The 57,671-nt window shown below is 43.8% G+C and carries 51 protein-coding genes (1 of these 51 running past the window's edge); 21 read left to right on the top strand and 30 right to left on the bottom strand.

Going from position 1 to position 57,671, the window contains the following annotated elements; translation table 11 throughout:
• The 8 genes from hydF to DBK98_RS00220 form a co-directional block, all read right to left on the bottom strand.
• A protein-coding gene (gene hydF, locus DBK98_RS00255) for a [FeFe] hydrogenase H-cluster maturation GTPase HydF (RefSeq protein ID WP_005821877.1) crosses the window boundary here: on the bottom strand, positions 1-1,137 show its 5' portion. It extends 48 nt beyond the left edge of the window; the window shows 1,137 of its 1,185 coding nt (coding positions 1-1,137); it begins with the start codon at positions 1,135-1,137; its stop codon lies off the left edge, out of view.
• Entirely contained in the window at positions 1,134-2,552 is a 1,419-nt protein-coding gene (gene hydG, locus DBK98_RS00250; protein WP_005781494.1) for a [FeFe] hydrogenase H-cluster radical SAM maturase HydG, read from the bottom strand. Before hydG ends, hydF begins: the two co-directional genes overlap by 4 nt.
• Positions 2,553-2,564: 12 nt before the next feature.
• On the bottom strand, positions 2,565-3,602 hold the full coding sequence (gene hydE, locus DBK98_RS00245) for a [FeFe] hydrogenase H-cluster radical SAM maturase HydE (RefSeq protein ID WP_005808535.1): 1,038 nt from the start codon (positions 3,600-3,602) through the stop codon (positions 2,565-2,567).
• Entirely contained in the window at positions 3,583-5,052 is a 1,470-nt protein-coding gene (locus DBK98_RS00240) for a monomeric [FeFe] hydrogenase (RefSeq protein ID WP_005808533.1), read from the bottom strand. Before DBK98_RS00240 ends, hydE begins: the two co-directional genes overlap by 20 nt.
• An 88-nt stretch (positions 5,053-5,140) precedes the next feature.
• On the bottom strand, positions 5,141-5,920 hold the full coding sequence (locus DBK98_RS00235; protein WP_005781490.1) for a LytTR family DNA-binding domain-containing protein: 780 nt from the start codon (positions 5,918-5,920) through the stop codon (positions 5,141-5,143).
• Positions 5,917-6,978 carry a sensor histidine kinase gene (locus tag DBK98_RS00230; protein WP_005808531.1) on the bottom strand — a complete coding sequence of 354 codons (1,062 nt, stop codon included), beginning with the start codon at positions 6,976-6,978 and terminating at the stop codon, positions 5,917-5,919. Before DBK98_RS00230 ends, DBK98_RS00235 begins: the two co-directional genes overlap by 4 nt.
• 28 nt (positions 6,979-7,006) lie before the next feature.
• Complete coding sequence (locus DBK98_RS00225; protein WP_005808529.1) at positions 7,007-7,894, bottom strand: efflux RND transporter periplasmic adaptor subunit; 888 nt, start codon at positions 7,892-7,894, stop codon at positions 7,007-7,009.
• A gap of 20 nt (positions 7,895-7,914) precedes the next feature.
• Entirely contained in the window at positions 7,915-12,234 is a 4,320-nt protein-coding gene (locus tag DBK98_RS00220; protein WP_005821874.1) for a CusA/CzcA family heavy metal efflux RND transporter, read from the bottom strand.
• A gap of 178 nt (positions 12,235-12,412) precedes the next feature.
• Between DBK98_RS00220 and DBK98_RS00215 the strand changes: the two genes are divergently transcribed.
• Together DBK98_RS00215 and DBK98_RS00210 are read left to right on the top strand one after the other, a co-directional pair.
• Positions 12,413-14,755, top strand: coding sequence for a GH92 family glycosyl hydrolase (locus DBK98_RS00215; protein ID WP_005808525.1), 2,343 nt, complete (start codon positions 12,413-12,415; stop codon positions 14,753-14,755).
• 62 nt (positions 14,756-14,817) lie between these two features.
• Positions 14,818-15,360: a glutathione peroxidase gene (locus DBK98_RS00210; RefSeq protein ID WP_005808524.1), complete on the top strand. Its 543-nt coding sequence runs from the start codon at positions 14,818-14,820 to the stop codon at positions 15,358-15,360.
• Between the two features lie 119 nt (positions 15,361-15,479).
• Here the strand turns inward: DBK98_RS00210 and DBK98_RS00205 are convergent, their stop codons facing one another.
• Together DBK98_RS00205 and DBK98_RS00200 are read right to left on the bottom strand one after the other, a co-directional pair.
• Positions 15,480-16,010, bottom strand: a complete 531-nt coding sequence (locus DBK98_RS00205) for an NUDIX domain-containing protein (protein WP_005808522.1) — start codon at positions 16,008-16,010, stop codon at positions 15,480-15,482.
• Positions 16,011-16,013: 3 nt separating this feature from the next.
• Positions 16,014-17,234: an S-adenosylmethionine:tRNA ribosyltransferase-isomerase gene (locus DBK98_RS00200; protein ID WP_022011084.1), complete on the bottom strand. Its 1,221-nt coding sequence runs from the start codon at positions 17,232-17,234 to the stop codon at positions 16,014-16,016.
• Between the two features lie 80 nt (positions 17,235-17,314).
• On the opposite strand from DBK98_RS00200, the gene DBK98_RS00195 reads away from it, so the two are divergent.
• The 5 genes from DBK98_RS00195 to DBK98_RS00175 all read left to right on the top strand — a co-directional run bounded on the left by DBK98_RS00195 (position 17,315) and on the right by DBK98_RS00175 (position 21,362).
• Positions 17,315-18,364: a DUF2027 domain-containing protein gene (locus DBK98_RS00195; protein WP_032536980.1), complete on the top strand. Its 1,050-nt coding sequence runs from the start codon at positions 17,315-17,317 to the stop codon at positions 18,362-18,364.
• 111 nt (positions 18,365-18,475) lie between these two features.
• Positions 18,476-18,700 (top strand): hypothetical protein, encoded by a 225-nt coding sequence (locus DBK98_RS00190; RefSeq protein ID WP_032536981.1) that lies wholly within the window; start codon positions 18,476-18,478, stop codon positions 18,698-18,700.
• A gap of 351 nt (positions 18,701-19,051) precedes the next feature.
• Positions 19,052-19,690 carry a transposase gene (locus DBK98_RS23055; RefSeq protein ID WP_005808512.1) on the top strand — a complete coding sequence of 213 codons (639 nt, stop codon included), beginning with the start codon at positions 19,052-19,054 and terminating at the stop codon, positions 19,688-19,690.
• 243 nt (positions 19,691-19,933) lie between these two features.
• A complete protein-coding gene (locus tag DBK98_RS00180) occupies positions 19,934-20,257 on the top strand; it encodes a type II toxin-antitoxin system RelE/ParE family toxin (RefSeq protein WP_005808510.1) in 324 nt (107 codons plus the stop codon).
• Entirely contained in the window at positions 20,247-21,362 is a 1,116-nt protein-coding gene (locus tag DBK98_RS00175) for a HigA family addiction module antitoxin (RefSeq protein WP_005808508.1), read from the top strand. Before DBK98_RS00180 ends, DBK98_RS00175 begins: the two co-directional genes overlap by 11 nt.
• A gap of 353 nt (positions 21,363-21,715) precedes the next feature.
• Here the strand turns inward: DBK98_RS00175 and DBK98_RS00170 are convergent, their stop codons facing one another.
• The 10 genes from DBK98_RS00170 to DBK98_RS00125 all read right to left on the bottom strand — a co-directional run bounded on the left by DBK98_RS00170 (position 21,716) and on the right by DBK98_RS00125 (position 30,507).
• On the bottom strand, positions 21,716-22,069 hold the full coding sequence (locus DBK98_RS00170) for a hypothetical protein (RefSeq protein WP_005808506.1): 354 nt from the start codon (positions 22,067-22,069) through the stop codon (positions 21,716-21,718).
• A 265-nt stretch (positions 22,070-22,334) separates the two neighbouring features.
• Entirely contained in the window at positions 22,335-22,937 is a 603-nt protein-coding gene (locus DBK98_RS00165) for a lysine exporter LysO family protein (RefSeq protein WP_005808504.1), read from the bottom strand.
• Entirely contained in the window at positions 22,934-23,221 is a 288-nt protein-coding gene (locus tag DBK98_RS00160) for a LysO family transporter (protein ID WP_005808502.1), read from the bottom strand. Before DBK98_RS00160 ends, DBK98_RS00165 begins: the two co-directional genes overlap by 4 nt.
• Before the next feature lie 37 nt (positions 23,222-23,258).
• Positions 23,259-24,293 (bottom strand): DUF4249 domain-containing protein, encoded by a 1,035-nt coding sequence (locus DBK98_RS00155; RefSeq protein WP_005808499.1) that lies wholly within the window; start codon positions 24,291-24,293, stop codon positions 23,259-23,261.
• 6 nt (positions 24,294-24,299) lie between these two features.
• On the bottom strand, positions 24,300-26,978 hold the full coding sequence (locus tag DBK98_RS00150; RefSeq protein WP_005808497.1) for a TonB-dependent receptor: 2,679 nt from the start codon (positions 26,976-26,978) through the stop codon (positions 24,300-24,302).
• Positions 26,979-26,980: 2 nt separating this feature from the next.
• Positions 26,981-27,859: a FecR family protein gene (locus DBK98_RS00145; RefSeq protein ID WP_032536982.1), complete on the bottom strand. Its 879-nt coding sequence runs from the start codon at positions 27,857-27,859 to the stop codon at positions 26,981-26,983.
• A gap of 11 nt (positions 27,860-27,870) precedes the next feature.
• Positions 27,871-28,308, bottom strand: a complete 438-nt coding sequence (locus DBK98_RS00140) for a hypothetical protein (protein ID WP_032536983.1) — start codon at positions 28,306-28,308, stop codon at positions 27,871-27,873.
• A gap of 125 nt (positions 28,309-28,433) precedes the next feature.
• Positions 28,434-28,991, bottom strand: coding sequence for an RNA polymerase sigma-70 factor (locus tag DBK98_RS00135; RefSeq protein WP_005808492.1), 558 nt, complete (start codon positions 28,989-28,991; stop codon positions 28,434-28,436).
• Positions 28,992-29,003: 12 nt separating this feature from the next.
• Positions 29,004-30,137 carry a radical SAM family heme chaperone HemW gene (hemW, locus tag DBK98_RS00130; RefSeq protein ID WP_032536986.1) on the bottom strand — a complete coding sequence of 378 codons (1,134 nt, stop codon included), beginning with the start codon at positions 30,135-30,137 and terminating at the stop codon, positions 29,004-29,006.
• A gap of 85 nt (positions 30,138-30,222) precedes the next feature.
• Positions 30,223-30,507, bottom strand: coding sequence for a hypothetical protein (locus DBK98_RS00125; RefSeq protein ID WP_032536988.1), 285 nt, complete (start codon positions 30,505-30,507; stop codon positions 30,223-30,225).
• A 465-nt stretch (positions 30,508-30,972) separates the two neighbouring features.
• On the opposite strand from DBK98_RS00125, the gene DBK98_RS00120 reads away from it, so the two are divergent.
• The 6 genes from DBK98_RS00120 to DBK98_RS00095 all read left to right on the top strand — a co-directional run bounded on the left by DBK98_RS00120 (position 30,973) and on the right by DBK98_RS00095 (position 37,839).
• Positions 30,973-31,284, top strand: a complete 312-nt coding sequence (locus DBK98_RS00120; RefSeq protein ID WP_005808483.1) for a hypothetical protein — start codon at positions 30,973-30,975, stop codon at positions 31,282-31,284.
• Positions 31,285-31,290: 6 nt separating this feature from the next.
• Positions 31,291-32,277 (top strand): hypothetical protein, encoded by a 987-nt coding sequence (locus tag DBK98_RS00115; RefSeq protein WP_005781464.1) that lies wholly within the window; start codon positions 31,291-31,293, stop codon positions 32,275-32,277.
• Positions 32,264-32,758, top strand: a complete 495-nt coding sequence (locus tag DBK98_RS00110) for a hypothetical protein (protein ID WP_005781462.1) — start codon at positions 32,264-32,266, stop codon at positions 32,756-32,758. The genes DBK98_RS00115 and DBK98_RS00110 overlap by 14 nt, the downstream gene beginning before the upstream one ends.
• A 272-nt stretch (positions 32,759-33,030) precedes the next feature.
• Positions 33,031-35,187 carry a translation factor GTPase family protein gene (locus DBK98_RS00105; RefSeq protein WP_005781460.1) on the top strand — a complete coding sequence of 719 codons (2,157 nt, stop codon included), beginning with the start codon at positions 33,031-33,033 and terminating at the stop codon, positions 35,185-35,187.
• A gap of 389 nt (positions 35,188-35,576) precedes the next feature.
• Positions 35,577-37,136 carry a sensor histidine kinase KdpD gene (locus DBK98_RS00100; RefSeq protein WP_005781458.1) on the top strand — a complete coding sequence of 520 codons (1,560 nt, stop codon included), beginning with the start codon at positions 35,577-35,579 and terminating at the stop codon, positions 37,134-37,136.
• A 1-nt stretch (position 37,137) separates the two neighbouring features.
• Positions 37,138-37,839 carry a response regulator transcription factor gene (locus DBK98_RS00095; RefSeq protein ID WP_005781457.1) on the top strand — a complete coding sequence of 234 codons (702 nt, stop codon included), beginning with the start codon at positions 37,138-37,140 and terminating at the stop codon, positions 37,837-37,839.
• Positions 37,840-37,914: 75 nt separating this feature from the next.
• On the opposite strand, the gene DBK98_RS00090 is transcribed toward DBK98_RS00095, so the two are convergent.
• Positions 37,915-38,091, bottom strand: a complete 177-nt coding sequence (locus DBK98_RS00090; protein ID WP_005781456.1) for a hypothetical protein — start codon at positions 38,089-38,091, stop codon at positions 37,915-37,917.
• A 138-nt stretch (positions 38,092-38,229) separates the two neighbouring features.
• Positions 38,230-38,676 carry a MarR family winged helix-turn-helix transcriptional regulator gene (locus DBK98_RS00085; protein WP_005781455.1) on the bottom strand — a complete coding sequence of 149 codons (447 nt, stop codon included), beginning with the start codon at positions 38,674-38,676 and terminating at the stop codon, positions 38,230-38,232.
• Between the two features lie 161 nt (positions 38,677-38,837).
• Between DBK98_RS00085 and rpsF the strand changes: the two genes are divergently transcribed.
• Genes rpsF through rplI form a run of 3 tightly spaced genes read left to right on the top strand, consistent with a single transcriptional unit; the run spans position 38,838 to position 39,912 of the window.
• Positions 38,838-39,182, top strand: coding sequence for a 30S ribosomal protein S6 (gene rpsF / locus DBK98_RS00080; RefSeq protein ID WP_005781453.1), 345 nt, complete (start codon positions 38,838-38,840; stop codon positions 39,180-39,182).
• Positions 39,183-39,184: 2 nt separating this feature from the next.
• Complete coding sequence (gene rpsR, locus DBK98_RS00075; RefSeq protein ID WP_005781450.1) at positions 39,185-39,457, top strand: 30S ribosomal protein S18; 273 nt, start codon at positions 39,185-39,187, stop codon at positions 39,455-39,457.
• An 11-nt stretch (positions 39,458-39,468) separates the two neighbouring features.
• Positions 39,469-39,912 carry a 50S ribosomal protein L9 gene (gene rplI, locus DBK98_RS00070; RefSeq protein WP_005781448.1) on the top strand — a complete coding sequence of 148 codons (444 nt, stop codon included), beginning with the start codon at positions 39,469-39,471 and terminating at the stop codon, positions 39,910-39,912.
• Between the two features lie 237 nt (positions 39,913-40,149).
• Here the strand turns inward: rplI and DBK98_RS00065 are convergent, their stop codons facing one another.
• Positions 40,150-40,365 carry a hypothetical protein gene (locus tag DBK98_RS00065; protein ID WP_005808476.1) on the bottom strand — a complete coding sequence of 72 codons (216 nt, stop codon included), beginning with the start codon at positions 40,363-40,365 and terminating at the stop codon, positions 40,150-40,152.
• Positions 40,366-40,523: 158 nt separating this feature from the next.
• Positions 40,524-42,197: a long-chain fatty acid--CoA ligase gene (locus DBK98_RS00060; RefSeq protein ID WP_005808472.1), complete on the bottom strand. Its 1,674-nt coding sequence runs from the start codon at positions 42,195-42,197 to the stop codon at positions 40,524-40,526.
• Positions 42,198-42,336: 139 nt separating this feature from the next.
• Between DBK98_RS00060 and mtaB the strand changes: the two genes are divergently transcribed.
• Genes mtaB through DBK98_RS00040 form a run of 4 tightly spaced genes read left to right on the top strand, consistent with a single transcriptional unit; the run spans position 42,337 to position 46,102 of the window.
• On the top strand, positions 42,337-43,656 hold the full coding sequence (mtaB, locus tag DBK98_RS00055) for a tRNA (N(6)-L-threonylcarbamoyladenosine(37)-C(2))-methylthiotransferase MtaB (protein ID WP_005808470.1): 1,320 nt from the start codon (positions 42,337-42,339) through the stop codon (positions 43,654-43,656).
• A gap of 2 nt (positions 43,657-43,658) precedes the next feature.
• Positions 43,659-44,555, top strand: a complete 897-nt coding sequence (locus DBK98_RS00050) for a lysophospholipid acyltransferase family protein (RefSeq protein ID WP_032536989.1) — start codon at positions 43,659-43,661, stop codon at positions 44,553-44,555.
• Positions 44,548-45,579, top strand: coding sequence for a glycosyltransferase family 2 protein (locus DBK98_RS00045; RefSeq protein ID WP_022012180.1), 1,032 nt, complete (start codon positions 44,548-44,550; stop codon positions 45,577-45,579). Before DBK98_RS00050 ends, DBK98_RS00045 begins: the two co-directional genes overlap by 8 nt.
• Positions 45,580-45,583: 4 nt before the next feature.
• On the top strand, positions 45,584-46,102 hold the full coding sequence (locus DBK98_RS00040) for a methylglyoxal synthase (RefSeq protein WP_005781440.1): 519 nt from the start codon (positions 45,584-45,586) through the stop codon (positions 46,100-46,102).
• A 563-nt stretch (positions 46,103-46,665) separates the two neighbouring features.
• Here DBK98_RS00040 and DBK98_RS00035 read toward each other — a convergent pair.
• The 5 genes from DBK98_RS00035 to DBK98_RS00015 all read right to left on the bottom strand — a co-directional run bounded on the left by DBK98_RS00035 (position 46,666) and on the right by DBK98_RS00015 (position 55,134).
• Entirely contained in the window at positions 46,666-48,087 is a 1,422-nt protein-coding gene (locus DBK98_RS00035; protein WP_032536990.1) for a TlpA disulfide reductase family protein, read from the bottom strand.
• 23 nt (positions 48,088-48,110) lie between these two features.
• On the bottom strand, positions 48,111-48,479 hold the full coding sequence (gene folB / locus DBK98_RS00030) for a dihydroneopterin aldolase (protein ID WP_005781435.1): 369 nt from the start codon (positions 48,477-48,479) through the stop codon (positions 48,111-48,113).
• 51 nt (positions 48,480-48,530) lie between these two features.
• Complete coding sequence (locus DBK98_RS00025) at positions 48,531-49,562, bottom strand: acyltransferase family protein (RefSeq protein ID WP_005781433.1); 1,032 nt, start codon at positions 49,560-49,562, stop codon at positions 48,531-48,533.
• A 128-nt stretch (positions 49,563-49,690) separates the two neighbouring features.
• A complete protein-coding gene (locus DBK98_RS00020) occupies positions 49,691-52,393 on the bottom strand; it encodes a 4-alpha-glucanotransferase (RefSeq protein ID WP_032536991.1) in 2,703 nt (900 codons plus the stop codon).
• A gap of 197 nt (positions 52,394-52,590) precedes the next feature.
• Positions 52,591-55,134, bottom strand: coding sequence for an adenosylcobalamin-dependent ribonucleoside-diphosphate reductase (locus DBK98_RS00015; protein WP_005781427.1), 2,544 nt, complete (start codon positions 55,132-55,134; stop codon positions 52,591-52,593).
• A gap of 248 nt (positions 55,135-55,382) precedes the next feature.
• Here DBK98_RS00015 and DBK98_RS00010 point away from each other — a divergent pair, with 248 nt between their 5' ends.
• Entirely contained in the window at positions 55,383-56,171 is a 789-nt protein-coding gene (locus DBK98_RS00010; protein ID WP_005808456.1) for an NADPH-dependent oxidoreductase, read from the top strand.
• A gap of 72 nt (positions 56,172-56,243) precedes the next feature.
• On the opposite strand, the gene dnaA is transcribed toward DBK98_RS00010, so the two are convergent.
• Positions 56,244-57,671 carry a chromosomal replication initiator protein DnaA gene (gene dnaA, locus DBK98_RS00005; RefSeq protein WP_005781424.1) on the bottom strand — a complete coding sequence of 476 codons (1,428 nt, stop codon included), beginning with the start codon at positions 57,669-57,671 and terminating at the stop codon, positions 56,244-56,246.

The following is a 57,671-nucleotide window of genomic DNA, read 5'->3' as shown; positions in this document are numbered from 1 at the left end:
CCCATAGTTAGTCATCGGGACACCTTGCGTTTTAGCTTTGGCTATCCGGTTCAGAACGTGTTTGCGGTTGAACATACATGCTCCACAATGGATAATCAGGTCGTAGCAATTCAAGTCCTTAGGGAAATCATTTCCGGAAACAATATCGATATGCAGTTGCTCTCCGATCCGTTTGCGCAACATTCGCGGAAGTTTCACTCTGCCGATGTCTTCGGACAGGGGAGCATGGGTACAGGCTTCGGCTATCAGGACACGGGAGTTTTCCGTCAGCTGGTCTATGATATACGCTCCTTCGGTATAGTAGTCAATGTCTCCCTTGTACCGGGCGAATAATACCGAAAAGGAGGTCAGCCGGCTTTGTGGCGGCTTTTTCTCGTATACGGTCCTAAAGATTTGTGAATCGGTGATGATCAGTGCAGGAGGGGCTGACAAAACATTCAGGGCACTGTCTAACTGGTCGGTAGTGCAACTCAGGGTGATGCACTTCTTGTCGAGCAATTCGCGTAGCGTCTGTACCTGTGGCAGGATGAGCCGTCCTTTGGGAGCTTGAATATCTTGTGGCATGACGAGTAGAACTACATCGCCTTTGTTAACCAGATCGCCCACAATATCCGGCTGTCCGCCCAGTTCCGGTAGTTTTTGGAGGATGGACCTGCAGATAGAGTCCATGCCTGTTTTCTCTTTGGCGCTGACAATCAGAGGACGTTCTCCTGTCTGCCGTTCCAGTTCGTTGGCTGTTTCTTCCGGGTTTTCTGACAGATCGGCTTTGTTCAGTATCAGTAGATAGGGGATGCCTTTTTCTTTCAGCAGTTCTATCCATCGCTTCTCTTCGGATAACTCCGTATCACAACAAACCATCAGTGCAATGTCGGTTTTGTCCACTGCTTGCACAGTCCGTTCGATACGCAGGGACCCCAGTTCACCGTTGTCATCGAATCCGGCCGTGTCGATGAATACACACGGGCCGATGCCGTGTATCTCCATCGGTTGGTATACAGGGTCGGTAGTGGTACCGGCGATATTCGATACCAAAGCAGCATTTTGATTGGTCAGTGCATTGATCAATGACGACTTGCCACTGTTTCGCTTACCAAACAGGGCAATATGCAGGCGGTTGGAGAGCGGAGTTGTTTTCAAAATCTGAAATCCCTTTCTCCCGCTGCTATTTGCTTCAGGTTTTCCAAGGCCCTTTCCCGGATTTTGGGATTGGGGATGTGTTGCATTTCTTGTTTTATCATGGCCGCTCCGCGGACTTTCGTTTCTTCCGAAGCATAATCTTCCAGATACTCCTGTAAGGTCATCAGCGCATTGGGTGAACAGCAATTGGCTATTTGCCCCGATTTGACAAGTGACATAAACCGGTCACCTGTACGTCCCGCACGATAGCAGGCTGTACAGAAACTGGGAATATATCCGAGTTTCAGAAGCCAGTTAACTACTTCGTCCAGTGTACGGGTATCGCTGACATCGAACTGCGCAGAATTTTCCTCCGGAGTTTCCGTTTCGGCATATCCACCTACGCTGGTCCGTGAGCCTCCGCTTATCTGTGAAATGCCCAGATCGAGTACTTTTTCACGGGTTTTTTGTGATTCGCGTGTAGAGATGATCATGCCGGTATAGGGGACGCTGATGCGAATGACCGCTACTATTTTCCGGAAGATTTCATCGGAAATAGCATTCTCGAAGTCTCCGGCATCGATGTCGTCTGCCGAACAGATACGTGGAACGCTGATGGTATGTGGTCCCACACCATAGACAGCTTCCAGATGTTCGGCGTGCATCAGCAGGCCTACAAAATCGTAACGATATGTATTCAGTCCGAACAGGACTCCCATTCCCACATCGTCAATTCCCCCTTGCATGGCACGGTCCATGGCTTCGGTGTGGTAGGCATAGTTGCTTTTGGGGCCTGTGGGGTGCAACTGTTCATAGTTCTCTTTATGATATGTCTCCTGAAAGAGGATATAGGTGCCGATACCCGCCTCCTTCAGTTTGCGGTAATTTTCCACTGTTGTGGCGGCGATATTTACGTTCACCCGGCGGATAGCTCCGTTTTTATGATGAATGCTGTAGATGGTGCGGATAGATTCCAATATGTAGTCGATGGAGTTACGCACCGGGTCTTCGCCGGCTTCAAGTGCCAGACGTTTGTGTCCCATATCTTGCAGGGCAATCACTTCCCGGCGTATTTCTTCCTGAGTCAGTTTTTTGCGGGCGATAGTTTTGTTTTTGAGATGATACGGACAATATACACAACCGTTGACACAATAATTGGATAGGTAAAGCGGAGCAAACATTACGATGCGGTTGCCGTAGAATTTTTGTTTGATTTCTTTGGCAAGACGAAATATTTCTTCAGTCAGGTCCTCTTCAACACATTCCAGCAATATGGCAGCTTCCCGGTGGGTGAGTCCTTTGCAAGTGCGGGCTTTCTCTATCAGTTCCCGAATCAGTTTCCGGTCATTTCGGTGCGCACGGGCATACTCCAGAGTTTCAATTATTTCCTGATGGTCGATGAAGTCGGTGGCATCAGGTGAATCTACTTTATACATATCGTTTATTGATTAGTCGTTATAGTCTCCCCTGCTGTAGTCGATGTGGTATCCGACATCTGCCAGTTGCTTTTCCAGCAGGGCAAGTCCTTCGGCAGCTTCGGCACCGAAAGCTACTTTCTGGTCGTACAGGTCATATTTATTTCTCACAATAATGGGTGACAGATTGGGCATGACCACATTGGCTCCGGCAAGGATGCCACGTACTCTTCCATCCGGTGCCAAGCTTGCCAATGCCGTTGTCGAAGGGATCAGCGCCTGGGGGTGCATCAGCCTGAAGATGGAAAGCAGTAACAGGGTCAGTTCCACGCTGCCCGGATTTTCGTCACAAAATGGAGTTCGCTGATGGGGAATGAAGGGGCCGATGCCAATCATTTCCGGATGAAAACTTTCAATAAAGCGGATATCTTCTATCAAGTATTCTACAGTTTGAAGAGGGCTGCCCACCATGATACCTGTTCCTGTCTGATAACCGATTCGTTTCAGCTCGTGGAGGCATTTGATACGCCTCTCGTTGGACATTTCGTAAGGGTGCAGACAATAGTAATGTCCCCTGTCGATTGTTTCGTGACGTAACAGGTAGCGGTTGGCTCCTTTCATGAAATAGCGTTCGTAGGCTTTCGATGGTTTCTCGCCGATGGATAATGTAATGGCACACTCCGGATAGCACCGGCGGATTTCCGCGATGATCTCCTCCATGTCGTAATCAGATCGTTTCGGATCTTCTCCTCCCTGAAGAACGAATGAGCGAAAGCCGAGCTTGTAGCCGTGTTCGCAGCAATCCAGAATCATTTCTTTGCTGAGGCGGTATCGGTCGGCTTGCCAATTATCTTTCCGGATACCACAGTATTTGCAATTGTTCCGGCAGTGATTACTTATTTCAATGAGTCCGCGTATGTAGACCCCTTTTCCAAAGTGTGCGTTTGCCACTTCGCGTGCCTGCAGGTTGATGTATGCCAGAGTTTCGTCATCATAATGCGATAGCAGGTGTGCAAACTCTTCGTTGGTGAGGGTGTGTTCCTCTTTTAATTTATCTATGAGTCTCTTCATATGATTCGCGGCGTTTTATCAGTTCCTGGTTCAACTGCCGGCGTCCGCCGACAGCGTCATTATGGGCGCTGGGGCCACTGATACATCCGCCTTCGCAAGCCATGACTTCGATGAATTGTCCTTGCGCTTTGCCTGTTTTGGCAGCAGCACGCAGTAAACCTATGTTTTTCTTATTCAGGTCTGAAACCTGGATGGCAGAGAATCTCTTTGCCTCTTCGCCCAGATATGCCTGAATCGCTCCCATCACGCCTCCGGCTTGTGCGAAGCCGTGTGCTTCGCGCACTGAAGTGTAGAGTACAGAGAACGGTTGTGTCTGTTCAAGCTGGATATCCAATCCTTCGAAGATGGAAGCCATTTCCTCAAAAGTGAGTATATAGTCTACACATTCGTCGCGACGGGCTTCTTTACGTTTGGCTACGCATGGGCCGATGAATACGATTTTTGCGTCCGGATGGCGTTCTTTGGCGATACGGGCGGCATAATACATCGGTGATCCGGTAGAAGAAACATAAGGCTTCATTCCCGGTATATGCTTGTTTACCAGTTCGATGTAGGATGGGCAGCAAGAGGTTGTCATGAATGGTTGTCCCTCTTTCAGCTTTTCTTTCAGTTCGGCAGCTTCGTGGCTTACGGTATCCATGGCTCCTTGAGCCACTTCGACCACATCGGCAAATCCCATTTGGCGGAGTGCACCGTATACTGCCTCGATCGATGTGTTGAATTGTCCGAGAATGGAAGGAGCGGGAATTGCAACCATTTTTTCACCGCGGCGGATACCTTCGAGCACATCAAAGGCTTGTGAGATTTCGAAGATAGCCCCGAAAGGACAAGCGTTGAGGCATTTGCCACAGTAGATGCATTTGTTTTCGTCAATGTGTTCGATACCGTTTTCGTCTTTGCTGATGGCTTTCACAGGGCAGGCTTCTTCGCAGGGTACCGGAATGAATACGATGGCGTGGTACGGGCAACTTTGATGGCATTTTCCACAACTGATACAGGCGTCATGGTCGATCTTTGCCTGTCCGTTTTTCCGGAAGCGGATAGCGTCTTTAGGACAGTTCATGTAGCAACTGCGAGCCACACAACCACGACAGAGGTTGGTTATCTCGTAATTGACCTGTACACAGGATGAACACGCCTCGTCGATGACACAGAGTATGTTTTCTTTTTGTTCGTTTTTACGCTCCAGGGCGTGACGGGCATACTCTGAAAGCGGAGTGAGTTCATCTGTTTCATCTGTCATGTCGAAGCCCAACAACGGGAACAGCTTGTATTTGTACACTGCACGCTCTTTGTGGATGCAGCAGCGTCCGAGCGGGCGTGAACGGCGTGGGCTCAGTTCAATGGGAAGTCTGTCAATTTCATTAGTCAGTTTGTTCTCTTTCCAGAGATTTACCAGTTTTGCCAGCAACTTGTGGCGTACAATCATTACGTTGTTGGTGAAAGCCATATTTGAGTATTTAGAATTAGGGTTACAAAGATACGGCTTGCAGGAGTATCCTGCAAGCTTGCATTAATATTTGTTTTTTATTCCTTAATTATTTAACACAGAACCACTCTTTAAACTCGGCTACACGTGCCTTGCTCACCAGAATCTTTTCCCCCGCAACCGGATGACGTAGATTGATGGAGAGGCGGCTGTTGAACCAGAGGTCTATATCTTTGATAGCTTCTCGTGAAAGCAGGTATTGTCGGTTTGCGCGGAAAAAGAGTGCCGGATCCAGACATTCCGTCAACTCATCAAGAGTCTGTGGAAAGGAGTATTCCGTATTATCTGTCAGGACAGCTTTCACCTGGCAGTCTTTGATATAGAACAACATGATCATATCGACCGAAACCGGGAGTAGTTTATCCCCTTTCACTGGAATCAGGAAATGGGTTTTATAGCTTTCTTGTTTTTTTAATGAACGTATCAGTTTCAACAGTTCGTCTGTTTCCAGGCCAGCGGGTCCGGATGTGTTGGAACTAAAGAGAGATAACTTTTCCAGTGCCTGTTCTACATCTTTTCGTCCGATGGGTTTCAGCAGATAATCGATACTGTTGACTTTGAAGGCCCGTAAAGCATATTCGTCGTAGGCAGTCGTGAAAATAATGGGACATGTGATGTGGATGTGTTCGAATATCTCAAATGCCGAACCGTCCGCCAGATGGATATCCATAAATATCAATTCAGGCATAGGGTGGCTGGCAAACCATTCGATGGTGCCGGCAATGCTGTCGAGTTCCGTCACCATTTCTATTTGCGGACAGACTTCGGTGAGGAGTGAAGTCAGATTCCGTATTGCTGCTTTTTCGTCTTCAATGATAATTGTTTTCATGGGTATTTCCGGATGAGGGGTATACGAACGGTAAAGTTACTATCTTCTGTGATTTGTATTTCCTGCCGGAACAAGAGATGGTAACGTTTGTCGAGGTTAGCCAGTCCGATGCCGGTACCGGTGGCTGCTGTCAGTTTAGGTTGGATAGGGTTACTTACAGAGAGGCTGCCCTCCGGATCGGTGACGATTGTGATGGTGAGCGGACGACGGTTACTGATTTCATTGTGTTTTACAGCGTTTTCAATTAACATCTGTATCGACATAGGTGGTAGAAAATAATCTTCAAGGTTACATTCTATGTCAATTTCGAATTGCAGATTATCTTCAAAGCGCATTTTTAAAAGAAAGATGTAGGCCGATACAAAATCCATTTCTTCACGTAAGGTGACAGATTGAGATTCGTTGCCTTGCAATGTATAGCGTAATACGCGTGACAATTCTTGAATGTAATCTTGTGCCCGGTCTTGATTTTCACGGACGAGTGAACGCAGCGTGTTGAGCGAATTGAATAGCATATGTGGATTCAGCTGGTTTTTCAATACTTCGAACTGGTTGCGTATGTTCTCTGCCTGCAATTGTTCATTCTCAATGATTACTTGTTGTTGACGGCGGATCAGGTAGATGATGTAACAACTGCTGGTGACAAGGCATGACATGATAAAATCGCGTAATGGGTGCAGGTAGTGGTGTACCATGGCATCGATTGCGGGAATATCGAATGTTTTGTGCAGATAGACAAAACATTGTCCCAATAGGTTACTCAATATCCAGGTCAGTACAAAAGAGAGAACAATCTTTTGCCACGTGATTTTCATCGAGGTCTGATTGAAATGAAACAATCTTGTGTTGACAGCGAACAGGGCCAATAGTGAGAGGAAAGTGAAGATAATCTCGTTGGCTACATCTGCAAATTTCATGCCCGGGAAAAGGGTATGGCTCTCAAACCCGTCAAAGAGGGAGACGGATTCGGGGAAGTGGATAAGTACCGCCACAGCCATTGAAATGATAACCGTGGACAGAAGGTATTTATCGTTATATAGAGCTCTGATTCTTTTCATGGGAACAAAGATAAGATAATCTACCGGATTATTTCTGTATTCTTGCTGTTACATACATGCCGGGACGGAACTGTGGAGCGGTGCTGTCAATCCGGGCGTATACTTCGAGTGAACGACTCGTTTCATCTACTTTCTGCCCGATTGAGACCAAGGTAGCTTTAAATACTGTTTTGCCCATGCCGTTTACCCGGAATTGGACGGGGCTGCCTACCTTCATATCTGCCAGGTCTTTTTCATAAGTTGTCAGGCAGAGTAGGGGAGATGATTTGTCAATGACCTCACAAAGCGCTTCTCCGGGTTGAATGTATTTGCCTATATTCATGGTTACATCGCTGATATAGCCGCTTATAGGAGCTTTCACCTGCAACAGAGGCTGTATACCACTTTTCAATAATTCTTCAGGGGTAATACCTAATAAGGAAAGTTGTGCAGCTGTAGCTTCCAGTTTGCTTTTCATTGATAAGTAGTCTGCTTTGCTTTGTTGAAACTTTTTTTGCGAAGCGGCCTGTTCGGCTGAGAGTGACTTTTGGCGTTCATATTCCGCTTGCAAATATTCTGTTTGGGCATGACTGTCAAGGTAGGTCTGTTGCAACATGATGAAGTCCGGATTCTCAAGGGTTGCCAGCAGGGTACCTTTCTGCACCTGTTGTCCCGGTAAAAGTGAAGTGTTTCTTACTACTCCTCCCATGGTAAGGGCTACGGTGGCCTGGCGTTGGGGAGATAGTACGATAGTTCCGTTGAAAGATACTTGATTGGGTTTTGAGGTGGCTGATGTAATTCCATCCACTTGCGTAGCAGTAGTATCTGTTTGTACCTTAGCGATGGAAGGAGCTGTTGTTGCTGTTTCGGAAGTTTGTTTTGTCTCTTTGCATGCTATAAGAGCCAACAAGAGAATGGGATAAAATATTCTTTTCATATTATTTATGTTTCAACAGGTTATTGATAAAGTTCATACTCCAGTGAGGCGATGTTATATTGATATACCGTTTCGATATAACCTTTGCGTATTTCACGTGCGGCACTGACCGATTGGATAAATTCCGCGATGCTCGTTTCGCTGTGTTGCAATTGTAGATTAGCCACCTTGATTAATTCGTCTGCTTCTTTGAGTGCAGACGAGGTATAAAACCGGAGACTCTCTTCGTGACGGCGTAAGGTGGCACTCAGTTCAGTAACTTTATTGTTCAATTCGCGAATATTGGCTTCTGCTTGTATTTGTGCGGCAGAAGCGGCAAGTTTTGCTTGTTTGATCCGGCTCTTTTGTGGTAAGAAGTAGATAGGAAATGATACCCCCACCATCCATGCATTCAGGTTTTTCAGGGGCAGAATATTTTGGCGGCTATATCCTATGCTGAGTTCCGGAAAGAAACGACTGCGCTCTACGTTCAGTGCTGCCCGTGTTTCGGAAATCTGGCTGTTGAAAAATCCGAGATGGGCTTCGGATACGCTTCCTGGCTGAATATTTGTCGGGAAGAGCTGCATGCTCGTGTTTTCCGGTATGATGGGCGCATCTGCGTAGCAACTCCATTGAAAACGGGTAAGAGCCATTTTTTCTTCTTCTTGTGCCTGAAAGAGTCGGTTGTGCAGGTCCGCAGCCGATGTAGCCATCATGTTTTTTTCCAACAGGGTGATTTCTCCTTGTTCGTATCTCAGTTCGCTGATGCGCTTTAATTCAGCAGCCATGCGATCTTGGTCGCGATAAAGTGAACATATTGCTGAAGCATACTGATAATAAGCCCATGCACGTTTTACTTCTGCCGTTACTTCTTTTTCTACCATTTGGCGGTAGTAAGTGCCGGTTTGTACTTGACGGTTGACAAGAGTATTCTTGTAGAACGGTGTCAATAGTGAACCCAGGTTTTGTTCGAGAACCATTTCTTTATCTTTCTTGTTTTCGCCGTTCAGTTGTCCCCAGGAGTAACTGAATGTGGTAGGGGAGGCTTCTACAATCTCGCCTCTTGTGGCCTGTGCCTGCCGGATGGCGGTTGTGGCTGTCTTAAGCCTTGGATGGTTCTGTCTGGCTATTTTTATTGCTTGTTCCAGGCTGACGGTTTGTGGCGCTTGTGCTGTGACGGTGGCACTCAGCAGAAGTGCCGGCAGCAGGATGAACAGATGCAACCGTCTCTTAGGTTGTTTCCAACCGGCACTTGTCGCATTTACTATTTTATAAAAAACCGGAAGGATAATCAGGGTCAATATGGTTGATAGAATCAAGCCTCCGATTACAACAGTTGCCAGTGGGCGTTGTACTTCAGCTCCGGCGGATGTGGCAATGGCCATCGGTACGAAACCCAATGAAGCTACCAGCCCGGTTAGGAATACCGGACGTAGCAGGTGTGGTGTTCCTTTTTTTATAATCTGATTAGTGGTCATGGCATATTTATTTTGTTTTCTTAAGTCGTTGAAGTGGTTAATCATCAGAATTCCATTGAGCACAGATACCCCAAACAATGCGATGAATCCTACTCCTGCCGAAATACTGAACGGGAGTCCGCGTAGCCAAAGAGCCAGGATACCACCTATTAATGATAATGGCACTGTAGAGAATACCACCAGTGTATAGGTTACATTCTTGAAAGCGAAGAATAAAATCAACAGGATCAACATCAGGGCTACCGGTATTACGATAGTCAGTGTACGGATGGCGTTCTGCAGATTTTCAAACTGCCCCCCGTATTCAAAATAATATCCCGGTTTCAACCGGATGTTTTTGTCCAATGTTTGTTGGATTTCTGATACTACCTGTTGAATGTCGGCATCGCGCACATTGACTCCGATCACGATGCGGCGTTTAGTGGCATCCCGGTTAATTTGGAGCGGACCGCTTACCAGGTCAATACTTGCCACTTCGCTGACAGGAATCTGTACTCCTTCTGAAGTACGGATAAAGAGTTTATCGAGGTTCAGGTCTGCCACTTTCTCTTGATCGAGGCGTACTACCAAATCGAATCTTCTTTCGTTTTCAAATACTACTCCGCTTACTTCGCCGGCATAAGCTGTACGGATCATTGTGTTTAATTCCTCGATGTTAATGCCATAACGGGCTATTTTCCCCCGGTTGTATTTTACTACCAGTTGGGGTAATCCCATGGTTTGCTCGACAATGACATCGGCAGCGCCCGGAATCTGTTCGACAAACTTTGCAGCCTCTTTCGCTTTTGCATAAAGTTCGTGAGTGTCTTCGCCGTATAGCTTGACCGCTATGTCAGCCTTAGCTCCGGTCATCAGCTCGTTAAAACGCAACTGAATGGGTTGAGAGAAGTTGAATTCTGCACGGTTCTCTAAAGGCAGGAGGGCTTCTTTCATCTTTTCTATCATTTCCGCCCTGCTCGAAGCAGAGGTCCATTCCTTGAAGGGTTTCATTACAATCATCACATCGGCATCTTCCACAGCCATTGGATCGGTAGGAACCTCGGCAGTTCCGATTTTGGCAACTACATGTTTGATTTCCGGAAATTGATCCATCAAAACCTTTTCGGCCTGGTTGGATACTTCAATACTTTCAGAGAGTGAACTTCCGGCCGGTAATGTCATTTGCATGGCAAAATCGCCTTCGTCCAAAGTAGGGATAAATTCTGCTCCCAAACGTCCGAAGAGTAAGAAAGAACCTATTAAAGCAGCGAAAGCTATAGTGACTGTCTGCCATTTGAAACGCAGGCAGAAGCATAGGCAACGTTGGTATATGACATTAAGTTTTTTAAAGAAACGGTCGGCAAACGTAGGTTTTACCACAATGGTGTGTTTCAGGAAGAGGGAAGCCATCATCGGTACATAAGTCAGAGAGAGTAATAGGGCTCCGATAATGCAGAATACCAGTGTCTTTGCCATTGGAGTAAAATATTTTCCTTCAATTCCGTTCAGAGTCAGGATGGGGAAGAATACGATCAGGATGATGAAAACGGCAAATGTAGCCGAACGTACTACCCCCGAAGCACCCTTCTCCACTTCTTCATCCATTTCTGTTTTCGATAAAGTGCGGCCTTTTAGTTTATTGCCGTAGAGGTGAGCTAATATACCTTCTACTATTACAATAGAACCGTCTACCACAATACCGAAGTCGATGGCACCGAGACTCATCAGGTTGGCTGTCACACCGAAAATACGCATAAGGATAAATGCAAACAGCATGGCCAGTGGGATAACTGAGGCTACGATGAGCCCTGCACGTACGTTACCCAGGAAAATGATAAGTACTACGAATACGATAATTGCACCTTCTATCAGGTTGTGTATGACGGTGGAGATATTTCGGTTGACAAGTTCCGAACGATTCAGATAAGGCTCTATACTTACCCCTTCGGGTAATAGTTTCTGTATTTTTTCCACCCTTTTTTCCAACTCTTGTGTCACAACGTTGGCGTTGGCTCCTTTCAACATCATCGCAATGCCTCCTACACATTCACCATTTCCGTCTTTGGTCATTGCGCCAAACCGCTTTGGAGCTCCAAAGCGGACAGTACCTACATCACTAATGTGCACAGGAATGCCGTTGCGGTTGGCAACAACAATCTGCTCGATGTCTTTAGTGCGGCTGATCATTCCCTCTGAACGGATATAATAAGCATTTCGAGCCTTCTCAATATAGCTTCCTCCGGTGTTCTGATTGTTTTTGCTTAAAGCTTCGAACACCTCACCGATGGTGATATTCAGCGAAAAGAGCGCATCCGGATCAACGGCTACTTCATATTGTTTCAGGTATCCGCCAAAACTGTTAATTTCCACAATACCCGGTATGCCGGATAATTGGCGTTTCACCATCCAATCCTGAATTGTGCGGAGTTCCATCGCATCATATTTGTTTTCGTAACCGGATTCTACCTTTAGGATATATTGGTAGATTTCTCCCAATCCGGTAGTGATGGGCATCATTTCCGGCATACCCAATTCCGATGGAATTTCTCCTGCTACGGATTGTATCTGTTCGTTAATCAGTTGCCGGGCATCCAAGGTCGGTACACTCTCTTTAAATACAACTGTCACTACCGATAGTCCGAAGCGACTTACCGAACGGATATCTTCCACATTCATGATATTGCTCATGGCAATTTCGATGGGCATTGTGATCAGTTGCTCTACTTCCTGTGGGGCAAGTGTCGGCGAGACAGTTACGATTTGTACCTGATTGTTGGTGATGTCCGGTACGGCATCAATTGGCAAGGTCATCATCGCATAAATGCCTCCGATAAGAAGAAAGAGGGTAGTGAGTCCTACGAATAGTTTCTTCTTTATAGAAAAACGTACGATAGCTTTAAACATAATCCTTAAGTGTTTGAATATCGGTACAAAGGTAGATCGCTGAAACTTTTGTTGTTGATGAAAAATTGCGAGGTGGAAAGATTGGCAGGTGAAATGGTAAAATGTGGGAATGAAGTGGAACGGAATTGTTGAAAAAGGCTATCTTTGCATATCAACAACACATCACAATAATAAGATTATGAAGAAAAAAGCACTTTCCTTGCTGGCATTCATCCCGGCATTTACGACAGTGACGGCTCAACATCCGGCAGTACCGGATGTATGCGCACTTGTCAATCCCATCATCGGAACCAATGGTATGGGGCACACCTTTCCCGGGGCCTGCGCTCCGTTCGGACTTGTACAGTTGAGCCCTGATACGGATACAATTCCTCACAATGTGGATGGAGTTTATCAAAAAAATGCATATGAATATTGTGCCGGGTACCAGCATCGCGATCAAACAATAGTAGGATTCAGTCATACCCACTTGAGTGGTACGGGACATTCTGATCTGGGAGATATCTTGATTATGCCTGCTACAGGTGAATTGAAACTGAATCCCGGAAGGGCGGACACCCCAGACGAAGGATACCGTTCCCGTTTCAGCCATGAAACTGAAGTGGCTCGTCCGGGCTATTATGAAGTGGAGCTTACAGATTACGGTATAAAAGCACAGTTGACAGCTACCCAACGGGTAGGGATACATAAATATACTTTTCCGGACGGTGCCGACGGACGCATTATTCTTGACCTGGTACACGGCATCTATAATTATGACGGGAAAACGTTGTGGGCTAATATACGCGTAGAAAATGATACATTGCTGACGGGGTATCGTATCACGAACGGGTGGGCCCGCACCAACTATACTTATTTTGCCATATCCTTGTCTCAACCCATCAAAGACTATGGATATACAGATAAAGAGAAGGCTTTGTATAAAGGATTCTGGCGACGGTTCAATTCCGACCGGAATTTCCCGGAAATGACCGGACGGAAACTGGTGGCTTATTTCAACTTCGATACCCGGCAGAATCCGGAACTGATAATTAAAGTCGCTCTTTCGGCCGTGAGCACAGAAGGGGCTTTAAAAAATTTGCAGGCTGAGGCTGGCGGAAAGACTTTCAGCCGGCTGGCAGCCGAGACACATTCGGCATGGAATCGTGAATTGGATGTGCTTGAGGCCAAAGGAACCCCCGACCAGCTTGCCATGTTTTATACTTCACTGTATCATACGATGATTAATCCGTCTGTCTATATGGATGTAGACGGTAGTTATCGCGGGCTCGATCATAATATCCATACAGCCGAAGGATTTACCAATTATACTATTTTCTCCTTATGGGATACGTACCGTGCAGAACATCCTTTTTTGAATTTGCTTAAACCCCGGCAGAATAGAGACATGGTGCAGTCTATGATTCGGCATCAGCAGCAGAGTGTGCATGGCATGCTGCCGATATGGAGTCTGATGGGGAATGAAGGCTGGTGTATGAGCGGTTATCATGCTGTATCTGCTTTGGCTGACGCGATTGTCAAAGGTGCCGGAATATCTGTCCGGGAGGCTTTGCCGGCGATGGATCATACGGCAAATGTGTCTTATTATGAAGGCATTGAATCGTATAAACGATTGGGATATGTGCCTTTTGATCAGAGTGGAACGGCTGCATCTACTACGTTGGAATATGCTTATGACGACTGGACCATTTACCGGGTGGCTTTGTTGGCGGGAGATAAACCGTTAGCCGATATTTATAAGAAAAGGGCGGATAATTATCGGAATGTTTTTGATGCTTCTGTCGGTTTTGCCCGCCCTCGCTATAGCAACGGTGAATTTAAGAAAGAGTTTGATGCTATGCAGACCTACGGTGAAGGTTTTATTGAAGGAAACTCATGGAATTTTTCTTTCCATGTGCCGCATGATGTAACCGGATTGATCGGGCTGATGGGTGGTGAAAAGAAATTTGTCAACCGGCTGGACACACTCTTCTCTATGGCACTTCCCCGGAAATATTATGAAAAGAATGAAGATATCGCCGAGGTGAGTTTGGTAGGAGGGTACGTGCATGGCAACGAACCCAGTCATCATATTCCCTATTTGTATGCATGGACTTCCCAGCCCTGGAAAACACAATATTGGGTGCGTGAGGTGATGAACCGGATGTACAAAAATGATATTGACGGCCTGGGGGGCAATGACGATTGCGGGCAGATGTCTGCCTGGTATCTGTTTACGGCAATGGGATTCTATCCCGTTTGTCCGGGTACCGATCAATACGTGTTGGGAGCACCTTATCTTCCATACATCCGTATGAATCTGCCTAATGGAAACACTTTTGAGATAAAAGCGCCGAAAGTGAACGATCGCAACCGCTATGTTCGACAGGTAAAGCTCAACGGAAAAGTTTACGATAAAATGTATATTACCCATGCCGATCTCTTGGCAGGGGGAATACTTGAATTTGAAATGTCTGCTTCTCCAAACGAGAAGAGAGGGCTTGCCAAGGAGGCTAAACCTTATTCGATGTCTGAGGAGTAGAACGTTTTCAAACATTCTGTCCGGGCTGCTTGTTAATTATTTGATGAACCAAATAATAGAATATGAAAGCAATTTTTTCTTTTGTAGCAGTCTTGGTACTCTCATTATCGATGGCTGCGCAGAGTAAATCGTTCTATGACTTCTCTGTGAAGACCATAGATGGCAAAGAGTATAAACTGGCAGACCTTAAAGGCAAGAAGGTATTGGTGGTTAATGTCGCTTCCAAGTGCGGACTGACGCCGCAGTATGCCGAGTTACAGGATTTGTACGATCAGTATAAAGATCGGAATTTTGTGATTATAGCTTTTCCTGCCAATAACTTTATGGGGCAAGAACCGGGTACGAACGAAGAGATAGCCAAGTTCTGTTCGGCAAATTATGATGTTACTTTCCCGATGATGGCCAAGATTTCGGTAAAGGGTAAAGATATGGCTCCACTTTATCAGTGGCTGACTGAGAAGAAACTGAACGGGAAGCAGGATGCGCCCGTACAGTGGAATTTTCAGAAGTTTATGATTGATGAGAATGGAAATTGGGTTGGTTTCGCAGCTCCTAAAGAAAGTCCTTTTTCTGAGACTATTATCAGTTGGATAGAAAAGAAGTGATTTAATGTGTCAAAACTCACCACAGAGGACACAGAGTAACACAGAGACGATTTTAAGTTGTTGATTATTAATCAAAAGACTCTGTGCTACTCTGTGTTACTCCGTGGCGAAAAGAGTTTCTACACAGCCTCTTTGGGGGAAGTAGAAGAGAAAATCCCTGCTTTTTCTATTTCACTTTCAAAGTTCGGTGTGAAGACACCTTTTCCTAAATTCGTTTTGATTTCTTCATAGCTCCAGAAACGTCCGCCATCTAATTCATCGCTGGGATGTATTGCTCCGTCGTATACTGTTTTATGCACAAAGACTAACTCCCGTTCACGGGAAGACTCAAAGACATAACTTGTCAGGAGTTCCGGTGTGAAGTCCGTGATACCTAATTCTTCGGCGACCTCTCTCTTTAAAGCTATTTCTACACTCTCTCCCAGATCGATGTGTCCGCCTACGGCGGTATCCCATTTGCCCGGCTGTATATCCTTCCATTCAGGGCGTTTCTGCAAGTAAAGTTCACCTTTTGAGTTGAATACGTGCAGATGAACAACCGGATGCAATAGCTTGCTTCCGCTATGGCATTCGCCGCGTGTAGCAGCTCCTGTAATAGTTCCCTGTTCGTCTACGATGGGAAACATTTCCTGATTATTATCGCTTTGCATATCTTAAGGTATTAATAAGGATGAATCGCCGTAGCTCAGGAAGCGGAAATCGTGGCTGAGTGCATAGTCGTAAATTGTACGCCAGTTCCCTTTGACAAATGCCGAGACCAATAATAGCAGGGTGCTCTGTGGCTGATGAAAATTGGTGACCATTGCTTTGACTATTTTGTATTCGTACCCCGGAGCAATAATAATTTGTGTACTGGTGTGCAATGCTTCCATACCGTGACGGTCGAGATAACCTAATATTTTCTGTAAAGCTACAACAGGGCGTACGTCACATTCCGTTTCGTAAGGTTGCCACTGTTTTACACGCAATTGTTCTTCCGTAGCTTCCGGGTTGTTGGCCAGCGTTACACCGATGTGGTAGAGACTTTCAAGGGTACGTACGGAAGTTGTTCCTACGGCAATGGCACAAGCGTCGTGGTCTATCAGCTTTTTGATAATACTGCGTGATACGGATATATATTCCGTATGCATTTCGTGCCCCTCTATCTCTTCACTTTTTACCGGTTTAAAAGTACCGGCGCCAACATGGAGGGTCAGTTCCTCGAGGTCGATCCCTTTTTCGGTCAGGGCATCCAGTACACGAGGGGTGAAATGTAAACCTGCCGTAGGAGCGGCCACCGAGCCTTTTATTTTTGAATAGACTGTCTGATAGGTCTCTTTATCACTTTCTTCCGTATCCCGGTTGAGATATGGAGGGATGGGTAACTCGCCGAATACTTCAAGAATATCGGCAAAGGTGACTTCCGGATTATCCCAGTTGAAATCTATCCAATGACTGGTTCCACAACACTCGCCACGAGTAGCCGTCAGGGTGATGGGGAAACCTTTTACAGTCATTTCACGACGTAACGGACCGTCTTTCCATTTTTTCAGGTTACCGATCATGCAAAGCCACGCCGCATGTTCCGTTTGCTGGAAATTGAGTACATAGTCGTTAGGCTGAATCGGTTCCAGACAAAAAACTTCGATTAAGGCTCCTGTCTCTTTGCGGAAATGGAGTCGTGCCTGAATAACCTTGGTATTGTTGAATATCATCAGACTTCCGGCAGGCAAGTGTTCCGGTAAGGAGGTGAATACATCTTCGCTGACTTCGCCGTGACGGTAAATAAGTAACTTAGACTGGTCCCGCATAGGCAACGGGAATTTAGCGATGCGTTCATCCGGCAATGGATAATTGTATTCGCTAATACGGATATGTTTCGGGTTTTCTTTCATCATTTCTTTCTTTGCGACGACAAAAGTAGTTATATTTGCCTTAATTTGTAGATTGTAAATGGTAAATTGTAAACAGAACGATGAAAATAGGTGATAAAGTGCGCTTCCTCAGTGAGGTGGGCGGAGGAATCGTAAAGGGATTCCGGGGAAAAGATATTGTATTGGTGGAAGATGCTGATGGATTTGATATCCCGATGCAGATTCGTGAGTGTGTGGTGATCGATACGGATGATTATAATATGACCCGGAAGGCTGCTCCTGCGCCAAAGAAACCCGAAGAACCCGTCAAACCGGTAAAGCCTGAGATTCCGGTAGTTCGTCCGGCCGAAGTGCGGGGTGGCGATGTTTTAAATGTTTTTCTGGCTTATGTGCCCGAAGATGTGAAAGCTATCAGCAGTACTCCATTCGAGGCCTATCTGGTGAATGACAGCAATTATTATTTGTATTATACGTATCAGAGTGCCGAAGGAAAGGCTTGGAAAACCCGTTCGCATGGACTGGTGGAACCCAATACGAAGCTTTTGCTGGAAGAGTTTACTAAAGATATGCTGAATGAAATGGAGCATGTAGCCGTTCAGTTCATTGCTTTTAAAGATGGACGGACAGCGCCTTTGAAACCTGCGGTTTGTGTGGAGCTGCGTATCGATACGGTGAAGTTCTATAAACTTCATACTTTCCGTGAGTCCGATTTCTTTGAACAACCGGCACTGGTTTATGACATTGTGAAAGACGATGTTCCTACCCGTCAGGTATTTGTTTCGGCCGAAGAATTGCAATCCGTATTGATCCAGAAGAAAGAAGTAGATAAACCCAAGTCGCAGTCTATCGTAAAACGTGGCGGGAAAAATGATATTCTTGAAGTGGACCTGCACATCAACGAGTTGCTGGATGACACACGTGGCATGGGGAATGCCGAGATACTGAATTATCAGTTGGATAAATTCCGTGAAGTGATGGAGAAGTACAAAACCAAACGTGAACAAAAAATAGTTTTCATTCATGGCAAAGGTGACGGAGTGCTTCGTAAAGCATTGATTGATGAGCTAAAACGTAAATATAGTAATTGCCGCTATCAGGATGCTTCTTTCCAGGAATATGGTTTTGGAGCGACGATGGTGACCATTAAATGATGCTTCTATGCCTGTTTTTGAAATAGATAATCTTTAAAATTATACATCGATGCATTATACATTGATGTATAATTTGTATCTTTAGTTCTATGATAAAGAAGGAAACGGTTTATGAAATCACCTTTTCAGTATGGTACACTGGTCGATAAAGAGAATTTCGTCAACCGGGTAGAAGAACGCAAACAACTGAAAGAGTGGTTAGGTTCGGAAAGTGCACAAACCATCACCCGCAACAAACGCATGCTGACCGAACGTGATTTTATTGAGAAGGAGGGGGAACTGTATGTGTTTTCTGATCCTGTATTCGAACTTTGGTTTAAGAGGGAGTATTGTTGAGCTGAATTGTAAGGGGAAACCGGCTGTTTAACAAAGTTAACGTCAATTTCCGTTCATTTTATTCTTGTGTGCAAATAACAAGCCTTTTGCATTTAAAACACTTGTTATTTGCATCCAAAGAATAAACTTTAACTCTGTGTTAAAACAAAGCTTTTACTGACAGATGTTTTGAACTTTGAATAGTTTGTATTTCAGTTTGTTAAGTCTGATTTTTACTTCTTAGCCTCACTAAAGGTCTCTGCAGGTTAGAGCCGATATACTTGCTTTTTTGTCAACTATACACAGGGGACTTGCCCTATCCGTTTATTTCCTTTTTGCCTTATTCAGTGCCGTTATCCCAAATGCACATTTTTGGATGGTGCACTTGACATGGGATTTCATGTTATCAGTCGATTTAGAGATGACGCCTATTTCCGGTATCTCACCACAGAACAGCCTACAGGTAAAAGAGGGCGACCTAAATTATATGATGGCAAAATCGAGATGAAGCACTTGGAAGAGGACAGGTTTGAAATAATCAACTTGGAGAATGGGCAGGGGCGTATTCTCTCAGTAGTAGTGCATTCACGTTCATTGAGCAGAGATATACTGTTGTGTATTTGGGAAAGCGAGGATAAGAAAGTACGGAAACTATATTTCTCAACTGATATTCAGATGAAGGCTATATATATTCTGGATTTTTATAAAACACGTTTTCAAGTCGAATTTTGCTTTAGAGATAGTAAGCAATTCACAGGACTGATAAATTGCCAAAGTCGGGATATTGATAAGCTTCATTTTCATTTCAACGCTTCACTGGCCAGTGTAAATCCGGCTAAAGTCAAAGCGTTAGAGAAAGGAACAGTCTTATCAGTGGTTTCGGTGAAAGTGCTATGTCACAATATTTTCCTCATGCAACGATTTATTTCAGTGTTAGGCATTGAACCGAATCCGGAAATAAATCGAAAGCTATGGGAAGAGGGAATTAAATTTGCGATAATCGCTGCATAAATGTTAAGAGAATGTTTAACGAACTATTGAGAATAAATGCAGCATATTAATTGAATTAAATGGTTTGCCAATCATTTATATACTAATAATTTTGAAAAGTTGTTTTTCACGAAACAATATATCCTTTTTTATTGTTTATTTGAGAAACAATATTGTATAATTATCAAATTTGATAATTTATTCCATGATATATATTATCATAAAGAATAAAATCCTTATCTTTGCAGAAAGATAGCGAGTTGCATGAATATCTATACAGAAGATGAAGCACTAATTGAGTTGTTGGAAGAGGGTTGCACCAACGACAAAAGATACAAGAGACTTCCTAAGGATGTAATCAGAGGTTATATAAAAGCATATAATCATTTAAAAGCAGCCACAAGAATAGAAGATTTATTCAGAATCGGAAGTCTGCATTATGAACGATTGAAAGGCGACTTAAAAGACTTTGAATCGGTTAGATGTACCGGACGGTGGAGATTAATATTTCAAAGCTCCACAATAGACGGTTCATTGATAATTACTGAAATAGAATTAATAGAAATATCCAACCATTATGGCGACTAAAATTAAATTAAACGATTGCGTACCTTGTATAGCCATTCATCCGGGTGAAGTCATTAAGGATGAATTAGATGCAAGAGAAATGAAGCAAAAAGAATTGGCTTCACTTATGAGCATGCCTACTTCAGTACTCAATGATATTATAAAGGGACGTCGTGCTGTAACTCCTGAAGTTGCTGTTTTGCTACAGGAAATTTTAGGAATAGATGCTTCATATTGGTTATCATTACAAAATCAATATGATATAGACCAAGCAAATATAAATAAGAAAATAGTAGAACGAAAAAAGAATATTGAGATATGGAAAGTAATTTCTCAATATTGTTCTGTTAAATATTTCGAGAAATTAAATGTTATTGGAACGAAAATATCAGAAAACATAAAAATAATATATTCAATTTTCGGTGTAACTTCAGTTGAAGAACTAATAGCTTCGTTTTCTTTAGAAAAGGAACTTTCTTATTTTAAGAAATCTGAACGGTTAAAGAGTGACCCCATTAACATTTTCTCATGGAAACATTTTGCTTTCTATCAAAGTTCACAAATGCCGGATGTTGCCGATTTTGATGAAAACAGTTTAGAAAGGCTTGTGCAGGAATTGAATCAAATGTTTGTTGTAAACATAAACACTATTGATAAGACAAAAGAAATTCTATCACGATATGGAATTAAATTTATCATAGTGCCTAAATTCGACAAGACACCGATTGATGGATTTTCTTTTTGGCAAGGAAAAAATCCGACCATTGTATTAACATTACGATTAAACAAAATTGATAATTATGCTTTCGCTTTATTGCATGAGATATACCATGTTTATATGCATCTTTTCAACAATAGAGAACAGAAATATATTGCCATAGAAGGAGCCGAAATAAATAAATGCGAGGAAGAAGCAAATAAATTCGCCAAGTGTTCTTTAATTGGTAAAGATTTATGGAATACATTCCTCAAACAACATTCCATGATTTCTCCACATGCAATGCAAATGAAAATAAAACAATTTGCTCATCAACATAATATCAATGAGGCTATTGTTTTAGGATTTTATCAGCATGATATTAATTTGTATTCTATTAAAAGCTCAATATCAAGAGAGATAAAATAGACTATTCAGATACATTTAGTATATTTGCAATTGATATGACCTTCCACGCTTCCCATTTGAGTAGTGCACTCGGGGAGGTCTTCGAGTTTTATATAAGCTGACAAACTTCCTATTATTGATATAACCCAATATATATGTACCATGCAAATCTAATTGCACACAATTTGCACACATCTCAGGAAAACAGAAGAAAGCAAGAGATATTATTTGAAAAGGAAATATTATCTTTGGGCTTGGAAATCAAGAGGTATGGATATGAAAAGAAACAGCGGTGATTGGTATAAAAATAAAAGACCGGTGTCAGTTCATTCGACGACACCGGTCTTTTATCCTTTTATTCATCAATCAAGTTCCTACTTTACTTCGATGCCCTTGTTCTTCAAAGTCATATTCAGTATTGTAGTATACTTCGTGTATTGAGCATCCGTCAACGTTTTTTTCATCAACTTCAGATTTCCGTAGACAGCGTTACGAACCAGGGTGTCTTTATTCTTTTTTGACGTAGTGGCTCTTCCCATCTGCTCGTCAAAGTAGTTACAAATGTTGGCTACTTCTTCTGCCTGTACAGAAGATAAATTCAGGTATTTACCCAATTTATTCACATTGATGTTACCTTCCCATTTTGCAACTGTAGGTTGATTTTCTGCTGCAAATGTGGTGGCAGCAAGGCAGAGTGCTGCTACTAATGTTAATCCTAATCTTTTCATAATACCTACTTTTTTAATTGTTATTCCTGAAAACTAATCTTTGTCCTTATCCTTATCATAAGGACCCCTAATACCTATTAAAAACAATTGTTAAGCTCTTAGCTTTTTCTTTTTACCTATGCAAATATACAAATATGTTGTTCAACATAAAAGGGATAGGGAAGGGAAGTAGGCAATAAGGTGTCATTTCTTGATGTATATCAAGAAAGAAGTGTGAAAAAGATAATCTTATTACGAAAATTGAAACAGTTTTGTAATAAGATGCCTATATGGAACAGAATAGTGTCACCAGAAACGGCACGCTAAAGTCCACAATGAAACCATGAAAGATAGAGACTATGACGAATTCCTGCCCTGAACAGCGGGTGATAATGGGAAGAGTCGTATCCATAGTGGTAGCTCCTCCGACAGAAATGGGGGCCAGTTTTCCGAAGAACTTTACCAATAAAGGAGCGCAAAGCAAGGCGATGATTTCGCGCATGATATTTGAGAGCAGTGCGATGGTTCCCAGTTCGGCTCCCTTGTATTCGGTGATGAAAATGCTTGAGAGTGAATAATACCCGAATCCGGAACCCACTGCCATGCAATCGGCCGGTGAGCGATGCGATAGAAAGAGACTGACTACGGCACATCCTGCCAGTGTTCCCAGAATGGTCATTACGGGCAGGAAGAGTAAGCGCGGATTCAGTGACCGGAAACTTTTCAATGTTTGCGGATCATTGCCTATACTGATACCGACACAAAACATCAGCCCGCATAAAGCATAAAAACTGAGTTTGCTTTGGCTGAAATCATATGGAATCAGATGAAAAAGTCCGCACAGGGTGCCGACGATAAAAAAAGAGACGATAATAAGGCTGCCTTTCATGGCTTCACCTCCTTTTTCTGATAACGTGCATAAAGCAGATACCATAGTCCCCATGCAGCCAGTGTGCTTCCGGCTACGGCTGCTGTGGTGATGATGAAGGCTTCCAGCCCGATGGCGTGCAGTCCTTTCACGATGGCTTCGTTGCCTCCTACGTCGATGCCGAGGAGGAAGAGCAACAGCCATATTAATAATGTGATGACTTTATGTATCCATGTGAGTCTTTTGCTCCGTAACAGGTAGCCAAGCAGCATACCTGTAAGCATGATTCCGATTATTATAAACATATAAATGTGCTTTTAGGGCACAAAGATAGTGGTTTCTTTATAAATCCGGCATCGTTGGGGGAACTGCGTGGTTTTTAACCGTCAGCATGTAGTTGGTTTCTGCGCTGAATCCAACCATTCCGGTACCGCCGTTCACATTGCTGGGGAAAGCGATGGGCTCGCTCAAGGTGTTGTCATAGGCATCTGAGTCGAGCAGGTTCAGTGCCCTCAGATAATAATATTCTTTTTCGGTGATGCTGAGTATGCGGATATAGACATCTGTTTTTATCCATGTATATTCACTTCCCCAGAATCCCCATCCGTAAATATCGTTATAGACAGTCATTGTATAACTTCCGTCCGCAAAACGTGAGTCGTCAAATACGGCATACTTGTTAGTGACACTGCCGAACAGGCCGTTTTCGTCATCTTCTTCCGTACTCGGCTTGCCGTCGGTCAATACCACATCTTCGTTTGTCTGCAACTTAAAACTTTTCGACATGGCCGATTCCCAGTTAATTTGGTCACCCTGTTGCCAATAGTATTTCCAGTATTTCCGCTGTTCCACAATGATCCGATAGAAATTCTTCTCCCCCGGACGGTCGTTTATTTTGATTTGATAACGGAGATGTCTTCTCGGCGGAGTCCCGTAACCATAGTTACTTGGTATTCTCATGATAGAGACTGTATCTACCTTTTCTATCTTCCCGATAGGTTGGGGGACGGTGACTTCCGCCCATGCATGATATGCACCGTCATCTGTCATGGCGTCTATGCGGACTACATCGCCCGGACGGAAAGTACTGTTGATATAAAAACGTCCTTTATCGCTGCTGTACGGATCGGGGCGCAGCGTTTCGCTGAGAGAACCGTTAATGCGTACTTCCACAGTGGCTCCGTTGATTTGTCCGATTTGGTTTCTGCCGGTAAAGTTCAGGAACAGTTCGTTGTAAGTGCTATCGGCGTTGATGATGGCGTTCATCACCAACTTAGGCGGATTCTCCTTCAGGTCGAAAGGGAGATCGTGGTTGCAGGCTGTGGCAGATATAATAACCAGCAGGAACAGGAGTATGTCGGGAATGGATCGTTTCATAAATACTTAGAATTTATATGTATAACTGAATGAAGGAATACAGGGCAACAAAGTGAATTTCCGGATGACCGGTATGCGGTTGCCTTGTGCTTGTTCGCCTTGAGTATATTCAGTCTTTTTGTAGGTGCGGTATACCAAGGTAGGGTTCATGGCATTGTATACATTATATATACTGACGTTCCAGATACGCATGCCATGCCGTGTTTTCTTGCTGAAATTAACACCTACATTGAGCCGGTGCGTCGCGGGAAGGCGATAGTTGTTGCGGTGCTTGACATAATCTCCTTCTTGTATCGATGAATTGTTATCGCCCGGACGGATAATGGCTGTCAGTTCAGTGGGGATTGTGGTTGTACCTCCGGTGGTAAGTATCCATGAGGCACTTACGTCGATTCGTTCATTGAACCGGTGGTTGAGGGTCAGGTCTATATTGTGCCTCCGGTCATATTTATATGGAAAGCGTGCCCCATTGTTTATCCCTCCTTTGGCAAATTTACGGTCACTCTTGGCCAATGTATATGCCAGCCATCCGGTTGTCTTCCCGATGGTTCTCTGTGCCATGAATTCTATACCCATGGAGCGTCCGCGTCCCATCTCCACTTTGTCTTCCCATCCGGTGGAAGAGCCGAGGAAACTGACTCCGTCTTTGTATTCAAGCACATTTTTCATTCCTTTATAGTAGCTTTCCACCGAGAATTCCCATCCGTCGATTCCTGTGTAATAGCCACCCAACGATACCTGATGCGCCTGCATAGGTTTGATTTTGTTGGTCACCGGCACCCACAGGTCGGTGGGCATGGCGAACGGCATGGATGAAATCAAGTGTACATACTGGCTCATTTTGGTGTAAGAAGCTTTGATTACGATGTCCTTGTTGAGCTGATAGCGTGCGGAGATGCGGGGTTGTATGGAGAAATAGTTCTTCTTTTGCACTTGGAAAGTCGAGAAGTGCAGGCCCAGATTCATACGCAGGCGACTGCTTAGATTGAAGTTATCTTCAAGGTAGGCAGATGCTTCGTGGGCAAGGATTTCGCTGTTAGAGGCGGTATAATACGTCGTATCCCGCTCGATGGTTTCTCCGGTCTTGTCGAATATCTTTGAGGTGGATACTTCCGGACGGAAACTATGGTGCAGGTATTGCATTCCGAACTTGACATGGTGTGCGGGGATAGGATTATAGTCAAAATCTATCTGAGCACTCCAGTCCCGGATTCCCGATTTATAGTCGGCTTTATAGCGGTTCCAGGTTATTTGGTTGTTTGTATGTATCTCGTTCTTGGTGAACGTGCTGACGTCAAACTTATAGTTATTGAAAGCGACTGTGGTATTGCTGAACAGTTTGTTGTTAAAGATGTAATTCCAGCGTCCCGAAACGATGGTGTTGCCCCAGTTCATTTTTCCGCCGTCCCTGTACTTGTCTTCGTCACCGTAGTAAGTGTCGTCATACTTTGTCATGAAATGGTCTTTGCCATTGTATGCACTGAGGAAGAGGCGGCTCCGGTCGGAGAATTTATGGTTGATTTTGGCATTGATGTCATAAAAGTAATAACTGTACTTTTCTTCTTTCGGCATGAAGGGTTTGGCCAGCAGGTCGATGTAGGAGCGGCGGGCAGAAATGTTGAAAGAAGTCCGGTCCTTGATGATCGGCCCTTCGAAATTGAGTTTGCTGGTCAGGAGTCCTATACTGACTACGCCATGATAGTTCTTCATGTCGCCATCATTGGTGCGTACGTCAATTACGGAGGAGAGGCGTCCGCCGAAGCGGGCGGGGAAAGAACTTTTGAAGAGGGTTACTTTCTTTACGGCTTCGGGAGTGAAGACAGAGAAGAATCCTAATAAATGATCTACGTTGTACACCGGTACACCGTCCAGCAAGATCAGGTTCTGGTCGGGGCCACCACCACGTACATACAATCCGGCAGATCCTTCCATTCCGGCCTGTACGCCCGGCATCAACTGGATGGCTTTCATTACATCTGCTTCTCCCAGTATGCTGGGAGTGTTTTTTATTTGTGTCATCGGTATCTCGCTGGCACCCATTTGAGTGGCCATGATCCCCGATTCGGCCTTGTCCGATACGATGACCACTTCTTGCAGCATGTTATTGTCTTCCATCCGGATGTTCAGCAGGGTGTCACGGGTCAGGGTCAGTGCGTGTTGCTGGCTGGTGTAACCCAAATAGGAGAAGCTCAACTGAGCTTCTCCTTCCGGCAGCGTAATGCTGTAGAAACCGTAAGGATTGGTGGTGGTTCCTTGATGATGACGACTCTCAAGAATATTGGCACCAATCAGCGTTTCGGCAGACGCCCCGTCGGTTACGTATCCACTGATAGTAAACCTGCGGCTTACGGGTTTGGGGGGGATTTTTTGTAACAGGATGTGTTTCCCTGTTATTTTATAACTTATCGGTTCGTTGGCAAACAACTGGTTCAGAACTTCTCCGAGAGGTTTCTTCTGTACGTTGAGGCTGACTTTATGGTCGAGTTTCACCTCTTCACCGTAGATAAAAGAGAAACCGGTGGCTTGTTCTATATGCCGGATAATCTCTGAGAGGCTGGTGTTTTGCAGCTTGAGGGTGATCCTGGGCTCCGGTGTCTGCGCGTTGATAGTTGAAAAGAATATGGAAACCACACACATCAGAATGTAACTTCTGATGTGGTGGAAATCCGGATTGGATTTTCTCATGTTTAGTTAAGTTTAGTAGTAATCGTTATTTCTTCATTGTTGTGTGAATAGTTGAATTTACCGACTGTATGCAGCAGATCGAGAATCTGGTCGAGTCCTTCTCCGTCGGAGAATCGTGCCGTGATCCGGTAATTCTGCAATGCTTTGTCTGCTATGGAGATGTTTACACCAAACGTGTTGGACAACTGTCGGGCGATCTCCTGCAGGGGGAGGTTGTTGAAGACTAATTCGCCATTCCGCCAAGCTATCTCTTCGGCAGCGCGATCTGAAACTTCAAGGGTCATGCTCTTTTTCACCTTATTATATATAGCACTTTCGTTTGGCTTCAGAACCATGCGCACAGAATTGGCTTTATTGCTCACCACCACGGAACCTTCGAGTAGGGTGGTTTTCACTTCCGGATCGTCCGGATAGGACTCTACGTTGAAGTGAGTTCCCAGTACCTCTACATTGACCGACTCTGTCTGTACGATGAAAGAGTGTTCCCGATTCTTCGTCACTTCGAAATAGGCTTCTCCTTTCAAGTCTACTTCCCTGTGTTTCCCTTTGAATTTCTCGGGATAGGTGAGAGAGGAGAAATGGTTCAGCGTCACTTCCGTTCCATCGGGTAACTTTATAGTCCGTGTGTCGGCCAGTGTAGAAACGGTTTGCAACGCGGCAGGTTTCAGATAGCAATAAGTGCTCCATCCGATGTAGCAGAACAAAGCGATGGCGGCTACTGCCGAGAAAATGCGTATAGAGAAAAGCCGGTGTGCCGGACGTGGCAATCGCTTCTCTAATATCTGATAGCTTGCCGCTGCCGAGAATCTTCCTCTGGGCGAGCGGGTGGAGGCTATGAGTTTCTCCAATAATCGGTTAAGTTCCTGGTCGGTATACTTCATTTTTTATTTCGTTATTTTTTCACCAGCCGGATAGACATTTGGGTCGTTTCCGACTTGCCGTTCTGAGGCCGGCAGACAAGCTGAATGTATTCATTCGTTCCCACTTTCTGGGGATAGACCAGAATAGTGGCTTTGGCCGATTTACTGCCTCCCTTGATGGTGACTTTATTATCTTTAATCTTAAAAAACTGTGCCGAAGGGCTTCCGGGCTTCGTCGGACGTGAGGGTGATTCGATGAAGACAATCCGGTCTTCTTTCGTTTTATCAACCGCAATGATCTTTACTTGGAATTCGGCTTCCGCAGTATTCTTTTGGTAAGAGAAGTCCTGCGCTTTCTTTTCGAATCCCAGATATTCCTTGGGATAGGAGTTGTTGCCGTTTTCGCATGCAGTGAAACACAGTGCCATCGTAAACAATGCAAAGGTTGTAGGTCTTAATAACTTCTTCATAAGCTAAGTCTTTGTGTTTTGATTAAAATGAATTTCACTGATAAAGACAGAGCGTTCGAAGGATCTCCCTATCGGGGATATGCAAATAAAAGTTAAACCTTGTCCATCGGTTTCCGGCCGGTGGTTCATTGTTTATCGTTCATCGTCAATATCGCTTCTTTCAGTCGGATTGTTGCTTTCTGGAGTTGGGCGTCTACGGTCTTTGTGCTGATGCCCAGTTCTTCGGCCACTTGTGCATAGCTTTGTTTTTCTTCGCGGACGCGGATGAACACTTCTCTGCAACGTTCGGGCAGGCGGTCGAGCGCTTTCACATAGATGGCGAACAGCTCTTCGCTGATCATTGATTCCTCGGGCGAATCGCTTTGTGCTTCCGGTTCCGGCAATACTTCGGTGGATACGGTTGTGCGCCTGTTCTCTTTTTCCAGATAGTTGAGTGAGGCGTTTTTCACCAGTATGAAGCAATAGTCCTCAATGCTTTTGACTTCGGGCAACGAACTGCGTTGTTCCCAGAGTTTCAAGAATACATCAAGTACGATCTCCTGCGACCATTCTTCCCGCTTTACGTAATAGTAGGCAATGCGGTAAAGCCGGTCGTACGTCATATCGTAGAAGGATCGGAACGCCGTTTGCGAGTCCAGCTCCTTCATTCGTCTTAATAGTTTTCGAACCTCTGATTCGGTCATGACTTTATAATTTTAGTTGTCCACCCGGAGAAGATCGCTCATGATGCTGTCGGAAATAAAAATTCCTTCTCGGGTGAGGCGCAGAGCACCTTCGTGTATTTCTAATTTGCCGTTTTCTAAAGAAGGACGTGCCATCTTGAGGCAGTATTGTTCCAGTTCGGTTCCATAATCGTTGCGGAGGCGTTCGAGTGAAATTCCCCATTGAGTGCGGACGGAGGTAATGACAAATTCATTGTACCGGGTAGTTAAATCCCGTTCTTCCCGTTCAAAGTCCCGTTTGCCGCTTTCGATGCCTGCTATGTATTTCTCTATCGACGAACAGTTCCATTCGCGTGTTGCTCCGTCGAAAGAGTGTGCCGACGGACCACAACCGAGGTAACTGGCCCCTTGCCAGTACGAAGTGTTATGGCGTGAATACATTCCCGGCTTGCAAAAGTTGGATATTTCGTAGTGCTCATATCCTGCTTCCTGCAGCCGGTCTATCAATAAGGTGAAGAACCGGACACTGCTGTCCTCGTCCACTTCTTCAACCTGGTGTTTTTGCAACATTCTATAAATAGGAGTACCTTCTTCATAAATCAGGTGGTAGGCCGAAACATGCTCCACATTGAGGGCAACGGCCTGTTGCAGGTCCCTTTCCCAACGCTCTGCTGTCTCAGCGGGAAGTCCGTAAATCAAGTCGATGCTGATGTTGCGGAACCCGTAGGTACGGCATAATTCTACTGCACGAATGGCTTGAGTGGCATTGTGGCGTCGCTTCAATAACGTAAGCGTGGCATCATCAAAAGTCTGGATACCCATACTGATGCGGTTGAATGGCAAGCGGGAGAGCATTTGCACATATTCCGGACAGAGGTCATCCGGATTGGCTTCAAGCGTTATTTCATGGCAATTTTCCATTCCGTATACACGCCGGACGGTGTCGAACACTTTCCGGAAGTCCTCTTCATCAAGTTGCGAAGGAGTACCTCCACCAAAGTAGAGCGTTTCTATGGGCTCTCCTTTCAGGTAAGTATATCTCATTTCCAGCTCCTTGCAGAGGGCTTCGATGTAGTGTCCTTTCCGTTCGCTTCGCGTGGTGGAGTAAAAATCGCAATAAATACAGCGTGTCTTACAGAAGGGGACATGTATGTATATGCCTGCCATGATAGTCTGAGTTATTTTTGCGTTTTAAATTGCAAAAGTAAGGTTTTCGTTTTAGTAAACAACTTTGCAGGGCATATATTCTTTCTTATTTAACGGGAGGAAAGTTCCTTTTTAACCATTTGACAATCTGATTATCTGATGATCTCAGAATGCTTTCGTTTCGTGCCGCTCTGAAAGTTGGAGAAAAAAACGCCTGCATTTGCCGGTAGGATTTTCCCATGTGTCGCAGATCTGTGATATCTGTTCTCCAATAGATAGCTGTGCGGCGGAATCCTGCCCTTTTTCTTTTATTTTCCTCTTCCTCCGGTGATTCTGTTATATATGGTTTGACTGGCTTTACAGAACAACCGGAGAAGAAAGAGGCATCCATACGGCCTTTTTGTTATAACAATATATGTAATGTGGCAAAACATTAAGAGATTTCCGGAAAAGAAGTAAGCATTTCCGGAAAGTGCTTACTTCTTTGGGTCCGAATACTTACTTCTTTTTCCGGAAATACACCGTCTTTGTGCTGAAAAACCGCCGTCTTTTGCCTCAAATACTCCCGTTTTGCGCCGAAAACCTCGTTACTGAATCCTATTTCATTCAGTTTGGCAGAAGGCAGTGTAAGCAGATGTGAGGTGGATAATGCTTTTTAATAGATAATAAAGGAAAAGACTTTCATTCTGTCAAACAGCTTGTTCTCTTGCTCTTTGTCTTGATATGTTGCATAACATTGTTTAGTAACACTGTCAGTTTTCTTGCTTTTCATTTGATTAATGCCTAATTTGCGCCTCAGTAAAAAAAGGGTATGCGAAAAACACATACTGAATCATTCATTTAAATCTTATATATCATGAAAAAGACCTTAAGAATTTGTTTAGGAGTGACTTTCTTTTTATTTGTTTCTGTTAATGTCTGTTTGTCTGCGTTGAAAAACAAAGATAAAAAAGCGAATATGAAGATGCTTACTTTAGAGTGTCTTGCAATGGGAGAAGGTACTGATACCGGAGAAGGAGGAGGAGGCAACTATTCATGTACAGTAACTGTAGAATGTGGATTTCCTCTATCTGGTTCAGTATCTTGTAGTGGTAAAAAATGTAGTAGAGGACTTGATTGGTTAAATGGTGCCTATGTTGAATGTGATGGAAATAAGACTTATTGCTAAAGGGTAATGAATAGAATATTGATTCTTATTATCGCAATTTTATGTTTTTCTTCTTGTAACAACAAGGAGAAAAATCGTAACTTAATGTATTGTCAGTCGGAAATTAAGATAGAAGAATATCCTGATTCTAGTTTCTTCTCCAACATTACGTGTATGACTTATTATAAGAATAAGATATATGTTTTGGATAAAAAACGGGGAGACATTGTGGCGTTAAGTGATAACTTAAAAGAGATGGAATATGTTAGCAAACATGGTGAAGCCCCTTATGAAACAACATGGCCATTTACCTTTAATGTACTGAATGACACGGTATATGTTGTTGATTTTGGAACAAAGTCAATGAAAAAATTTCATGGAGGAGTTTTCTATGGTGATTTTTCACTTTCAAATGCAAATGAAAACAGATTTAGTCTCAATGATTCTTTAATCTTTTTATCTGCGAATACGGATTCGACAAGTTTTCTAATGATTGATAAATATCACCCAAACAAACAAATCCCAATGGGAAAGGTTGTACGAGAAAAAACTCCTTTTAAAACCATTATATCTAACAAGAAACATATTCTTTATGATCAAGGCAAAGGGATATTTTCGATTTCAAATTGCTACCCTTATATAGAGCAATATAATATTCATGGAGAATATATTAAAACATTTGATATCTCTTCAATTCCTATAATAAAAGAAGCAACAGAAATTGCTAAAAAGAATTCTAATAAAGAGAAATCTGTCTATATATACATACGTGATGCTTATCTTGCAAATGATCATATATATATACTGTGTTCATCACGGAGCTCATCAGGCGATTATCGTGTAAATACTATTTTGAAATTATCAATCAATGACGAAATGAAGCATATCTCTACCTACATTCTTCCACATGATATATATTCTTCTTTTTGTGTTTCAGACACATATCTATTTGCTTCACAAGAAGTGGCAGGAGTAACCATTGAAAAAATAAAAATAGGTGATGCGAAAAAATAAATTCTTTACCTTATTTATATTGCTTTGCATTATATGGGGATGTAGCAATAATCAAAAAAAAGAAAATGATGTTACTAAAACTCCCCAAAAGGATGTTTATAACTTAATAGGGAAAAGGGTAACCTCCATTGATTCTATTGTGTCAAATAAGACTTGTAGAGTTATTTTTCTATTTAACTATTATGATTGTGGAAGTTGTATAGATTTAGGATTCTCTATTACAAAAAAAATAGATTCTCTTTATAGAAATAATAAAGTAGCTATTATTTCAACTATGGGAAGCCCTTCATCTTTCCAGAAACGTAATAAATATTATGAGTATATATATCTTGACTCAAAAGATCTGATAAGAAAAGAATTGAAATATGTTCCAACACCTATAATGCTTTTATTGGATTCTTCAAACTGTATAAAAGACTATATATTCCCTAATACATCAGATGATAGAGAAGTTGTTCCATTTATAGAATCTGTTTTATAAGGAAGCATAAGCCAAGAGGTATATTATATTGGTGTTACCAAGTTCGATAATACGGAAAGTTGTTATCCTAATTCAACTTCGTTTAGAGAGTGCCAAGAGTTTGTGACACTGTGTTATCTGCTTAATAAACAGATCCTGTATGTTACATAACATTGTTTAGTAACACTGTCAGTTTTATTGCTTTTCATTTGATTAATGCCTAATTTGCGCCTCAGTAAAAAAAGGGTATGCGAAAAACACATACTGAATCATTCATTTAAATCTTATATATCATGAAAGTATATCAGACTAACGAAATTAAGAACATTGCCCTTCTTGGCAATGACGGCTCAGGAAAAACCACTCTCACAGAAGCGTTGCTCTATGAGAGTGGTATTATAAAACGTCGCGGCAGGATTACTGCCAAGAATACCGTAAGCGATTACTTTCCGGTGGAACAGGAATATGGATATTCCGTCTTTTCAACTATTTTTCATGTGGAATGGAATGGAAAGAAACTGAACATCATAGACTGTCCGGGCAGCGATGACTTTGTAGGCGCTGCCATGACGGCACTCAACGTAACCGATACAGCTATTTTGCTGCTGAACGGACAATATGGACCGGAAGTGGGAACACAAAATCATTTCCGCTATACCGAAAAACTGGGTAAACCGGTAATCTTCCTGGTGAATCAACTCGATAACGAGAAGTGCGATTATGATATGGTGCTTGAACAACTGAAGTCCATTTACGGACCGAAAGTGGTTCCCGTCCAGTATCCTTTGGCTACAGGCCCGAATTTCAACTCACTGATCGACGTGCTGCTGATGAAGAAATACTCTTGGGGACCCGAAGGTGGAGCACCCACTATTGAAGAGATCCCGGCCGAAGAGATGGACAAGGCTATGGAAATGCACAAAGCCCTGGTAGAAGCCGCTGCTGAGAATGATGAAGGCTTGATGGAAAAATTCTTCGAACAGGATTCACTGACAGAAGACGAAATGCGTGAAGGTATCCGCAAAGGATTGGCTGCACGTGGCATGTTCCCCGTATTCTGTGTATGTGCAGGCAAAGATATGGGTGTACGTCGTCTGATGGAGTTTCTGGGTAATGTAGTGCCCGGTGTATCCGAAATGCCGAAAGTGCACAATACCCGTGGTGAAGTGGTGGAACCCGATCCCGATGGGCCTACTTCACTCTATTTCTTCAAAACAGGTGTGGAGCCGCATATTGGCGACGTTCAATACTTCAAGGTGATGAGCGGAAAAGTGCATGAAGGAGATGACTTTACAAATGCCGACCGCGGTTCGAAAGAACGTGTGGCACAGATTTATGCTTGTGCCGGTGCCAACCGTATCAAAGTAGAAGAGATGGTGGCCGGTGATATCGGCTGTACCGTGAAGCTGAAAGATGTTCATACCGGAAACACGCTAAATGGTAAAGGTGCCGAAAACCGGTTTAATTTTATTAAATATCCGAATTCTAAATATTCACGCGCCATCAAACCGGTGAACGAAGCCGATACAGAGAAGATGATGGTTATCTTGAACCGTATGCGCGAGGAAGATCCGACTTGGGTCATCGAACAATCGAAAGAATTGAAACAGACCATCGTACATGGCCAGGGTGAATTCCACCTCCGTACTTTAAAGTGGCGTCTGGAGAATAATGAAAAACTTCAGGTGAAATTCGAGGAACCGAAGATTCCTTATCGTGAGACCATCACTAAGGCGGCCCGTGCCGACTATCGTCATAAAAAACAATCGGGTGGTGCCGGACAGTTTGGTGAAGTACACTTGATCGTAGAACCATATTATGAAGGAATGCCGGTGCCCGATACGTATAAGTTCGGTGGACAGGAATTTAAGATTAATGTGAAAGGTACCGAAGAAGTTCCATTGGAATGGGGCGGAAAATTGGTATTTGTTAACAGTATTGTCGGTGGTTCTATCGATGCCCGCTTCCTGCCTGCTATCCTTAAAGGTATCATGTCCCGTATGGAGCAGGGACCTCTCACCGGTTCGTACGCCCGCGATGTACGTGTCATCGTATATGACGGAAAGATGCACCCGGTAGATTCTAATGAAATCTCGTTCATGCTGGCCGGACGCAATGCTTTCAGCGAAGCATTTAAGAATGCGGGACCGAAGATTCTCGAACCTATTTATGATGTAGAAGTCTTTGTGCCTTCCGATAAGATGGGTGATGTGATGGGAGATCTTCAGGGACGTCGTGCCATGATCATGGGCATGAGCAGCGAAAACGGTTATGAAAAGCTGGTCGCTAAAGTGCCTTTAAAAGAGATGGCTTCTTATTCGACAGCGCTCAGCTCGCTTACCGGAGGTCGTGCTTCGTTCATTATGAAATTTGCAAGTTACGAACTTGTTCCGAGTGATGTGCAGGATAAATTAATAAAAGACTTCGAATCCAAGCAAACAGAAGAATAATGTGGTTACAGCCTGCCGGACTGCGGGCTGCAAATGGCTGAACTGCTGAGTTATAAAGCTACGAGGAGTGTACAATGTATGTGCAACTGCTCGTAGCTTTATTCTTTTAAGGCATTCTGCTTGTGGTTGTAGCTGCCGTTACATGCCATTGACAGTTCGTCGGTCGCCTCTTGAAACCTGCTTACTCATTAACAATGATTAAAGAAAGTAGATTTTCTGAAGAGAAATCTTTAATTTTTTATTAAATTTGCAAACCAAAGGCATATACGTTTTGTTATAGTGGTCAGAATACGACCTAAAAAACGTCTTTCGGTTAATTATAGAGAACATCCTGTTAAAACAGGTTAAGCTGTTAGGAGTGTTAATTAGGGAGTGTTAATTTTGTTGCTATGAAAAAGTCAACAATCTGGATATTAGGCATTATTATGGGTCTTTCCTTTCTGAGTTTGCTCTATTTACAAGTGAGCTACATCGAAGAAATGGTGAAGATGCGTAAAGAACAATTTAATACATCCGTGCGAAATGCTTTGTTTCAGGTTTCAAAGGATGTGGAGTATGATGAAACGCAACGTTGGCTGTTAGAAGACATTACTGAAGCGGAACGTAGAGCACTGGCTCAGTCTTCTTCTACTACCGAACAGAAAAATGGTTTGATTCAGCAATCGGAGCGTTATAGGTTCAAGTCACCGGACGGAACCCTGTATTCGGAGTTTGAACTAAAGATGATTACCACCGAGCCGTCGAAGGTGCCCAAAGCCATGATTTCGGAGAGACATGGCCGGAATACCATTCCGCAGACATCGCGAAGCTTGACCGACGCTATTAAAAATAGGTATATGTATCAGCGTTTCCTGCTCGACGATGTAGCTTTGCGGATGATTTACAAAGCAAGCGATAAGTCGATTGGCGAACGGGTGAACTTTAAGAAGCTGGATAATTATCTGAAGTCTAACTTTATTAATAATGGTATAGAGTTGCTATATCATTTTTCGGTAATCGATAAAGATGGACGTGAGGTATATCGCTGTTCGGATTACGAAGAGGGAGGAAGTGAGGATTCTTATACCCAACCTCTGTTCCAAAATGATCCGCCTGCGAAGATGAGTATTGTGAAGGTGCACTTTCCGGGAAAGAAAGATTATATCTTCGACTCGGTTAGTTTTATGATCCCTTCGATGATATTCACTTTCGTACTGTTGATTACATTCATCTTCACTATCTACATCGTCTTCCGCCAGAAGAAGCTGACAGAAATGAAGAATGACTTTATCAACAATATGACACACGAGTTCAAGACACCGATATCTACCATCTCGCTTGCCGCGCAGATGCTGAAAGATCCCGCAGTCGGGAAATCACCGCAGATGTTCCAGCATATATCGGGAGTCATTAATGATGAAACGAAGCGGTTGAGATTCCAGGTGGAGAAAGTTCTTCAGATGTCTATGTTCGACAGACAGAAAGCAACACTGAAGATGAAAGAACTCGATGCCAATGAGTTGATTACCGGGGTTATCAATACGTTCGCTCTGAAGGTGGAACGCTATAATGGTAAGATTACATCGAACCTTGAGGCTACCAATCCTGTTATATTTGCGGACGAAATGCATATCACCAATGTGATATTCAACCTGATGGATAACGCGGTGAAATACAAGAAGCCCGAAGAAGACCTGGTGCTCGACGTGAGAACTTGGAACGAACCCGGTAAACTGATGATTTCGATACAGGACAACGGTATTGGTATTAAAAAAGAAAACCTGAAGAAGGTGTTTGATAAGTTCTATCGCGTGCATACAGGTAATCTGCACGATGTAAAAGGTTTCGGTCTGGGACTGGCTTATGTGAAAAAGATTATTCAGGATCATAAGGGAACCATCCGGGCGGAGAGTGAACTGAATGTAGGAACTAAATTTATTATTGCATTACCTTTATTAAAAAATGATTGATATGGACGAGAAACTGCGTATTTTATTATGCGAAGATGATGAAAATCTTGGCATGCTTTTAAGAGAATATTTACAGGCGAAAGGTTACTCTGCTGAGTTGTATCCTGATGGAGAAGCCGGATTTAAGGCTTTCCTGAAGAATAAATATGACTTGTGCGTGTTCGACGTGATGATGCCTAAGAAAGATGGTTTCACGCTGGCACAGGAGGTTCGTGCGGCCAACGCTGAAATTCCGATTATCTTCCTGACTGCAAAGACACTCAAGGAGGATATTCTGGAAGGATTTAAGATTGGTGCGGATGATTACATCACCAAACCTTTCAGTATGGAAGAACTTACTTTCAGAATTGAAGCGATCCTGAGACGTGTTCGTGGAAAGAAGAACAAAGAAAGCAATATCTATAAGATCGGTAAGTTTACGTTTGATACACAAAAGCAGATTCTGGCTATCGGTGACAAACAAACTAAGCTGACTACCAAGGAATCGGAATTGCTGGGATTGTTGTGTGCACATGCCAACGAGATTTTGCAGCGTGACTTTGCTTTGAAGACTATCTGGATTGATGATAACTATTTCAATGCCCGTAGTATGGATGTATATATCACCAAACTGCGTAAGCACCTGAAAGATGATGATTCGATTGAGATTATCAACATCCACGGAAAAGGTTACAAGTTGATTACCCCCGAACCGGAATCATAATGGAGAGGGGGATATACAGAAATAAAAAAGCCGGAAAACATTCGTTTTCCGGCTTTTTTATTTCTGTTGAAAATATTAATCCGCAATTCTTTTATTGATCGCAATGTAAGAAATGAGTCCGAGTACCACCAATACTATCGAGCCTCCCAAGATAGCGTTGTTGTTCACGTCTCCGGTCAGAGAACAAACAATCAGAATGATTATTCCGACTAAGATTAATATCAATCCTAAATTCTTTAATAAGCCTTTCATGTGTGTGTATTTTAATAGATTATTATATTCCAGTCACAAATTAACGCATAATTCTTTAACGAGCGAAATTATTTTCGCAAAAAAACCATTAATTAGCCATAAATAGTTGATTTGGTTGCTTTCACTTCTCCGTATTGATTAATCTTTGGTATTGAAAAATATCTTTCTCAATACTTCCTGGCTTACGCTTAATTCTTCGACTGTGATGCCGTGCAACGCCTCTTTCAGTGTCCGGTTGGCTATAACACGGGCTTTTTCTTCCAGTTCTTTTCCTGTTTTGGTCAGGTGGATCAGATTGGTACGACGGTCCTTTTTGTCGGAGATACGGACAACCAGATGCTGGCGTTCCATATTGTCGATTAAGCGGGTCATACTCGGTTTATCTTTAAAAGTTGCATTGCACAACTCTTGTTGGGTCACTCCGTCTTTTTCCCAGAGAAAAATAAGAACCGTCCATTGTTCCGGGCTGATCTCCAGACCGTTCTGTCTGAAGTTACGGTATAGCTTACGGTTGATGGCGGCAGAAACTTTGCCATTCAGGATAGCAAAGATTAGTCTGATATCAAAATTAAATTGTTCGATCATGAAATTATTGTTTAAGCAACTTTGCAAAGATAAATGTCTTCTTCGACAAATCCTATCCCGTGGCATAAAAAAAGATTAAATGTTTGCAGTTCAAAATAAAATGCCTACCTTTGCACCGCATTTTTAAAATCAAATAATTTATTTATTTAATTAAAACGAGTATGAATCAATACGAAACCGTTTTCATTTTAACTCCCGTTTTGTCTGATGTTCAGATGAAGGAAGCGGTAGAAAAATTCAAAGGCATTCTTCAGGCTGAAGGTGCTGAGATTATCAATGAAGAAAACTGGGGACTGAAGAAACTGGCTTATCCAATCCAGAAGAAGTCTACAGGATTCTATCAGCTGATTGAGTTCAATGCAGAACCTACTGTTATTGACAAGTTGGAATTAAATTTCCGTCGTGATGAACGCGTAATCCGTTTCCTGACTTTCAGAATGGATAAATACGCTGCAGAATATGCTGCAAAGAGAAGAAGTGTTAAATCAAACAAAAAGGAGGATTAATCATGGCACAACAAGTTCAATCAGAAATCAGATATTTAACTCCGCCTTCAGTAGACGTTAAGAAGAAAAAATACTGCCGTTTCAAAAAGAGTGGTATTAGGTATATCGACTACAAAGATCCTGAATTCTTGAAGAAATTCTTGAATGAGCAGGGTAAGATCCTTCCGCGCCGTATCACCGGTACTTCTTTGAAGTTCCAGCGTCGTATTGCGCAGGCTGTGAAGAGAGCACGTCACCTGGCGTTACTTCCATTTGTAACTGACATGATGAAATAAGGAGGAAAAGTATGGAAATTATATTGAAAGAAGACGTAGTAAACTTGGGTTATAAGAATGACATCGTAACTGTTAAGTCTGGTTATGGTCGTAATTACTTGATCCCCACCGGAAAAGCTGTTATTGCTTCTCCTTCTGCAAAGAAAATGTTGGCTGAAGAACTGAAACAGCGTGCTCACAAACTTGAGAAAATCAAGAAAGATGCTGAAGCACTGGCTGCTAAGTTGGAAGGTGTATCTTTGACTATCGCTACAAAGGTTAGCTCAACCGGTACTATCTTCGGTTCTGTTGGTAACATCCAGATCGCTGAGGAATTGGCTAAGTTGGGTCACGAAATCGACAGAAAGATCATCGTTGTAAAAGACGCTGTAAAAGAAGTTGGTTCTTATAAAGCTATCGTTAAACTGCACAAAGAAGTTTCTGTAGAAATTCCTTTTGAAGTAGTAGCTGAATAAGCCTATCATATGACATTGAGAAGGGACATTCCAAAACGGGATGTCCTTTTTTTTTTGAGAGATTATTGGGAGAGTGTCTTTGTTTATAAATAAAGAGATACCCGGCAGAGGTGCCCAGTGTTGAAGAAGGGGAGATGTGGAGGAAACGACTTCCGTAATGGAAAGGTACGGATATAAAAAAAGTCTGTACGTGCTTTTGCACGGCAGACTTTCAATTCTCTCTAATGTTGTTCGAGATTATTCAGCTACAACTGCTTCAGTTGCAGTAGAGTCAGTTGCTGTAGTATCAGCTACCTGAGCTGCTGCTTCAGCTGCAGCTGCTTCAACTGCTGCGATAGAGTCAGCGATACGGATAGAATCTGCAGTTGCTTTTTCAGCGTCAGCTGCTTTGTTACCACAAGATGCGAATGATACTGCTGCGATAGCTACGAACATCAAAACTAATTTTTTCATTTTCTTTGCTTTTTAAATCTGTAATACAATCAATTGCTTATTAAAACGATGCAAAGGTATGTACTTTTTGCATATGTTGTACTCCTAAACCCAACTTTTTTTTATTTTTTTTTTAGAAGAATGTTTCATTATGTTTTTTTGTATGTTTTAAAACATATCTAATCTTCTGCTATACTGTTATATAGATAGCGTTTGATACTTCTTTTCGGAGTCTTCTCAAACTCAGTGGGGTAGAGTTGAATCTGGCTTACTTTTTCGTAGGCTGCCACGCTATTATTCAAATTCTTCAGGTTTTCGTCCATAATCGTTTTCAGGTTATCTTCGTGGTTGAGTCCTAAAGAATCCAGCGCTTCATAATCGGCATATACCAAGGCAACCAGTTTCTTGTTTCGTTCTATGATAAGACTTTCGAGAATGAAAGGCAGATTATTAAGTTTAGCCTCAATTTCTTCGGGGAAGATGTTCTGTCCGCTCGAACTGAGTATCATCGTCTTCAGGCGGCCACGGATGAAAATATTACCTTCATCGTCCATAGTGCCTAAGTCCCCGGTGCGCAACCAACCGTCTTTAGTGAAAACTTCGCGGGTGGCTTCCGGATTTTTATAATATCCCGTCATTACGTTTTCTCCACGCACTTGTATTTCTCCGGTACCGGCTTCCGGATTCTCCTTATAAATACGGGCTTCCATGATATCGAGTATTTTACCTGATGAGGAAGGAACGAATTTATCCCAGGGAGCATAACTGATGAGCGGCCCACATTCCGTCATGCCGTAGCCAATGGTGAAAGGGAACTTGATTTTATGGAAAAACTCTTCTACTTCCGGGTTCATAGCGGCTCCGCCGATAATAATTTCCTTGAAACGTCCTCCAAGGGCATCGATCAGCTTCTTGCGAATCTGTCCGTATATCTGGCTGTCGAGAAGGGGGATGCTCAACGCCCATTTCATGCCTTTCTTGCTGATGATGGGTTGGATTACATTTTTATAGATCTTCTCGATGACAAGCGGTACTGTGATAATCAGGTTGGGTTTGACCTCTTCGAAAGCTTTCATTATGATTTTGGGGGAGGGAACTTTGCCAAGCAGGGTTACGTGCGTGCCAACTGCCGTAGCTGTCAGAAAGTCGAAAGCACATCCGTAAGCATGGGCAAGTGGGAGGAAAGAGAGCACTTTATCACCTTTTTTTAGCAATTCCGTTCGGATACCGAAAGTCACATTACCGGCCAGGTTGTTGCCGGTCAGCATTACTCCTTTACTGAATCCGGTAGTGCCAGAGGTATAATTCAGTAACATAACCTTGTCGTTGGACAAGGTGGTGTAAAGGACATCTTCTTTTTGGAATCCTTTCGGGTAAGTTTCTTCCATGCACTGATTGATATGTTTCAGGAATTTCTGAACCGTTTCGCCGTCGCGTTGGTGCAGGCAACGGAAGTCTGTCAGTGAAAAGACGGCACGGATGCCGGTCAGTCGTTCTTCTTCCAAAGTTTCCCAGATGGTGTCGCTGGTGAAAAGGAAGACAGATTCAGAATGATTTACGATATGGTGTACATCATTCGGATTGAAGTCTTGCAAGATAGGTACTACGATGGCCCCGTAGGTAATGGTCGCCATGTAGGCGATGCACCAACGGGCATTATTTTTTCCGATGACTGCGATTTTATCTCCCCGGCGCAAACTACAGTGCTTGAAAAGCAAATGAAGTTTGGCTATTTCTTCGGCTACTTCACCGTAAGTATAACTTTCCGGTTCACCATAATTGGTGTAGCAGGGCAAATCCCAGTTTTCACGGAAACTATTTTCGTAGAGTTTTATAAAGTTTTCTTTTATCATTGCACGTTTTTTGAAGATTTGTGCAAAAGTAGGTATAAACTTTCAGAATAGAAAACCTCTAACTCCTTTTAACTCCTTCTGCATCTTTACTCCTAATAATAATGTGTAACTTTGTACCGAATATGCGTTTTTACAGATTATGATAGATACCACTGTATTTCAAGATAAGACAGCCGTTTACTATACTTTAGGCTGCAAGCTGAATTTCTCAGAGACTTCGACGATTGGTAAAATCCTGCGTGAGGCAGGTGTGCGTACGGCCCGGAAAGGTGAAAAGGCTGACCTTTGCATTGTCAATACCTGTTCGGTGACCGAGATGGCGGACAAGAAGTGCCGTCAGGCTATTCACCGCCTGGTGAAACAACATCCCGGTGCGTTTGTGGTGGTGACAGGTTGCTATGCCCAGCTGAAACCCGGTGATGTGGCAAAGATAGAGGGAGTGGACGTTGTACTTGGTGCGGAACAAAAGAAAGACCTGCTTCAATACCTGGGCGACTTGCATAAACACGAAGGAGGAGAGGCTTATACAACCGCAACGAAAGATATCCGTTCCTTTGCCCCGTCTTGTTCAAGAGGTGACCGTACCCGCTTTTTCCTGAAAGTACAGGATGGGTGCGATTACTTTTGTTCTTACTGTACCATTCCTTTTGCCCGTGGACGGAGTCGCAACGGGACTGTCGCATCTTTGGTGGAGCAGGCACGGCAGGCTGCTGCCGAAGGTGGGAAAGAGATTGTGCTGACGGGAGTCAATATCGGAGATTTCGGAAAGTCCACCGGTGAGACTTTCTTCGATTTGGTGAAAGCACTCGATCAGGTAGAAGGCATTGAGCGTTATCGCATCTCTTCCATTGAACCCAATCTGCTGACGGACGAGATTATAGAATATGTGTCCACCTCCCGCAGCTTCATGCCTCATTTCCATATCCCTTTGCAGTCCGGTTGCGATGAAGTGCTCCAGTTGATGCGCCGTCGGTATGGAACGGAACTTTTTGCTTCGAAGATTGCAAAGATAAAAGAGGTGATGCCTGATGCGTTTATCGGCGTGGACGTAATTGTGGGTACACGTGGCGAAACCGACGAGTATTTTGAGAAAGCCTATGAATTTATTTCCGGACTGGATATCACGCAATTGCATGTGTTCAGTTATTCGGAACGTCCCGGTACCCAGGCACTGAAGATAGACCATGTGGTGACTCCTGAGGCGAAGCATCAGCGAAGCCAGCGTTTGCTTGCGTTGTCGGATGGGAAAACGAAGGACTTCTATGCCCGTCATATCGGCCAGACTATGCCTGTCCTGATGGAGAAGCCTAAGGCAGGAGCGCCTATGCACGGCTTTACGGCAAACTACATTCGTGTAGAGGTGGAAAGTGACCCGGCATTGGATAATCAAGTAGTAAATGTTCTCTTGGGAGATTTTAACGAAGATGGCACTGCACTGAAAGGAACTATAACACAATAAACATGAAATCGAAACTTCTTTATTTGTTAACCTATGTGGGGATGTGGCTTTTGGCTATTCTTCCGTTTCCGGTGTTGTATGCCCTGTCCGATTTTATTTACTTCTGGTTGTACCACGTGATCGGTTACCGGAGAAAGGTGGTGGGTACCAATCTGAAGAACTCTTTTCCGGAGAAGTCGGCAGCAGAATTGAAGGCCATTGAACGTAAGTTCTATCATTACCTTTGCGACTATATGCTCGAAGATGTGAAAATGTTGCGCATGTCCGAGAAAGAGCTTTGCAAACGTATGACTTACGAAAACAAGGAAGCTTATCTCCGGATGATTGACGAACGGGGCGGGATTGTCCTGCTGATCCCCCACTATGCTAATTTTGAATGGATTACGGGGATGGGAATGATTATGCGTCCCGGCGATGTACCTGTACAGGTATACAAACCTTTGAAAGATGTTTATCTGGATGGTCTTTTCAAGTACATCCGCAGCCGCTTCGGAGGGTACAATGTGCCGAAGCACTCCACCGCCCGCGAAGTGATCAGGCTGAGACGTGACGGCAAGAAGATGGCTATCGGACTGATTACCGACCAATCGCCCAATACGAACGAGGCGCACCATTGGACTACTTTTTTGAATCAGGACACGGTGTTCATGGATGGTGCCGAGCGCATTGCCAAGATGATGGACTTTCCGGTTTTCTATTGTGAGTTGCGCAAGGAGCGGAGAGGGTATTGCCGCGTAGAGTTCGATCTGGTCACTGATCGTCCGAAAGAAACCACCGATGGTGAGATTACCGAAATCTTTGCCCGCAGATTGGAGCAGACCATCCGGAAGGAACCTGCTTACTGGCTTTGGTCACATAAGCGCTGGAAGCTGAAACGCCCCGAAAAGAAAGATGAATAAGATATCTGTCGTTATATTGAACTGGAACGGTTGCGAAATGCTCCGTTCGTTTCTTCCCTCCGTACTCCGGCATTCCGAGGCGGAAGGTGTGGAAGTTTGTGTGGCTGATAATGGTTCTACAGATCAGTCGGTAGAGATGCTGCGGCACGAGTTCCCTTCGGTTCGCCAGATTCTGCTGGATGAAAATCATGGTTTTGCCGACGGTTATAACTTTGCCCTCCAACAGGTGGAAGCCGAATATGTAGTTCTGCTGAATTCTGATGTAGAAGTAACAGAGCACTGGCTGCAACCGATGGCTGATTATTTGGATACCCATCCGGAGGTTGCTGCCTGCCAGCCTAAGATACTCAGTTGGCGACAAAAGGACCTGTTTGAATATGCCGGCGCTTCCGGCGGATTCATCGACCGTTATGGTTATCCGTTTTGCCGGGGACGGGTGATGGGAGTGGTCGAGGCGGATAAAGGACAATATGATACAGTATTCCCCGTGTTCTGGGCTACCGGTGCCGCCCTGTTCATTCGTCTGGCAGATTATCGTGAGGCAGGCGGGCTTGACGGGCGTTTCTTTGCCCATATGGAAGAGATAGACCTTTGCTGGAGGCTTCGTGCCCGTGGACGGGGGATCGTTTGCATTCCTCAAAGTACGGTGTATCATGTAGGAGGGGCCACATTGAAAAAAGAGAATCCGCATAAAACCTTCCTCAACTTTCGTAATAATCTTGTCATGCTCTATAAGAACCTTCCGGATGAAGAGCTGCCCGGAGTGATGCGGGTACGTTGCTGGCTCGATTACATTGCGGCAGCTACGTTTGTTCTTAAAGGACAGCTGCCCAACGCAAAGGCCGTTCTCCATGCCCGTCGTGAATTTAAACAATTGCGCGATAGCTTCCGGGATGCAAGAATGGAGAATCTCAGAAAAACTTCCTCACACTTTATTCCCGAACGGATAAAAAGTAGTATCTTAGTGCAGTTCTATGTGAAAGGGCGGAAGTTCTTTTCGCAATTACCAGATTTTAAAGGATAACGTTATGGAAAAACTAATTCGAAGAATCGGGCTGGTAGCACACGATGCTATGAAAAAAGACCTGATTGAATGGGTTCTTTGGAACTCGGAGTTATTGATGGGACATAAGTTTTATTGTACAGGTACCACCGGTACGCTGATACTGGAAGCATTGAAAGAGAAACATCCCGATGTGGAATGGGATTTTACCATTCTGAAGTCAGGTCCTTTGGGGGGTGACCAGCAGATGGGATCGCGTATTGTGGACGGAGAGATCGATTATCTTTTCTTCTTCACTGACCCGATGACCCTGCAACCGCACGACACGGATGTAAAGGCACTGACCCGTCTGGCAAGTGTAGAGAACATTGTTTTCTGCTGCAACCGTTCCACTGCCGATCATATTATTTCGAGTCCGCTCTTTGTTGATCCGGATTACGAACGGACACATCCGGACTACTCCGGCTATACGAAACGTTTCGAAAACAAACCGGTAGTTACCGAAGCGGTAGAATCGGTGAAGAAAAGAAAGAGAAAGAAATAAGAGCCTATTCGGCTGCAAGTATATTTCACTACAGAGTACACAGAGGGCACGGAGCTTTAATTATATAGAATTACTATATAATAACTCCGCGCCCTCTGTGTGTTCGGTGGTACATATACTTTGTGGCGTATCGGTTTTGCCTGTCGTTTATCTTTCTGTTTTTGTCAAGAGCAGATTTATGTATTGTTAACTTCCAAGCCTTCATCTTTCCCGCCGTTGATTATCAATAGGAGAAAAAAGATTATCTTCTGATGAAAAAACATTTTCATGCCGGGAAATGTGTCCCGACATACCGGGAAAAGTATCGGAAGCAACCGTCTGAATGAGTAAAACTCAGGCTCTAAATGGGGGGAACACCGGCTCTGCAGGCTTTAAACCAACGCTCTTCCGGAATTTTTTGATGCAGGTATAAAAAAATAGGGAGAAACATTTATTCCTCCCTATTACCGTATTTTAATTCGAATATACTTTATGATTACATAGGCAAAGATACTCTGTTTTCTTGCAGAAGTCAAGCTTTTGCCTGTTTTTATTTTTCCAATGATCCGGCCGGGAATATGTTTTCACTCATTATAATAGGTGCCCAACTGTTCTATTACCTTTTCCGGTTCGTCCGGGGCGGCTGCGTGTCGGATAGCTATTTTTCCTGTTTTATCAATAACTACAAAGCAGGGGATACTCAGTATTTGCCGTTCGTTTCCAAGTTCGGCATACAACGATTTTCCTAACTTTTCGTTTACCAATAAGTGATAGCCTTTCAGTTGGTGATATCCGATGGTTTTCTCCCATTTCTCCTTGTCCTGAGGGCGGTCTATTGAGATGTATAGGTACACAATGTCCATGTTATGTGTTTTTTCTTTGAGGGCGGGCAGGTATTGGAACTTTTTGATGCATGGGCCGCACCAGGTAGCCCATACGTCGATATATACCACTTTGCCTTTGAAGGGTTTTACCGCATCTTCCAGATTTTCAACTGTGGAGTCGCAAGGCAGAATGTGATAGTCCTTGTCGTCGATGCGGCTGTTTTGGAAGCGGAGGTTTTTATTAACGCCCGGTTCAAGAACAGATAGAAAGGGGCTGTTGGGGAATTCGGCCTTATATCTTTCGTATAGTTGGGGGATTGAGGGAGTGTTTCTTGTTTGAAATTCGTCTTCGTAGATAAGTAGCGCTTGTGCATATTGCAGATTGTCGCCTTTGAAGAATTTCCGGTAACGGTCGAAGCGAAAGGAGCAATAGTCCTTTATCTCTTCGGGTTTGCCGTTTTCCAGTTTTATGAATTGTGCGCCGATCAAGTCGTTTATAAAGAGTCCGATTCCTCGGTAGGAACGCAGATAATCACTGTCTACGGGTTGATTGATGATTTCTGCAAGTTCTTTGCGCCAATTTTCGGTAAAGTTTTCATTTTTCACCAGATACATTGCGACGTGCAGAAAGATAGACCGATGGGTGTAATCGATGTGTGCACGCTGCTCTGCGAGAAACTCTTTGTCGAGTCCGGAGGCATTTACAGAGTCGAGTGCCTGTTTCATCCTGGCATCTGCCAACTGATGATATTGTTCCAATGAAGTCACCCCTTCGAGTTCGTGAGGCTGCATGTATATCAGATTGTCGCTATATTGCTGATAGTCGTCCACCGCTTTCAGACATCGGTTGTAGACCCGGTTGGTGCCACTGAAGTTGATCGTGTTTTTGGCCACAGCGATAGTATCTTTGCTTCCCGGTGTCAGGTAGAGCGTGAAAGAATTATTCCCTTTGGCCCATACATGAATCGTAGTGGGACGGCTCACGCTGAATTCATGAACGAACTGCCCCTGAGGGTCAGCTTGTGCCTTAGTGCCCAAGGTAATGAAGAACAGGTGATCTTTTCCTGTAGGCCAGTAAGCGATTTCGTTGTCCGGGGTGGTCTTGACTACAATTGTCGCAGTTTGTTGTGCGCTGATTTCTCCCGTTAGCAACAACAGGAGGATTAATAAAAGGTTTTTCATCGTATTAGTATATTAATGTTGATTCAGTCTCTCGTGCAATGCATCTCTACTCCGGCAGAGTCGATGTCTGCTCCCATGGGCGGATTCCTTTTCGACAGTTTGATTTCTATCTCACTGATTTTCGGGAAGTCCCGGAAGAGTCTTTTCACGATTCGTCCGCAGGCGTGTTCCAGCAGTTTAGAGGGAATATCCATTTCTTCTTTCAGCGCGGCGTGTATGTCTGCATAGCTGACGGTATCTTCTACTTCATCCGTTTCGGTGGCTTTGCCAAAGTCGGTTTTCAACCTCAGGTTGATGATGAACTCGTTGCCAATCGCAGTCTCTTGTGGAGCTACTCCATGATAACTGTAGAAACGGACGTTTTCCAAAAAGATATAATAGTGGGTAGTCATAAATATAAAGATTGATATTGTCTTCTGGCAAAGATAAGATAATAAATGCAATTATGATTCCTGTTGTTGCGATTGCTTGGTTTTGATAAAGTCTTTTTGCGCCACAGCCTGCGGAATCAGTTTCAGAAATATGGGAGTTGCGGCAATGCAGATTGTCAGGGTGAGCAATAGCAAGACAATGGCTTGTCCCCATTCATTATGGATAAACCGGCTGACAACCGGATATTCGAAATGTAAAAGGGGGGCATGTATTCCCAATGTAATGACCGAGTAACGTCCCAGATAAGAGATGACAGGGAGCTTTTTAAACTTTTTGCAGAAAAGCATAATCATAAAGATGCCGGCAAACGCTGAGGCCCAGAACTGGAAAATGTTGCCTGCATAATTGTTGGTACGCATACCGACAAACGTGGCGGTGAAGTACATCACGACCAAGGCTGCCAGGATACATAGCGGAATCAGTTTGTCGAAACGGTGGGGAAAGAGGAAAAAGTTGTAACGGCGAATCCAGAATCCGGCCACATAGAAGGGCAGGGCGGTCATGGCTATGTCTATGTACAAGGGCAGTTCGATCTGGTGTTTACCCATATAGAATCCGGCGATTCCGATCAGGAGGGTGAGGGCAAACATTAAACCTAACTTCCGGTCGCGCAGGCTGTGGACCAGATAGAACAGGATATTGCAATTGAAAAGTGCCAGTAAAAACCAGATAGGAGGGTTGAACTTGATCAGGGCATGATCATGAAACACAACTAAAAGCTCTGTCCAACTGACCGGGAGTTGAAATACACCCGGAGCAATTTTCCATACAATATACTTCAGGAGGAATGCGCTGAGATAGAAAAAGAGGAAGGGGACGATCAATTTGTTTATCTTCCGGATGAAGAATCCGAAAAGCCCCTCGTACGACTTGAAGAAGATACCTGAGATAAAGAAATAAAGGGGCATACGAAAACTGGCGATCATCGAATGGTAATCGAGCTTTTCGAAAGCTCCACCGATGTGTGCCATCACCACCAGGATGATGCAGACTCCTTTCGTCAAGTCTACAAAATCAATTCGTTTGTTTTTGTCGTCTCCCATTCTGACTGTTTGTGCATTGGTGCAGCAAAGATACTGAATATTACTGAAAAGCAAGAGAGAAGAGCGAAAAACACACCGGTTCGCTCTTCTCTCTTTGTTCTTTTTCTTCCTTGGGAAACTGACGGATATTATTTTTCCGGATTTCTGCCGGTTTGCTTAACCAGTTCTCTGATTTTCTCATTCAGGCTTTCGGCTTTCATGAGCTGTTCCAGTGTCAGATGCATCCGGTAACGCCAGTAGTGACGGGGATTGGCAGGGACATTGATCCGTTCTTCCTGCACATTCGGGTTGCGCCATCTTCCGTCCATCGACAACCAATCTTGTAGTGACAGGATGCAAAGGATGGAGTTACTGTAGAGGTGGTTGCGGACCACTTCTTCACACAGTTCCGGTGTTGCTATGGCAGGGGCGGCACCATAATGCCCCAGCATCTGATTGTAGTAACGTTGAGTCTGTTGATAATCCTCTTCCCACCATCCGCGTAAAGTCGACATGTCATGGGTAGAGAATGTGCAAACCGAGCGATACGGGTATTCGCTCAGACGACCGAACTCTTCAGCCGGGTTCTTGGGCATCCGCTGGATTTCGAGACTCAGAATGCGTAGGTCGTTCATCACCCATGCCACGCAATCCGGTATCATTCCCAAATCTTCACCACATACCAGCATGCGGGTCGACTGAGTCAGTTGTGGCAGTTTCTTCATGGCTTGTTGTTGCCAGAAGTCATTATGGCGATGATAATAATACTGATCGTAAAGCCGGTTGAATGCTGCTTTCTCCCAATCGTTCAGGGCACGGTAGATGAAGTCGTGCTGTACTCCGATACGCGGATGAAAGAGGTTCGTGTCCTTACGGTCGGGCACAAACAGTACGTCACTTATCAAGGCGTACAATCCGTCTCTGATCCATATGCTGTCTTCATCGTTCTTGCCGGCAAAGAAAGCTTCCACTTTGCGTTGAGTGTCGAACTCTGGACGCATGCGGTACACTTCGTACGTGTCGGTCGGCTCAATAAAGGTTTGTTTGACGTAGTCGGTGTGGGGACCAAACACCTGTCCGAGGAAGTACTCGTGGATATAAGGCGTCAGGAATTCTTCGCGGAAAGGTAATCCGTAGCTTTCTATTTCTTCACGGCTCATGGGCAGTGCGGGAACAAACTGCCCCAGTAATCCATGCACGGCATTCATCGGGATTTCCCAAATGCGGAAAAATCCCAGAATGTGGTCGATGCGGTAAGCGTCGAAATACTCGGCCATCTTTTGGAAACGTTTCATCCACCATTTATAGCCATCCTTTTCCATTACGTCCCAATTGTAGGTGGGGAAACCCCAGTTCTGCCCGTTGACAGAAAAATCATCGGGTGGGGCACCGGCCTGTCCGTTGAGATTGAAATAATAGGGCTCTGTCCAGGCTTCCACACTGTTGCGGCTGATGCCGATAGGGATATCTCCCTTTAGTACCACTCCGTGCTCGCGGGCATAAGTGGTTGCTTCCAGCAGTTGTAAGTGGAGGTTGAACTGTATATAGAAATAGATGGCGATATTGGGGTAGACTTCCGTACCGGGACGGCAAAGCTCTTCAATCTCTTGTGCATTATATTCCGAATATTTAGGCCATTCGCGGAAGTTTGGTGTCCGGTATACGTCACGCAGATAACTGAAGGCAGCATAGGGTTGCAGCCATTCTTTGTTGGCCTCAAAGAAATCACGGAAGGCTTTCGAAGCCAATACTTTTTCTCCTTCTTGCTTGAATAGCTGATGGAAGTATTCCCATTTTCCCCGGTTCACTGCTTCGTAGTCGATGGCAGAAAGTGAATTCAACTCTTTTTGTTTTTGGTTGAAAGCGGTAGCGACTTCTTTATCTTTCAGGGTACCCATCTGTTTAAGGTCGGCATACATCGGGTGGAAAGCATAGATGGAAATACTATTGTAAGGGTAGGAATCTGTCCATGTATGGGTCATGGTGGTGTCATTGATCGGTAGGATCTGTACCACTTTCTGGTTGGTACTGACTGCCCAGTCCACCATTCGTTTCAGGTCTCCGAAGTCTCCTACACCGAAGCTTTTCTCCGATTTGAGTGAAAATACGGGGACGGCCACTCCTGCACCTTTCCAGGCCGGAACGTCAAAGTAGACATATCGGTCGGAAATAACCAGTGTTTCGTTTGCTTTAATCTCGGGGGCAGCCATGTAACGGTTAGGATTGTTTTCCCAAGCTTCAGCTTTCTTCTCTTCCTTATTATATAATACAAATTTGTACTCTAATGGAAATTCCAGTTTAGATACATCCAATTCGGCTTGCCATTCCGGAAAGTTGATGTCGCTCATAGGCCATGCTTTGTCCGGATTCCAGTTGCCAAGGACCTTCTGATTGCCACAGATGGCCAAACAGTAGTTGCCGTTGATGCGTGGAGCATAAGCCTTGATCATCAATCCTTTTTTGTAACTTTTGGGGGTTGCACTCCGGTCACGGTGTGCCAGAAGCGATTCGGTGAATGCCGAACTATAGAAATACTGCTGCTCCGGAAGGTTCTTCCAGCAATCATTGATGCGCAGACTTTTTTTGTCATCCGCAGGCAGGTAGACACGCCGGGGGAAAGAGTTCCATTCAGTACGGATGTTCTTATTGTCGCGATAAATGTGATAACTGTATTCTATAACTCCTTCTGCCGGTGATTGAAGAGCTATTTCACTGCTCCAATGGATACCGTCTACTGTGGTGAGGGAGATAGCTTTATCCGGATCATTGTTTCCAAGTTCGGGTACAGAACCTAATATTCTGACTTCTTCTCCCCAACTTGTGCGATACTCAATATGAAATGATACTATCATATATATTAGATTTAATTTTTGACTAATGATTTTGCAAGTATAGAAATATTCTACGTATGTCGTATCTTTACTTTCATCGAACTACTTTAAAATAGTATGCAAACGTTTGTGTTGTTTATGTTATTAAACATTGAAAGGAGCCAAGAGGCTCCTTTCAACGCTTTTGCTTATATATTAATCATTTACAGGTTTGTTTTTTATCCGCACCTGGATGCACCGCAAGTGGTACAGATGAGGCAACCTTCCTGATAAACCAATGTCTCATTTCCGCAGTTCGGACATTTTTTGCCTTTAGCTTCCGTTCCGTCCTGCACATATTTCTTCAGCGCACGTTCTACACCATTCTTCCAGGTATTGATGTTTTCGCTGTCCAATTGTAGCGAACCTACCAGTTTGATGACTTGTTCGATCGGCATTCTCCAGCGGAGCACACCTGAGATCAGTTTGGCATAGTTCCAATATTCTTTGTTGAACTTCTCGGACAGACCTTCGATTGTCATTTTGTATCCGCGTTTGTTTTCAAACTGGAAGTCGTAACGTTTGTTTCCGTTCTCATCGACATTCTTGATGATGCGTCCGGTATTTACACTTTTCGGAATAATGATTCCTTCGTCATCGTCTTGCAGACCGGTGAATATTTCGTAAGGTCTGCCGTCGAGCAGGCCGACCAAAGCTACCCATTTCTCTTTATTGTTCTGGAAACGCACAACATCAGCTTCAAGTACCGGCGGACGTACTTCGACTACCGTTGGCGGCTTGCAAGGAGGAAGCTCTTCTTTCTTGTCTTTGTCGGACTTCGCAGAGATAAGCACTCCTGAACGGGAACCGTCACGGTAAACCGTACAGCCTTTACAACCGGACTTCCATGCTTCGACATACAGGCGGTTCACCAGTTCTTCGTCTACATCGTTCGGCAGGTTAATGGTCACACTGATGGAGTGGTCCACCCATTTCTGGATTTTGCCTTGCATACGGACTTTCATCAACCAGTCTACGTCGTTTGAAGTTGCTTTATAATAAGGTGACTTGGCTACCAGTTCGTCCACCTCTTCCTGAGTATATCGTTTGGCGGGATCGTAACCGTTCGCTTCCATCCAGGTCACGAATTTGTGGTGGAACACGATGTATTCTTCAAAAGCGTCTCCGGTTTCGTCTACAAAGTCAACGCGTACGTTGGTGTCATTCGGGTTCACTTTTCTTCTGCGTTTATATACCGGGAGGAATACAGGCTCGATACCTGAGGTTGTCTGAGTCATCAGACTGGTTGTTCCGGTAGGAGCGATGGTCAGACACGCAATGTTACGGCGACCATATTTCTTCATGTCTTCGTACAATGCCGGATCAGCTTCGCGCAAACGGTTGATGAACGGGTTGTTCTTTTCTCTTTCCGTATCGTATACATCGAATGCACCACGCTCTTTGGCCATATCCACCGATGAACGGTAAGCACCCAGGGCTACGGCTTTGTGTACTTTCTCAGAGAAGTCAGTCGCTTCTTCTGTTCCATAACGCATTCCGAGTGCGGCGAGCATATCGCCTTCGGCAGTGATACCGACACCGGTACGTCTTCCCTGACCGCTCTTCTTATAAATCTTTTCCCACAAGCCGCGTTCAGTGTGTTTCACTTCTTCGTTTTCCGGATCCAGATCTATCTTCTCCATGATGCGTTCTATCTTTTCCAATTCCAGGTCGATGATATCATCCATGATGCGCTGAGCCAGTGCTACATGTTTATGGAAGAGCTCAAAGTCAAAGTAGGCATCTTTAGTGAATGGGTTGACTACATATGAATACAGATTGATGGCCAACAGGCGGCAAGAATCATAAGGGCACAAAGGAATTTCTCCACAAGGGTTTGTCGAAACCGTTTTATATCCCAAATCTGCATAACAGTCGGGCACTGATTCACGGATAATGGTATCCCAGAACAATACGCCCGGTTCAGCCGATTTCCATGCATTATGCACAATCTTCTTCCACAAGTTGGAAGCATCGATCTCTTTCACCGTAGTGGGATGGTCAGAGTCAATGGGGTATTGTTGGGTATACTTTCTGCCTTCTACAGCTGCTGCCATGAATGCATCATCCAGCTTTACTGAAACATTGGCACCTGTAACCTTGCCTTCTGTCATTTTTGCATCAATGAATGCTTCGGAATCCGGATGCTTGATCGATACACTGAGCATCAACGCACCGCGGCGTCCGTCTTGGGCAACTTCACGTGTAGAATTAGAATAACGTTCCATGAATGGGACCAGCCCGGTAGAAGTCAGGGCTGAGTTTTTCACAGGAGAACCTTTGGGGCGGATATGGGAGAGGTCATGACCTACACCTCCGCGTCTTTTCATTAGTTGCACCTGCTCTTCATCTATTTTGATGATAGCTCCGTATGAATCGGCAGAACCATCAATACCAATCACAAAGCAATTGGAAAGTGAAGCAACTTGATAATCGTTACCGATACCTGTCATCGGACTGCCTTGCGGCACGATATACTTAAAATGGTCAAAAAGCTCAAACAGCTGTTCGGAGCTTAGTGCGTTTGGGTACTTTGCCTCGATGCGGGCCACTTCGTTAGCAAGTCTCCAATGCATGTCCTTCGGTGATTTCTCGTAAATATTTCCGAAAGAGTCTTTTACTGCGTATTTGTTTACCCAAACTCGCGCAGCAAGTTCATCGCCCTGAAAATATCGTAAAGATTCTTCGTAGGCTTCCTCGTAAGAGTAAATTTGCTTTTCCACGATGCAATGTGTCTTAGATATCATTATTAATAAGTAAATATGTAGAAGCTTACTTATCATTAACAAACGTGCCTGCAAAGCTATGAATGTTTTTTGGTATATCAAAATAAAAACGAGATAATTTATTAACCGGTACTAAGTTATCCGTTTATAAATGATAAGCAATTGATAAACAAATGAATGATGGTTTTGTTCAGTGCCTGAAGTTTTCCAAAAAGAAAATTAATCTAAATTGGAAATGAGATAGAATGATTATTCTTTTTATATCTTTGCAGAAAAAAGATATGATGGATACAGTTAAGAACAGAAGAACTATCCGCAAATATCAGCAAAAAGATATTACGTCGGATTTGTTAAATGATTTGCTTGAAACTTCATTTCGTGCTTCTACGATGGGCGGAATGCAGCTTTATAGTGTGGTTGTCACTCGTGATGCCGAGAAAAAAGAAATACTTTCTCCGGCTCATTTTAACCAGCCGATGATAAAGTCTGCGCCGGTGGTGTTGACATTTTGCGCAGATTTCCGTCGTTTCTGCAAATATTGTCAGGAAAGGAATGCGGAACCGGGATATGATAATTTAATGTCTTTTTTGAATGCGGCTATGGATACTTTATTGGTTGCACAAACCTTTTGTACGCTTGCCGAAGAGGCCGGACTGGGTATTTGTTATTTGGGTACTACTACTTACAATCCTCAAATGATAATTGATGCTTTACACTTGCCGGAACTGGTATTTCCCATTACTACTGTAACAGTGGGATATCCGGCGGAATCTCCTAAACAAGTAGATCGTCTGCCTATAGAAGGTATCATACATGAAGAGAGTTATCACGATTATACAGCCGAAGATATAAACCGGCTGTATGCTTATAAGGAGTCCTTACCTGAGAATAAGCAGTTTATAGAGGAGAATCATAAGGAGACTTTGGCTCAAGTGTTTACAGATGTTCGTTATACAAAGAAGGATAATGAATTTATGTCTGAAAATCTGTTGAAAGTACTTCGCCAACAAGGCTTTATGAATGATGGGCAATAACTGGCGGTGATTAATAAACAGCGAACGATGAACAGCTTGCATGATTGGTTGCAAATGTTCATCGTTCACTGTTTATCGTTCACTGTTTATATTTCTTTTCTTTAGTAAAGTTTCTATGTTTTCCAGATCGGACCGGAAGCTTTTATCAACTTCGCACTGGCCTTTTACTGTTTTGCATGCATGTAATACGGTGGCATGATCTTTATTGCCTATGAATTTTCCGATTTTGGAAGTAGAGAAGTCTGTATGTGTCTTGGCTAAATACATGGCAACCTGACGTGCCTGTACCACTTCTCTTTTTCTTGATTTGGTGTGGATGGCTGATGATTCCAGGTCGAAATGTTTGCAGACCACATTAATGATATCATCGATGGTCACAGCTTTCGTTTCACTGCGGACTACTTTGCGGACAATGCGTTGTGCCAGATCCAAATCGATTTCTTTATTGTAAATAGTCGAGTGGGCCATGATAGAAATAACAATGCCTTCCAAATCACGCACGCTTTCGTTTACATTCTCGGCAATGTAGTCTATTACTTCAGAAGGGAACTGTAACCCATCCCTATGAATTTTATTTCTTAAAATGTTCTTTCTGAGTTCTACAGTCGGTTTTTCCAGTTCGGCTACCATACCCCATTTGAAGCGGGTTAACAGACGCTCTTCCATGCCTTGCAGTAATACGGGAGCACGGTCGGAAGTCAATATCAACTGTTTGCCGTTTTGGTGTAGGTGATTGAAGATATGGAAGAAAGTATTTTGTGTTTTGGTGACACCGGCAAATTCTTGAATATCATCAATGATCAGTACATCGATTGTCTGGTAGAAGTTGATAAAATCATTCGTTGTATTATTGCGCACAGAATCGGTGTACTGTACCTGAAATAAATGTGCTGAAACGTAAAGCACTCTTTTGTCCGGATACAACTCTTTTATACGAGTTCCGATGGCGTTGGCCAAATGGGTTTTTCCTACTCCCGATGCTCCATGAAGAAACAACGGATTAAAGACCGTCTTGGCCGGATTTTCGGCAACGGCCTCGGCAACACTTCTTGAAAGTTTATTACTATAACCTTCAATAAAGGTTTCGAAATTATAGTTCGGATTTAGATGTGGGTCAAGGTCTTGGACAGCCGGAGCACGCAATAACCCCGGAGCTTTCCTTTCGTCAACCCGGGGGAGTCCGGACTGAGGGATAGCCGTAGAGCGGGTAGTAGACTCCTGGTTCACGGTTGTCCCTGAACTTTTGTCTACCAGCACATTGTACATCAACTTAGTGCCGTCTCCTATAACCTTATATAACGTCTTACGTAGCAAGTCCACAAATTTATCTTCCAGAAATTCATAGAAAAACTGGCTGGGAACTTGTACGATTAACGTTTTGTCCTCATATTTTAAAGGAACAATGGGAACAAACCATGTTTTGTATGTCGACTCAGGAACATTGTCTCTTATAATTTCAAGACAGCGGTTCCATAGGCCGACATGACTCGATTCACTCAT

Origin of the sequence: Bacteroides sp. PHL 2737 (assembly GCF_004115325.2) — a bacterium.
Classification (GTDB): domain Bacteria; phylum Bacteroidota; class Bacteroidia; order Bacteroidales; family Bacteroidaceae; genus Bacteroides; species Bacteroides hominis.
This window is presented reverse-complemented; position numbering and strand designations above follow the sequence as displayed.

Coding starts and splice junctions, on each gene's coding strand:
- DBK98_RS00140 (WP_032536983.1), bottom strand. CDS start 28,308: ATGAAGAAGTTATTAAGACCTACAACCTTTGCATTGTTTACGATGGCA.
- DBK98_RS00045 (WP_022012180.1), top strand. CDS start 44,548: ATGAATAAGATATCTGTCGTTATATTGAACTGGAACGGTTGCGAAATG.
- DBK98_RS00170 (WP_005808506.1), bottom strand. CDS start 22,069: ATGAAAAGATTAGGATTAACATTAGTAGCAGCACTCTGCCTTGCTGCC.
- folB (WP_005781435.1), bottom strand. CDS start 48,479: ATGACTACCCACTATTATATCTTTTTGGAAAACGTCCGTTTCTACAGT.
- rplI (WP_005781448.1), top strand. CDS start 39,469: ATGGAAATTATATTGAAAGAAGACGTAGTAAACTTGGGTTATAAGAAT.
- DBK98_RS00060 (WP_005808472.1), bottom strand. CDS start 42,197: ATGATAAAAGAAAACTTTATAAAACTCTACGAAAATAGTTTCCGTGAA.
- DBK98_RS00205 (WP_005808522.1), bottom strand. CDS start 16,010: ATGCAAAGCGATAATAATCAGGAAATGTTTCCCATCGTAGACGAACAG.
- DBK98_RS00065 (WP_005808476.1), bottom strand. CDS start 40,365: ATGAAAAAATTAGTTTTGATGTTCGTAGCTATCGCAGCAGTATCATTC.
- DBK98_RS00160 (WP_005808502.1), bottom strand. CDS start 23,221: ATGTTTATAATAATCGGAATCATGCTTACAGGTATGCTGCTTGGCTAC.
- rpsF (WP_005781453.1), top strand. CDS start 38,838: ATGAATCAATACGAAACCGTTTTCATTTTAACTCCCGTTTTGTCTGAT.
- DBK98_RS00110 (WP_005781462.1), top strand. CDS start 32,264: ATGCGAAAAAATAAATTCTTTACCTTATTTATATTGCTTTGCATTATA.
- DBK98_RS00100 (WP_005781458.1), top strand. CDS start 35,577: ATGAAAAAGTCAACAATCTGGATATTAGGCATTATTATGGGTCTTTCC.
- DBK98_RS00155 (WP_005808499.1), bottom strand. CDS start 24,293: ATGAAACGATCCATTCCCGACATACTCCTGTTCCTGCTGGTTATTATA.
- DBK98_RS00195 (WP_032536980.1), top strand. CDS start 17,315: ATGAAAATAGGTGATAAAGTGCGCTTCCTCAGTGAGGTGGGCGGAGGA.
- hydG (WP_005781494.1), bottom strand. CDS start 2,552: ATGTATAAAGTAGATTCACCTGATGCCACCGACTTCATCGACCATCAG.
- DBK98_RS00165 (WP_005808504.1), bottom strand. CDS start 22,937: ATGAAAGGCAGCCTTATTATCGTCTCTTTTTTTATCGTCGGCACCCTG.
- DBK98_RS00145 (WP_032536982.1), bottom strand. CDS start 27,859: ATGAAGTATACCGACCAGGAACTTAACCGATTATTGGAGAAACTCATA.
- DBK98_RS00085 (WP_005781455.1), bottom strand. CDS start 38,676: ATGATCGAACAATTTAATTTTGATATCAGACTAATCTTTGCTATCCTG.
- DBK98_RS00200 (WP_022011084.1), bottom strand. CDS start 17,234: ATGAAAGAAAACCCGAAACATATCCGTATTAGCGAATACAATTATCCA.
- DBK98_RS00220 (WP_005821874.1), bottom strand. CDS start 12,234: ATGTTTAAAGCTATCGTACGTTTTTCTATAAAGAAGAAACTATTCGTA.
- DBK98_RS00050 (WP_032536989.1), top strand. CDS start 43,659: ATGAAATCGAAACTTCTTTATTTGTTAACCTATGTGGGGATGTGGCTT.
- DBK98_RS00020 (WP_032536991.1), bottom strand. CDS start 52,393: ATGATAGTATCATTTCATATTGAGTATCGCACAAGTTGGGGAGAAGAA.
- DBK98_RS00095 (WP_005781457.1), top strand. CDS start 37,138: ATGGACGAGAAACTGCGTATTTTATTATGCGAAGATGATGAAAATCTT.
- rpsR (WP_005781450.1), top strand. CDS start 39,185: ATGGCACAACAAGTTCAATCAGAAATCAGATATTTAACTCCGCCTTCA.
- DBK98_RS00240 (WP_005808533.1), bottom strand. CDS start 5,052: ATGGCTTTCACCAACAACGTAATGATTGTACGCCACAAGTTGCTGGCA.
- hemW (WP_032536986.1), bottom strand. CDS start 30,137: ATGGCAGGCATATACATACATGTCCCCTTCTGTAAGACACGCTGTATT.
- DBK98_RS00125 (WP_032536988.1), bottom strand. CDS start 30,507: ATGGATGCCTCTTTCTTCTCCGGTTGTTCTGTAAAGCCAGTCAAACCA.
- hydE (WP_005808535.1), bottom strand. CDS start 3,602: ATGAAGAGACTCATAGATAAATTAAAAGAGGAACACACCCTCACCAAC.
- DBK98_RS00010 (WP_005808456.1), top strand. CDS start 55,383: ATGATTATTCTTTTTATATCTTTGCAGAAAAAAGATATGATGGATACA.
- DBK98_RS00150 (WP_005808497.1), bottom strand. CDS start 26,978: ATGAGAAAATCCAATCCGGATTTCCACCACATCAGAAGTTACATTCTG.
- DBK98_RS00215 (WP_005808525.1), top strand. CDS start 12,413: ATGAAGAAAAAAGCACTTTCCTTGCTGGCATTCATCCCGGCATTTACG.
- DBK98_RS00235 (WP_005781490.1), bottom strand. CDS start 5,920: ATGAAAACAATTATCATTGAAGACGAAAAAGCAGCAATACGGAATCTG.
- DBK98_RS00115 (WP_005781464.1), top strand. CDS start 31,291: ATGAATAGAATATTGATTCTTATTATCGCAATTTTATGTTTTTCTTCT.
- DBK98_RS00210 (WP_005808524.1), top strand. CDS start 14,818: ATGAAAGCAATTTTTTCTTTTGTAGCAGTCTTGGTACTCTCATTATCG.
- DBK98_RS00040 (WP_005781440.1), top strand. CDS start 45,584: ATGGAAAAACTAATTCGAAGAATCGGGCTGGTAGCACACGATGCTATG.
- DBK98_RS00025 (WP_005781433.1), bottom strand. CDS start 49,562: ATGGGAGACGACAAAAACAAACGAATTGATTTTGTAGACTTGACGAAA.
- DBK98_RS00180 (WP_005808510.1), top strand. CDS start 19,934: ATGAATATCTATACAGAAGATGAAGCACTAATTGAGTTGTTGGAAGAG.
- DBK98_RS00035 (WP_032536990.1), bottom strand. CDS start 48,087: ATGAAAAACCTTTTATTAATCCTCCTGTTGTTGCTAACGGGAGAAATC.
- dnaA (WP_005781424.1), bottom strand. CDS start 57,671: ATGAGTGAATCGAGTCATGTCGGCCTATGGAACCGCTGTCTTGAAATT.
- DBK98_RS00225 (WP_005808529.1), bottom strand. CDS start 7,894: ATGAAAAGAATATTTTATCCCATTCTCTTGTTGGCTCTTATAGCATGC.
- DBK98_RS00135 (WP_005808492.1), bottom strand. CDS start 28,991: ATGACCGAATCAGAGGTTCGAAAACTATTAAGACGAATGAAGGAGCTG.
- DBK98_RS00105 (WP_005781460.1), top strand. CDS start 33,031: ATGAAAGTATATCAGACTAACGAAATTAAGAACATTGCCCTTCTTGGC.
- mtaB (WP_005808470.1), top strand. CDS start 42,337: ATGATAGATACCACTGTATTTCAAGATAAGACAGCCGTTTACTATACT.
- DBK98_RS00090 (WP_005781456.1), bottom strand. CDS start 38,091: ATGAAAGGCTTATTAAAGAATTTAGGATTGATATTAATCTTAGTCGGA.
- DBK98_RS00120 (WP_005808483.1), top strand. CDS start 30,973: ATGAAAAAGACCTTAAGAATTTGTTTAGGAGTGACTTTCTTTTTATTT.
- DBK98_RS00190 (WP_032536981.1), top strand. CDS start 18,476: ATGAAATCACCTTTTCAGTATGGTACACTGGTCGATAAAGAGAATTTC.
- DBK98_RS00175 (WP_005808508.1), top strand. CDS start 20,247: ATGGCGACTAAAATTAAATTAAACGATTGCGTACCTTGTATAGCCATT.
- DBK98_RS00230 (WP_005808531.1), bottom strand. CDS start 6,978: ATGAAAAGAATCAGAGCTCTATATAACGATAAATACCTTCTGTCCACG.